Origin of the sequence: Pseudomonas sp. GM55 (assembly GCF_000282395.1) — a bacterium.
GTDB classification, from domain to species: domain Bacteria; phylum Pseudomonadota; class Gammaproteobacteria; order Pseudomonadales; family Pseudomonadaceae; genus Aquipseudomonas; species Aquipseudomonas fluorescens_CC.
In genome coordinates, this window is record NZ_AKJJ01000107.1 from 1 (window position 1) to 56,436 (window position 56,436).

A 56,436-nucleotide genomic window follows, 5' to 3' on the forward strand; every position below is an offset into this window, starting at 1 on the left:
GCCTAGGCGAGGCACCGAACGTTAGGGGCAAGAGCCCTTGGTTACTTGGGGCTCTTCCAAGTAACCCGCCGTAAGGGCGGAACCATAAGCCGCCGTTACCGCAGCAACGGATATGCAAACAAAACCCCAAAAAAAACCCCGCATAAAGCGGGGCCATAAAGGGTGCAGCAGTCATGCTTTCGGACGTTTATCCACCACGTGGCAAGCCTTGCCCTCGGATCGCTTGATCGAATGGAAAGGCTGCAAGACGATCCGCGAACTGATCCCGATGTACGTCTTGATGTGCTTGCTCAACTCGCCACAAACAGCCTTCTGCTGTTCGTCGCTCAGGTGCTGGTGTTCAGCCTTGAGTTCGACGTGCACGTCAACGCTGTCCAGGTTGCCGTTGCGATACAGATGGATCTCATAACACTCGGCAAGTTGTTTGACTTTCAAAACCTGCTCCTCGATCTGCGTCGGGAACACGTTGACCCCGCGGATGATCAGCATGTCATCGCTGCGTCCGGTGATCTTGTCGATGCGTCGCATGGGGCGCGCGGTGCCCGGCAGCAGGCGCGTCAGGTCGCGGGTGCGGTAGCGGATCATCGGCAGGGCTTCTTTGCTCAGGGAGGTGAACACCAGTTCGCCCATCTGCCCGTCCGGCAGCACTTCGCCGGTGACCGGGTCGATGATTTCCGGGTAGAAGTGGTCTTCCCAGATGGTCGGGCCGTCCTTGGTTTCGGCGCATTCCATGGCCACGCCCGGGCCCATGATTTCCGAGAGGCCGTAGATGTCCAGGGCGGTGATGCCCATGCGTGCCTCGATGGCGCTGCGCAGTTCGGCGGTCCACGGCTCGGCGCCGAAGATGCCCAGGCGCAGGGCCAGTTTGTGCGGGTCGATGCCCTGGCGCTCGATTTCGTCGGCGATGTTGAGCATGTAGGACGGCGTGACCATGATGATGTCCGGCTGGAAATCCTTGATCAGTTGCACTTGTTTTTCGGTCTGGCCGCCGGACATCGGGATCACCGTGCAGCCAAGGCGTTCGGCACCGTAATGCGCGCCGAGGCCGCCGGTGAACAGGCCGTAGCCATAGGAAATGTGCACTTTGTCGCCACGATGGCCGCCAGCGGCGCGGATCGAGCGAGCCACCACATTGGCCCAGGTGTCGATGTCGTTCTGGGTGTAGCCGACCACGGTCGGTTTGCCGGTGGTGCCGCTGGACGCATGCAGGCGCACTACGTCGCTCATCGGTACGGCAAACATGCCGTAGGGGTAGTTGTCCCGCAGGTCGGACTTGGTGGTGAAGGGGAATTTCGCCAGGTCCTCGAGGGACTTGATGTCATCGGGGTGCACGCCCAGCGCATCGAAGCGCTGACGGTACAGCGGCACGTTGTTGTAGGCGTGGCTCAGGCTCCAGCGCAGGCGCTCCAGCTGATGCTGGCGCAGCTCGTCGATGCTGGCGGTTTCCAGCGGGTCCAGCACAGGGTTCAGCACGGCTTGGGCAATTGGCATGTTCATGTGTTCACTCGAATTGTTTTTGTGTTCCAGCCCCTGCGTGCAGGGGCTTTGAGTGCATGCCCCAAGGATACCTCTCGGCTCCTTGGGAATCGCGATTCTTTAGTGGGATAGACGCTCGATGATCAGCGCGATCCCCTGGCCGACGCCGATGCACATGGTGCACAGGGCGTAGCGGCCATTGCGTTCCTCAAGCTCATGCAGGGCGGTGGTGACCAGTCGTGCGCCGCTCATCCCCAGCGGATGGCCAAGGGCGATGGCGCCGCCGTTGGGGTTGACCCGTGGATCGGTGTCGCTCAGGCCCAGTTCACGCAGCACCGCCAGTCCCTGTGCGGCGAAGGCTTCGTTGAGCTCGATCACGTCCATGTCCGCCAGGCTCAGGTTGGCCTGTTCCAGCACCTTGCGCGTCGCTGGCACCGGGCCGATGCCCATGATGCGTGGTTCGACGCCCGCAGTGGCCATGGCCACGACCCGGCCGCGGGCGGTCAGGCCGTGGCGTTTGGCCACTTCCGGGCTGGCCAGCAACAGGGCGCAGGCACCGTCGTTGACCCCGGAGGCGTTGCCGGCGGTAATGCTGCCGCCTTCGCGGAACGGTGTACCCAGTTTGGCCAGCTGCTCAAGGGTGGTGTCGCCGCGTGGGTGTTCGTCGTGCTCGACCACTTTGGCCGGGCCTTTGCGTTGAGGAATCTCCACTGCCACGATCTCTTTGGCCAAGCGTCCGTTGGCCTGGGCAGCGGCAGCGCGTTGCTGGCTGCGCAGGGCGAAGGCGTCCTGGTCGGCCCGGGAGATGTTGAACTGTTCGGCGACGTTCTCTGCCGTTTCCGGCATGGAGTCGATTCCGTAGGCCTTTTTCATCAACGGATTGACGAAGCGCCAGCCGATGGTGGTATCGAAGATCTCGGCCGCACGGGAAAACGCCTGTTCGGCCTTGCCCATCACCAGCGGTGCGCGGGACATGGATTCAACGCCACCGACCAGCATCAACCCGGTTTCGCCGCTGCGGATCGCCCGGGCGGCGGTGCCGATAGCGTCCAGCCCGGAGCCGCACAGGCGATTGAGGGTGGTGCCCGGCACGCTGACCGGCAACCCGGCCAGCAGCGCGGACATGCGCGCGACGTTACGGTTGTCTTCGCCGGCCTGGTTGGCGCAGCCGTAGATCACGTCGTCGACCGTGTTCCAGTCGACTTGCGGGTGGCGGCGCAGCAGTTCGCGCAGCGGCACCGCGCCGAGGTCGTCGGCGCGCACGCTGCTCAGGACGCCAGCGTAACGGCCGATGGGGGTGCGTACCGCGTCGATGATCAGGGCGTCATTCATTCGGGGTCTCCTGCGTCAGCACCGGGCCGCGCACTTTGTAGGATTTGCCATGGAACAGGGCGATCAACTGGCCCTGCTGGTTTTCGATGCGTACGTCGTAGTTGCCGGTGCGACCGGAGCGGCTCTGCTCGATGCAGTCAGCGTTAAGCGTGTCGCCCAGGCGCGCCGGGGCGATGTAGTCGATGCTGCAACCGATGGCCACCGTGGCTTCGTTGTAGCTGTTGCAGGCAAAGGCGAACGCCGAATCGGCGAGGGCGAACAGGTAGCCGCCGTGGCACGTGCCGTGGCCCTGGACCATGTCGGCGCGCACGGTCATGCCGACACGGGCGCAGCCGGGGCCGGCGGAAAGCAGGCGCATGCCCATGGCCTGGCTGGCGGCGTCGCGCTGGAACAGCGATTGCGCGCATTCACTGGCCAGGTTCATCGCTTCGCGGTTAGTCATGGAAGTTTCTCCCTTCGGCAACCCGGCGGCGCAACAACAGCGATGGCCGGTAGCGTTCCTCGCCGTAAGTGGCTTGCAGGTTGTCCAGCACGGTCAGGATGTGGGGAAGGCCGATGGTGTCGGCCCAGGCCAGCGGCCCTTGTGGATAATTGACCCCGGCGCGCATGGCCAGATCGATGTCGGCGGCTGAGGCCACGCCTTGCAGCAGGGCGTCGGCGGCTTCGTTGGCGAGCATCGCCACGGTGCGCAGGACGGCGAGGGCCGGGCTGTCGCTGAGCAGGCTGATCTTGAGCCCGGCCCGTTGCAGCAGGGCAACGCCCTGTTCGAGGGCTAGCGGATCAATGCCGTTCGCGTAGCTGATGGCGATGCGCTGGGCCTTGGCGTAGTCGTGCGCCAGATCCAGCAGGATCAGGTTGCGCAGCCCGTCTTCCCGGGCGCGCTGGCAGGCCATGCGGCCGTCGCTCAAGGCCAGCACGGCGTCACCCACGCGCAACAGGCCTCGACCGTCGCGCCGGATGACTTCGACGCCTTGCTCACTCAAGCGCGCCAACAAACCCTGGGCGATGCCGAGATCACCTTCGGCGATGCAAGTCTTGACGCTCGCGCTGCAGGTGATTTCAGCGGCTTGCGGGCGTTCGGCGCCTTGGGCGTAGCTGTAGAAACCCTGACCGCTTTTGCGCCCCAGTCGTCCGCCGTCCACCAGTTCCTTCTGGATCAGCGACGGCAGAAAGCGGGTGTCCTGGTAATAGGCGTCGAACACCGAGCAGGTCACGGCGTAGTTGACGTCGTGGCCGATCAGGTCGGTCAGTTCGAACGCACCCATGGCAAACCCGCCGGCTTCGCGCATCAGCGCATCCAGCGTCGGGCAATCGGCAGCGCCTTCCTGAAGCATTCGCAGGCTCTCGGCGTAGAACGGCCGGGCCACGCGGTTGACGATGAAACCCGGTGTGGAGCGGGTGTGCACCGGTTTCTTGCCCCAGGCTTTGGCGGTGTCGTACAGGCATTCGGCGAGTGCCGGATCGCTGGCCAGGCCGGAGACGATTTCCACCAGTGCCATGACTGGCGCGGGGTTGAAGAAGTGCAGGCCGAGCAGGCGTTCTGAACGATCAAGCTGTGCGGCGATGCTGGTGATCGACAGCGACGAGGTGTTGCTGGCCAGGATGCAGTGCTCGCCGCAGATACTTTCGAGCTGGCGAAACAGTGCGCGTTTGACCTCAAGGTTCTCGACGATGGCTTCGATGATCAGGTCGCAGTCGGCCAGGGCTTCGATGACTTCCACTGCTTGCAGGTTGGCGATGATGGCGCTGCGCGCTGCGACGGACAGCTTGCCGTTTTCGACCCGTTTGCCCAGTTGCCGATCAATGCTTTCGATGGCCTGCGCCGCCGCGCCGGGGCGGTTGTCCAGCAGCAACACCGGATGGCCGGCTTGTGCCGCAACCTGGGCGATACCGGCGCCCATGGCCCCGGCGCCGATCACCGCAACGCGTGCAGTCGTATTCAGTGCGGTCATGTCTCAGCGTCCCTTGAAGCTTGGGGTGCGTTTTTCCATGAAGGCGCCGACGCCTTCGCGGTAATCCTCGCTACGCCCGGCCAGGCGTTGCAGGTCGCGTTCCAGGTCCAGCTGTTCGTCAAAACTGTTGCTCATGCTGGCGTTCAGGCTGCGTTTGATCAGCGCCAGACCGTAGGTCGGTTGTGTGGCGAGGTGGCGGGCCAGTTTCAAGGCTTCATCGCGCAGTTCGGCATCTTCCACACATTGGTAGATCAGGCCCCACTGTTCGGCCTGCTCTGCGGTCAGGCGATTGCCGAGCAGGGCCAGGGCCTTGGCGCGGGCCATGCCGACCAGGCGCGGCAAGGTCCAGGTGCCGCCGGAGTCAGGGATCAGGCCGATCTTGCAGAACGCCTGGATGAAGCTGGCCGAACGCGCTGCCAATACCAGGTCGCAGGCCAGTGGAATGTTGGCGCCGGCACCGGCCGCCACGCCGTTGACCGCGCAGATCACCGGCAGCGGCAGGTCGCGCAACTGGCGGATCAGCGGGTTGTAGAACTTCTCGATGGACTCGCCCAGATCCGGCACCGCACTGCCCGGTGCGACATTGCGGTCGCTCAGGTCCTGGCCGGCGCAGAAGCCTCGGCCTTCACCGGTCAGCAGCAGTACGCGCACGTCCGGGTTCTGCCGCACTTGTTTCAACGCTTCCTTCACTTCGCCATGCATCTGGGTGTTGAAGCTGTTGAGCTGGTCCGGCCGGTTGAGGCTGAGCAGGGCGACGCCGGCCTCGATGGAAAACAGTATGTGTTCGAAGTTCATGGTCTTGGCGCTCTCTAAGAGGTCGTTCGAATTCGGTAGGCCGATGACTACTGGCCGGTAAAGGTCGGTTTGCGCTTTTCCTGAAAGGCCTGGATGCCTTCGTCGCGGTCGCGGGTGCCGGCCAGTACGGTGAAGGCGTGGCGTTCGAAGCGCAGGCCGCTGGCCAGGTCGGTGTCCATGGCCTTGAGCAGCGCTTCCTTGGCCAGGCGCACGGCCAGTGGCGCCTTGGCCGCAATGCTGCGGGCGATGTGCAGGGCGCGCTCGACGGTAAATTCCGGTTGGGTCACTTCGCTGACCAGACCGGCGCGCTGGGCCTGGCGAGCGTCGATCGGCTCGCCGGTCAGCACCATCTGCATGGCCATGGATTTGCCGACGGCGCGCAGCAGGCGTTGGGTGCCACCGGCGCCGGGCATGATCCCGAGGTTGATTTCCGGTTGGCCGAAGCGGGCGTCTTCGCCGGCAATGATGATGTCGGCATGCATGGCCAGCTCGCAGCCACCGCCGAGGGCAAAGCCGTTGACCGCGGCGATCAGTGGTTTGCTGAAGCGGGTGATGGTTTGCCACGACGCCTGGCGCGGGTCATCGAGGATGCCGACCAGGTTGCGCTCGGCCATTTCCTTGATGTCGGCGCCGGCGGCGAAGGCCTTGCGGCTGCCGGTGAGGACCACGGCGCGGGTGTCGGGGTCGGCTTGCGCGGCATTCAGTTCATCGGCCAGTTCGCCCAGCAACTCGGTGGTCAAGGCGTTCAGGGCTTGCGGGCGCTGCAGGGTAATCAGGCGCACGCCGGGCTCGATCAGTTCGACGGCAAGGGTTAGAGGCATGGCGGATGCCCTCACGGTGCACGCTCGGCGGGGTGCCGGCTCGTTATTGGATCGGCCGCAGGGGCCGGTTTTGCCCAAGTATAGCTATAACGTGATACGCAAATGCAATACTAAAATACATTTAATGTGTCTTATTGGTGATGGTTTCGATTGCTTTGCTTTCTGCGTCAAGGACGCTGATGACGGGTTTAGTCCTGAATTTATTGGGTTTAAGCTTGATTCAAACGGCCCGTTGGCGTTCGTCGGAAAGCGACATTTCAAGTGATACGCTTTTTAGTCTTTGTGCTTGTAAAAATTATGTGATACAAAATAAGTCATTATTTGCATCGCTTTGGGAAGGACGCTTTCATGACCTGCTACAGCCTTGATGGCCTGACCCCGGTGGTTGACCCGAGTGCTTATGTGCACCCGTCCGCCGTATTGATCGGTGACGTGATCATCGGCCCGCATTGTTATGTCGGTCCGCTGGCCAGCCTGCGCGGGGATTTCGGGCGGATCGTGCTGGAGGAGGGCGCCAACCTGCAGGACACCTGCGTGATGCACGGTTTCCCCGACAGCGACACTGTGGTCGAGCGCAACGGCCACATTGGCCACGGCGCGGTGCTGCACGGTTGCCGGATCGGCGCTGACGCCTTGGTGGGCATGAATGCGGTGGTGATGGACAACGCCCGGATCGGCCCGCGTTCATTCGTTTCGGCGGCGGCCTTCGTCAAGGCCGGCTTCGAATGCCCGGAGCAGTCGCTGGTCATGGGCGCACCGGCCAGCATCAAGCGCACCCTCAGCGATCAGGAAGTGGCGTGGAAACAGGCGGGCACACGTGAGTACCAGGAATTGGCCAAGCGGTGCCTCACGCAGATGCAGGTTTGCGAACCGCTGAGCGAGCCGGAAGCCGATCGCCCGCGCATCAGCGACAGAGGGTTGCGGCCCAAGGGTGACACTTTGTGAACACAGACCCCCTGTAGGAGCCAGCTTGCTGGCGAAGGTGTGTCAGCTACCTTGGTGTCGACTGACACACCATCGCCAGCAAGCTGGCTCCTACAAGGGATTGGGATTAACCCCTGAGCTTTCGGTATATTCCTTTTCTTTTTTTCCACGGAACGCCCATGTCGTCCCTGACCCCCTTGAACCATCTGATTACACGCTTCCAGGAACAGACGCCAATCCGCGCCAGTTCCTTGATCATCACGTTGTACGGGGATGCCATCGAACCCCATGGCGGTACCGTGTGGCTGGGCAGCCTGATTCAATTGCTCGAACCCATCGGCATCAACGAACGGCTGATCCGTACTTCGATTTTTCGCTTGACCAAGGAAGGCTGGCTGACCGCCGAGAAAGTCGGTCGTCGTAGCTATTACAGCCTGACCGGCACCGGTCGCCGGCGTTTCGACAAGGCCTTCAAGCGCGTCTACAGCACCACGATGCCGGCCTGGGATGGCTCCTGGTGCCTGGTGATGCTCTCGCAACTGACCCAGGACAAACGCAAACAGGTGCGCGAGGAGCTGGAGTGGCAAGGCTTCGGTGCGATTTCGCCGGTGGTGCTGGCCTGTCCGCGCAGTGACCGTTCCGACGTCAACGCGACCTTGCTCGACCTCGGCGCACAGGAAGACACCATTGTTTTCGAAACCACCGCCCAGGATGTACTGGCCTCCAAGGCGCTGCGCCTGCAAGTGCGTGAGAGCTGGAACATCGAGGAACTGGCCGCGCACTACAGCGAGTTCATCCAGTTGTTCCGGCCGCTGTGGCAAGCGCTGCGCGAGCAGGAAAACCTGCAACCGGCCGACTGCTTCCTGGCGCGGGTGCTGTTGATCCACGAGTACCGCAAGCTGCTGCTGCGCGACCCGCAGCTGCCGGACGAGTTGTTGCCCGGCGATTGGGAAGGCCGCGCTGCCCGCCAGTTGTGCCGCAACATTTACCGTTTGATCTACGCCAAGGCCGAAGAATGGCTGAACGCTGCACTGGAAACGGCCGACGGCCCGTTGCCGGATGTGGGTGAAAGCTTCTATCGGCGTTTTGGCGGACTGAAATAGCACGTCATTGTTCAGGGAATGGTGCGGTTCAGGAGACTCGAAGCAGCCGATGTCGTGTGGATTGACGTAGACAATAAAAATAAGCCTGCGTGAGGCCTGACATGATTTCTACAACAGCACAGCGCCATGATGGGTTCGACCAGTGGATCCACCAGATCAACCAGATCTGTGGCGCTTTCAACGCACAACCCCTGGGCAGCGAATTTGCCGGGCGTATCCGCGAGTACACGAGCGATGCGCTCAAACTCAGTTTCGTCGATGCGTGCCAAGCGCGTTTGTACCGTACGCCCCAGGAAGTCGCGGCGGGCGAGGGCGGCAAGTATTTTGCGGTGTTCCAGCTCGATGGCACGGCGGGCATGGCCCAGGGCGACGACAAGGTCCTGTTGTCCCCCGGTGACATCACGCTGATCGATGCCTCGCGGCCCAGCGACTTCACCTACAGCGAAAACTCCCGGCAGTTGTCGTTGATCCTGCCGTATCAACTGGTCGAGCAAACCCTGCGCTTCAATCAGGTCAGGTGCGGCCACCGGATTGCCGCCACCTCGCCCATCGCGATGCTCTCACACCGGTTGATCCTCGATGCCACCCGCCAGCAGCACCTGACCCGGCAGGAAAGCGAAGCAACCCTGGAGGCGATTGTCAGCCTGCTGCGCCCGGCGATCAGCCAGGCCGACGACTGCAGCGATGCCCATGAGCGGATCTTCCGAAAGACGCTCACCTGCATTGACGAAAACATTCGCTCCGAAGACCTGTGCCCGGAATGGCTGGCGCGGGAAGTCGGCATGTCCACCCGTGGCCTGTACCGGATGTTTGCCAAGAAAGGCCTGGTGGTGGCGCGCTACATCAAGAACCGTCGCCTGGACCTGTGCGCCGAATCCCTGCGCCAATCGGGCAAGGAGCAGAAGTTGTCGGTGCTGGGGTATTCGTGGGGTTTTTCCGATTCGAGCTACTTCTCCACCGCGTTCAAGTCGCGCTTCGGCATTGCGCCGGGGGAGTATCGCAAGCGGCATGCTTGAGATTTTGCCTGTACCTGTAGGAGCGAGCTTGCTCGCGAAAAAAACAATGGTACCGCTGGGTATCTGGTTTTACGCGTTATCGTTCACGACCATCGCGAGCAGGCTCGCTCCTACAGGGGGTAGGTGTCTAATTCAGACACCGTTTTCGAGCAACTGGCCCAGCGCCTCCAGCTCACTTTTCTCAAGGTCCGACACCAGCACGAACCGCATATGGTTCTCTTGCCAGGACACCACGTTGAAGCCGCGAATCGTTTCGCTCCGGCGCGGTTTGTCCGCCTCCGGCGTGGGCAGGATGAACACATTGATAATGTGTTTGTTGCGCCCATAACTCAGGGCCGCGGTGGTCTGGTGTTGCAGATAATCCAGGCGCCCGCCCAACAGTGGAAAACCCTGCGCCGAGTAATCGAATACCGGTGGCGAGAAGTCGAGTTTGCCGGTGAACCAGGGTTTCACGGTATGGCGGTCGGATGACACCACATCGTTCAAATGCTCGCCCATCAATGAGCGAACGTGGCTGGAGACGGCCTCGTCCATCAGCGGTGCCTGGACGCCCGGTGTTGCCACAAAAAGCACCATGGCCAAGGCCAGCGCCGCCGCTGAAAACGCTGGCGCGAACCAGGTTCGCCAACGCTCGATGAAACGGGGTTTTGGCGGATCAACGGGGAACACACTGGCGGCCAGCGCTGCCGGGGCCCTGTAATACACCGCGCTCTGCTTCACACCAGCCACCAGCAACCGAGCCTGATCATGCAATCGCGCACATTCGGCGCAAGCGGCCAGATGCCCGGCCACATTCGCCGTGGTCAGCGGATCGAGTTCCTTGTCCAGGTAGCCATGCATCAGCGTCTGGCAAACCGTGCAATCGAGTTCATTCATGATCGTACAACTTCAGTAGTTCGAGCTTGAGCATGGCGCGAGCCCTGGCCAACCTCGACATGACGGTTCCGAGGGGAATGTCGACCACCAGGGCGATGTCCTTGTAGGGCATGTCTTCGAGCTCCTTGAGAACAATCACCTCACGGAACGCCGGAGGGAGGGCGCACAGGGCTTGCTGGACCAGCGCGGCATTTTCCGTGTGAATGGCCAGCAACTCCGGGGTCTGGTCGTGGCTTGATGCTCCCGGGTCCTGGGCAACGTCGTCGCCGAAAGCGACCCAGTGACGCCCGGCCGTGGCCTTGAGCCAGGTGTAGCTTTCATTGCGCACGATGGTCAGGAACCAGGCCTTGGCGTTGCCATCGACGAAACGCTGTGAGAACCGGAAGGCGCGCAGGGCGCTTTCCTGCACTACATCGTGCGCGGCGCTGTCGTTGCCGGTGAGCCAGCGTGCGAGGTTGTAGGCGGCGTCCAGGTGGGGCGCAAACAATTCCTCAAATCGCGTCATGGTGGTTCCCGCACTGTCCCTCTTCTATAACCGTGGTCCGTGCCATTTTATTCCCCGGAAAAAGAATATTTTTCGACCGGGAATAAAGACCCGTCCCACAAGGTTTTACCTCGTGTCAGCTGCATCACTGTAGTTCGCCTGCGAGGGAAAACCGATGAACATTCATTCAAAACACCAACGACGCGTCGACGACCTGCTCAATCCTGACCGCCGCACGCTGCTCAAATGTTCGGCGTGGGCCGGGGCCGGTGTGGTCTGGGCCCTGTGCGGCGGCATTCCCCGGGCGTTCGCCCTGGATGACGCGGGAAATGTCGCGGACCCCAAGGCACTCGCCAGCACCTTCCACTTTGTGCAGGTCAGCGACTCGCACATCGGTTTCAACAAGGAAGCCAACCCGGACCCGGTGAAGACCTTGCAGGTGGCCATCGACAAGGTCATCGCGCTGCCAAAACGGCCCTCGCTGATCCTGCATACCGGGGATATCACCCACCTGTCCAAGGCCGAAGAGTTCGACACCGCCGCCCAGTTGCTCAAAGGCCTGCCGTCCACCGTGCACTACGTGCCGGGCGAGCACGACACCCTCGACGAGGGCGGCGGCAAGCGCTATCTGGAACGCTACGGCAAAGGCACCAAAGGCAATGGCTGGTACAGCTTCGATGACCACGGCGTGCATTTCATCGCGCTGGTGAATGTCTTCAACTTCCAGGCGGGCCATGAGGCGACCCTTGGCGCCGATCAATTGGCGTGGCTGGCCGACGACCTGCGCGCTGTAACGAGCAGCACGCCCATCGTGGTGTTTACCCATATTCCGCTGTGGACGATCTATCAGCCATGGGGCTGGGGCACCGAGGATGGCGACCAGGCGATTGCCATGCTGCGCCCGTACGGTTCGGTGACGGTATTGAACGGGCATATCCATCAGGTCATCCAGAAGGTCGAAGGCAATATCACCTTTCATACCGCCCGTGGCACCGCGTATCCGCAACCCGCGCCGGGCACGGCGCCGACGCCTGGACCGATGACGGTGGCCGCCGATCAACTTCGCAATTATCTGGGAGTCACCGACGTGCGGGCGACGCAGGGTGAGCATCCGCTGGCGCTGATCGATTCGACACTGGTCTAGGGGGGGGTAAGCGAATGAAAGCGCGATGGTTGGCGGTTGCCTGCCTGATGCTGGCGATGCCGGTATGGGCTCAGGAGGTGAAGGTCAATATCAAGGAGTTCATGTTCGGACCCAAGGATCTGGCGGTAGCCGTGGGCACCAAAGTGACGTGGGTGAATGATGACGAGATCCCGCACACGGTGGCAGAGACGCACAAGGTATTTCGCTCGGCGGCGCTGGACACCGGTGACAGTTACTCCTGGGTGTTCAACACGCCGGGGGAGTATGAGTATTTTTGTGCGCTGCATCCGCAGATGATCGGCAAGATTGTGGTTAGCCAATAATCTGCTGATCCCCTCATTTCCTGTAGGAGCGAGCTTGCTCGCGAAAAACGTCAGGACAACGCGGGTATTCAGACAGCCCGCGTCATCGTTGACGTCCATCGCGAGCAAGCTCGCTCCTACAGGGTTTTGTGTGTGCCTTACTTCGGTGCGTTGAGGTTCAAGGTTGGCGTTTCATCGAAAAAGTTCCACGGCTTCAACAGTACCTGCCGAATCCTGCCTCGCTGAAACCGCCCCTTCAGGTTTCACTCCCAACTCTATCCGTGCCAGCAGCTTCGAATGTCGGCGTATTTGCGGGCTCGTAACCTCGTTGAGGTTTGGTCCTCGGACGGGTACTACACCATGTCAGGACTCGACCTACACCTTTTCAGGAATGCGCCGACTTGTGACCGTTGCCTGCGGTCATTAACGTTCGGCTCCCCGAACGGTTTTACCCGGCCTGGACCTCGAGCGACAGATTCGCTTCAGCACAATGGCTGCCCGGTTCGGGCTTGCGGGCGGCCAATACCCTACAGAACTCCCTCAAAACGGAGGATTGAAGATGGCCACACCCACGATCATCGTCCCGATTGCCACCAGCAAAACTACCTCCTGCCAGCTCAACCTGCCGTGGTTCGTGCAGCGCACCGAATATGACCCAGTGCCTGCCACCTTTGAGCCGTTGGTGAACGGCGAGCGTGCATTCGGCGCGGTCTATGACGCCATCCTTGAAGCCAAAAGCAGTGTGGAAATCATCTGCTGGGGCTTTCAGCCATCGATGTACTTCAAGCGGGGGGATACCAGTTCGCTGTGCATCGGCCAACTGTTGGGCATCATGGCGGCTAAAGGCGTCAAGGTACGCATATTGTGCTGGTCCGATAGCCTGCACCTGACGGCGGCATTCGCTGAAAACATGACGCCGGGCCGCAACCTGGCCTCGTTCATGTCAGGTGGTCGCAACGATGCCCAGCGCGAGTTCGACTGGGAATGGTATCGCCGGGCGACGAAGACCGACGTCAAGCGACGCTCCTGGTTCGAAAGCCATACGCCACTGGGTTCCCTCTCCCGCGCGAGGGGCGATTGGCTGGCCAAGGCCTTCAGCTTTGGCAAGGAAGCGTTCGAGAACATCGAGTTCGTCGCACGGGACCTGAACCTGACGGATCGCGTGGAAATTGCCTGGCAGGTTGCATTGAACAGCGCAGACGGCCAGCGTTCGATGTTCAACAAGGCGGCCACTGCCGGCGCGATGTCCATGATCCCGACCCACCATCAGAAGATGGTGCTCGTCGACTACGAAACACCCGCCACCGCCGTCGGGTTTGTCATGGGGCATAACATGCTGGACGCCTATTGGGACAAGGACGATCACGGCGCCGCGAAGATGCACGCGCAATTCGGCCGCAATGGCGAAACCCCGCGCCAGGACATTTCCAGTCGTGTGACCGGACCGGTCCTTGAGCACCTTAACCACAATTTCGCCCAGGCCTGGCTACATGAAACCGGTATCGATCTGCTGACCCCGAGAAAGGCCATTGCCAACTCGCTCAGACCACGGGCTGGGTTCGGCCCGCCAATGATGGCGCAGGTCTTGCGAACGCAGTTTCAGGAAGGCCGGCAAGACATCAAGGCGAACTACCTGCAAGCGGCCAGGAATGTGACGCAGTTCTTGTATCTGGAGAACCAGTACTTTCGCTGGCCACCCTTGGCCGAGGAGATAAAAAAAGCCGCTGCGGTCCAGGTGGCCTGGGGTCGAAACACGGCCGTGCACGGCCCGATCTACCTGTTTGTCGTGACCAACTCCTCCAATGAGGGCATGGGCGATGGCACGGTCAACACCTACCGGATGCTCAGGCAACTGGGGCGTCCAGATGTCATTCCCGAGGTCTCCCGGCTTGAGCGCCGCGATGAACTTCAGGAACAAGTCGCTCAAGCCAGGCAGAAGGTCCTCGACGCCCAGCGCGAATCCACCCTGTTCAACCGCGGTTATGGCCACATTCATGGCGAATGGGTCAGTCGAGCCTACGAGCCCATCGAGGCTCGACTGAAAGCGGCGCAGAAACAGTACGAGGAGTTAGTGGCCAAGCTTCCTCAGGAAGATGCCAAGCCCGTGCTGCCCGAAGAAATTCCTGGCCTGAAGGTCGTGGTGTGCACCCTGGTCGCTCCGGACTCACCACCCGGCAACTGGCTGGATGTGTATATCCACAGCAAGTTGATGATCGTCAATGACGTGTTCACAACTTTGGGGTCGGCCAACATTAATACGCGGAGCATGGAAGTCGATAGTGAGTTGAATATCTGTGTTGAAGATCCGGCGGTTGCCAAGCCGTTGAGGAAGCAGTTGTGGGGGATACATACGGATGGAAAGGAGGCGGGAGATGATATTGGAGAAGAATTTGATAAATGGACCAGTATTGCTGTTTTCAACGCTGCGAATCGTAGAAATAGCGAAAATGTAGAGTCGCCGATGGGTTCTCTGACTGAGTTTAGAAGGGAAAGCCCTAGTCGTACTTACAAGGATTGATAATGCTTATCAGGGCTGTGTTTTTGTCTTTTCTATTGGCGGGTCCTGGAGCGTGTAAAAAGGAGGAGAATTTGGATATTACAGATGATCATATGGCCTATGCCCTAGGTAATTTGCAGTTTGTATGCGTTAAAGAATCAGAGCATTTACCGCCTGTTAGTGAAAGTGCTCAGAATCTATATGACTATGCACTTTTCCTCCATTCCGGATTTGGTAAAAAGGACTATGAGCTGATAGCCAGATTCTACCGGTTGGCCTACGCTGCAGGCAGCTACAAGGCTGGTACCAATCTGCATACATTGATATCGCAAGGCCTGATAAAAAGCGATCACCCTGGCAGGGAAGTCATCGATATCGTCGAGGAGCTCATCGCGGCTGGTGTTCCTGGTGGCTACTACGATATGGGGCATTATCTGGAGCTTGGTTTTGGGGTCAAACAGGATACCAGTAGAGCACATGCATATTTTCGAAGAGCAGCGGACTTGGGCAACCCCGATGCGCAGTTTTACGTGTCGAAGTTGCTTGAGGGAATTCGGTCTGCGAAACAAGTCGTTTTGGATATGCGTCGTTGCGCGATGAATCAGGGACATGCACAGAGCGCTTTCAATTATGGGATTTTTTTGAAAGTGCGACACTCCTATCCCGAGGCTATTGAGGGTTTTCAGGCCGGTGCCCGTAATGGCCACGGTATTAGTGCCGGGTTTTTGAGCGGCGGTTTTGCAACACCAGATCCAAAAGACCGACTGTATTATTTTGCGCTGACTGAGGACCCAGAGCGCTCCCGTCGCTACAAAAAAATCAATGAGTTTTTAAGGCGCTATGAAGACTTTGGTGCCAGGGTCCCCGACATCGACAACATCGTCCCGCTCCCCCCCGCTAAACTCCCGGACTGGGACGGCACCTTCGAATGGCTGAAAAAAAGAGACTCCACACCACCTCCGGAGAGACCTTCGGAGGAAATGATCCGCGAACTCAGTCAGGAAAAAGGCCTCGATCCGGAAACCGGCCTGCCACTGTCAAAACATCAATGACGATCACTGGAACGCTGAATACAGCTGGAAGTCTGTAGGAGCGAGCTTGCTCGCGATGGTTGTCAACGATAACGCGCGAATTCAATAGAATCGCGGTGTCTTTGAGTTCTTCGCGAGCAAGCTTGCTCCTACAGGGTTTTGTGTGTGGCCTGTTTACTTCGGTACGTTGAGGTTCAGCGTCGGCGTTTCATCGAAGAAGTTCCACGGTTTCAGCAGCACATGCACCCATTCGGTCGGCATGATCGGCCACTCTTCGGCACGGGCGATGTGGGTGGTGCCGGTGGTCAGCCAGACCACATCGTCGGTGTTCTCGATGGAGTGGTTGTCCTGGGTGAATTGCCCCAGGCCGGAATCCTTGTCCGAGCGGTTCGGGTATTTGCCTTCCGGGTACTTTTCCTCGGGGTTGTATTGCGTCACCCACAGTTGCTTGTCCATGAAGCTCAGGCGGTGGAAAAGCCATTCGTCCTTGCCGAAGTTGGCGCCCTTGGCCACCGGGTGCGTGCCGCCGGCGTACGGAATCAACTGATAGGAAACCGGGTTGCCGACTTTGTTTTCCTTGCTGAAGTTGGTCAGCAGGCGCACGGTCGACGGGTCGAATTTCTGCGCCGCCTGTTGCTCGTTGCCGACGACTTTGGTTTCGGTCTGCATCGTGCTGGTGCGCGGGCCGCCACGGTCGTTCGGCAGCACGACCGGGTTCACTTCCACCAGTGAGTTCTGCTCGCCGTCCACGTCCATATCGAGGCGGAAGTTGTAGAGGTGCTGGTGCGTGGTGCCGACGATGTTGTGGTCCAGCAGAGTGCCGTAGCGCGTGTCTTCCCTGGCGGTGTCTTCGTGCATGGTTTTGGACTTCACGCCCTTGACCGCTTCGATACCGGTGGCGCCGGCATCGATGCCGAGGGTGCCGTTCTGCTGGAAGACCCAGTCGAAGATGTAGTCGTAGTTGCCCACGGTGCTGATCCAGCGCACCACCAGTTCACGACGCTCGGTGCTGAGGTTGGGCTGGCCCATTTCCTGGTGTTTGTATTCCGGGCCGGCGTAGCGCTCGAACACCGCCATGGCACGCGGGATCGCAGTCGGTGCGCCAGTGTAGTCGGCGATGGTGGCGTCCAGCAGCACTGCGTTTTCCGGGGCGTCTTTGCCGCGGGCAATCGGTGAAGTCAGGGTGCCCATGCCGTAGTCGCCAGAGTCGAGGTAGGCCTTGAAGTACCAGCCGATATCCGGGTCGCCGTAAGGCACGATCATGCCGCCCAGCGAGCCTTCGTACATGATTTTGCGTTTCTTGCCCTTGTCGTCGTAGGTGACGGTGGACAGGATCGGGCCGACCCGTGAATCGAGGCGAACGTGGAAGTCCCAGTTCTGCCAGTGAATGCTGTTGCCGCTGATGGTGTAGTTCTTGCCCTCGGGCTCGGTGATTTCCAGCGGTTTGACCTCGACGCCTTTGCGTCCGCGCCCGTCATACGGTGTTGGCTTCATCGGCACCGGAATCAGCGCTTCGTCTTCGATCTTGATCAGCTTCTTCTGTTCCAGGTCGACAATCGCCACCAGCCCTTCAATCGGGTGCGCCCAGTAGTTGCCGTCATCGGTGTTGAGGTAGCTGACGATTTTCAGCAGGCGCTTGTCCTGCGCCAGGCCGTCCTTGCCATCGAAGTAACCGACGGTCAGCGGTGTGGCCACGACCTTTTTCACATCGTTGATGCCGCGCTTGGCCAGGGCCTGGGCGTATTCGGGGCTGGTCTCGACGGCCGATTGCACCGTTGCGAAATCGTCCAGCAGCACCATGCCGTGGGCGCCTTCGATCGGCTTCCAGGACGTGAGTTGTTTGCTGTCGAGATCGACCAGCGCCTCGATCACGTGCTTGCCGTCGAGCACCACGATTGAGGCCTGGCGCGGCTGGGCGACGTTCTGCCCGGTCAGGGCGAAGTTCCACACCTGATCCTTGGGCGGCTCCTTGACCGAGACTTCGGTAAAGCGGAGTCCGGGTTTGTAGTTTTCCGATTTCTTGACGATGTCCACGGCCGTGGTGATTTCGGCGGCGCTCAGGGGATTGAGCGGGTTGGGGCGGGTCTCGACGACGAAGGTCTTGTCCAGCCCGGACTGGAACACCTGGTTGATGAAGTCGGTGGACATGAACGCCGTATGGTCCTTGAACACCACCGGCACTGTCAGCTCGATACGCTTGCCGTTGAGCATCGCCACTTTGCTGTCGGGCTTGACCTTGAGATAGACCCCGTCCTTGGCAATGGTGAACAGGTTGGCGTAATCGTCCCATTTCACCGTGGCACCAAAGGCCTCCAGACCCGCTTGCAGCGGCACCATGTCGGCGTGACCGCCGTGGGCCTGGGCAGTGTTCGCCCAGAAAGGCAGGCCGAGGGTGCTCAGGGTGATGGCCAGGGCCAGGCGGGCAAGCGGTGTTCTTTTAGGCAATGCTTTGGGGCTGAACATGTGTGAATTCCTGGGGAAAAGCCGGGTACGGGCATTTCTGCACTGTGTTACAACCCGTCAATGGTTGCATTTGAATGCCTGCCAGATTTCTTTGGTTCCGTGCCGCCATTCAGCTTTGCTGACGAAATGCACCCTGGCAAGCGGACAAAGTGCCCGGTATGGGGGCCGCAAAGCATTGCTTCAAGTTAATAGGAAGCATTACTATTCACGCCCCGTCTTCACAGCACACCGCAATGACCCTCAAGCTGCCCCGCAGACACGGCTTTTTCGAGCATTACGAAGAGTTGGTTGGCACCTGGACCCGTCGCCTGAGAAACCGTCAGCAGGCCGAGGACCTGGCCCACGATACCTTCGTGCGGGTGCTTGAGTCCGATTCGGCGCGGGTGGAGCAGCCCCGGGCGTATTTGCACCAGACCGCGCGCAACATCGCCGTGGATGGTTATCGGCGTGAGGACCGGCGGGGCGCCATGGAGTCAGAGGCGATTGATCTCAGTGAGTCGCCGACCGGCGACCCGGAGCATTTCATGCACGCGATCCAGTTGGCGGATTCCATCGAACGGGCGCTCACCGAGCTGCCGGTCAACTGCCGCAAGGTGTTTGTCTGGCAGAAAATCGAGGGTCTGACCCAGGCCGAAATCGCCGAACGCCTGGGGCTGTCCAAGAACATGGTGGAAAAGTATATGATCCGCACGCTTCGGCACCTGCGCGATCGCCTGGACGGGTTGCAGTCATGACCGGCCGCGCCTTTTCCTCCCCCGGCCAAACAGGAACTTCCATGATGGATACTCGTGATTGTGCGTGCGGGCAAACAACGGTTCGCGATGACGCGGCGCAGTGGTTTGTGCGATTGCAGGAGCCTGTGGTCGATGTTGAAGTGCGCCGCCGGTTTCAGGCCTGGCTGGACGAACACGCCCAACACCGAAACGAATTCGAAGTGCTCCAGGGTTTGTGGAGCGCCGCCGAGCTGGTGCCGGCGGCGCGTTTGCGTGCCTTGTGTGAACCCCCGCCAACCCTGAAAAAACGGCGTCCCGTGCTGCGTTATGCGGTGGCCGCCAGCGTGCTGGCGGTAGCGCTCGGCCTGGGCCTGTTCAACGGCCTGAATCATCCAGCGCCGTACACCGCCGAGTTTTCCACGGCCCTGAATGAGCGACGCCATGTGGCGCTGCCGGATGGCTCGGTGGTCGATCTGGACAGCCGCAGCCGGATTCAAGTGCGCTTTGAAAAGGGTCAACGCAACGTCGAGCTGTCCGAAGGCGAAGCGATGTTCAGCGTCGAGCATGACACCCGCCGGCCTTTCGTGGTCGCGGCGGGCAGCGGCAAGGTCACGGTCACCGGCACCCGTTTCGATGTGCGTCGCGGCGCCAGCGAAACCCGGGTGGTGGTGGAGCAGGGCACCGTCAAGGTTCAAGGGCGCGACGCCGCCGACGGCGATTTCATCAATCTGACAGCAGGCCTTGGCACCCACGTCGATGCCCGGGGCAATGTTGCCACCGCCTATGCCGTCACCCCGGCGGAAATGACTGCCTGGCGCAGCGGCAAACTGGTGTTCAACAACGCCAGCCTGGCTGACGTCGCCGAGCAGGTCTCGCGTTATCGGGAGAAACCGCTGAAGGTCGGCAACGCGGCGGTGGGCAATCTGCGCCTGACCAGCGTGTTCAAATCCGACAACACCGACGCGCTGCTCAAGGCCTTGCCGAGCATCCTGCCGGTGGCCGTGCGCACCCTTGGCGACGGCAGCCAGGAAATAATTTCCAAATAAAATTCAGGTTTTTTTCGAGTTCATCGTCTTCCTGTTCAACTGCAACTGGTTTGCATTAACAAGCGCACACTCTTGCGATCCACAGGATTACGTTCGACGTGAAAATCTCCATCGCTAAAAACAACAAACTCCCTTGGTTGCCGCTGGCCCTTGCGCTGGCGGTCAACGTAGCGCTGCCCCAGGCCTTTGCAGCCGACGGCATCCACATCCCGGCGCAACCCTTGGGACAAGCCCTGAGCCAGTTGGGCCAGCAGACCTCGCTTCAGGTGTTCTTCAGCCCTGAACTGGTCGCCGGCAAACAGGCTCCGGCGGTGGATGGCAACCTTTCCCCGGAAGACGCGCTGCGCCAGTTGCTGCAAGGCAGCGGCCTGCAATACCAGATCGATGAAGGTTCGGTGACGCTGATGCCGGCACCAGCCTCGGCGGCCAGCGGTCCACTGGAACTGGGCGTGACTGACATCAAGGTCGTCGGTGACTGGCTCGGCGATGCCGATGCCGCCGTGGTGCAGAACCATCCCGGGGCACGAACCGTGATCCGCCGCGAAGCCATGGTCGAGCAGGGCGCGATGAACGTCGGCGACGTGTTGAAGCGCGTTCCTGGTGTGCAAGTGCAGGACGCCAACGGCACCGGTGGCAGCGATATTTCCCTTAACGTCGGCGTGCGCGGCCTGACTTCGCGCCTGTCGCCTCGCTCCACCGTGCTGATCGACGGCATCCCGGCGGCGTTCGCTCCTTACGGCCAGCCGCAACTGTCCATGGCGCCGATTTCCTCCGGCAACCTCGACAGCATCGACGTGGTACGCGGTGCCGGTTCCGTGCGCTACGGACCACAAAACGTGGGCGGTGTGATCAACTTCGTGACCCGCGCGATCCCGGAACAGGCCTCCGCGGAAATCGGCACGACCCTGGAAACTTCGCAGCATGGTGGCTGGAAGCACATCGACACGGCATTCATGGGCGGCACCGCCGACAACGGCATGGGCGTGGCGCTGTTGTACTCCGGGGTGAACGGCAACGGTTACCGTGAAAGCAACAACGGCAACGACATCGACGACGTGATCCTCAAGACCCATTGGGCGCCGACTGATGTCGACGATTTCAGCCTCAACTTTCACTACTACGATGCCAAGGCCGACATGCCCGGCGGCCTGACCCAGGCGCAGTACGACGCCGACCCGTTCCAGTCCGTGCGCGACCACGATAACTTCAGCGGCCGCCGCAAGGATGTGTCGTTCAAGTGGGTGCGGCAGATCGACGATCGTACCCAGGCTGAAGTGCTGACCTACTACACCGACAGTTTTCGTGGCAGCACCATCGCCTCCCGTGACCTGAGCACACTCAACTCCTATCCGCGCAGCTACTACACCTTCGGCATCGAGCCACGGGTGTCCCACGTCTTCGATGTCGGCCCGACCACCCAGGAAGTCAGCGTCGGTTATCGCTACCTCAAGGAAGCCATGCACGAAGAGGCCAGCCGTGTGGCGCTGGTCAACAACGAGCCGGTCGTGCGTCCGGGGGCGGACGGCCATGTCTATCAGGACCGCACCGGTGGAACCGAGGCCAATTCGGTCTACGTCGACAACAAGATCGACGACGGCAACTGGACCGTCACGCCGGGTATTCGCTTCGAGCACATCAGCACCGACTGGCACGACCGCCCGGTGCTCGATAACGCCGGCAAACGGGTGCCGGAGAAAAACCGCAGCATCGAAAGCAACGAGCCGCTGCCGGCCCTGAGCGTGATGTATCACGTGTCCGATGCCTGGAAGCTGTTTGCCAACTACGAAACCTCGTTCGGCGCGCTGCAGTACTTCCAGCTGGGTCAGGGCGGTATCGGCGACAACACCGCCAACGGCCTGCAACCGGAAAAGGCCAAGACCTACGAGATCGGTACGCGCTACAACGATGACGTGTGGGGTGGTGAGGTGACGCTGTTCTACATCGACTTCGACGACGAACTGCAATACATCAGCAATGATGTGGGCTGGACCAACCTCGGCGCGACCAAGCACCAGGGCATCGAGACGTCGGTGCACTACGATCTGGCCGCGCTGGACCCACGCCTGGACGGCCTGACCGCCAACGCCGGATTCACCTACACCCGCGCCACCAACGAAGGCGACATCCCGGGCTTCAAGGGCCGTGACCTGCCGTTCTACTCCCGTCAGGTGGCCACTGCCGGCCTGCGTTACGACATCAACCGCTGGACCTGGAACCTCGATGCGTTCGCCCAATCCAAACAGCGCTCGCCGGGCACCGGCGTGAACGCCGACGGCAGCTTCAACGGCAACTACATCACCGAAGGCACCGCCGACGGCCAGTTCGGTGACATTCCGGGCTATGTGACCTGGAACGCGCGTGGCGGCTATGACTTCGGCCCGCAGGTGTCGAACCTGAAACTGGGTGCGGGGGTGAAAAACATCTTCGACAAGCAGTACTTCACCCGCTCCAGCGACAACAACTCGGGCATGTACGTCGGCGCGCCGCGCACGTTCTTTGTGCAGGCCAGTGTCGGGTTCTGATAGACCGGGGCGAATTCATCGCTGGCAAGCCAGCTCCTACAGGTATAGGTGAACCTGTGGGAGCTGGCTTGCCAGCGAAGCTTTTCAGACCTTCAACACCTTCCCGCCAATCGCCACCGCCACCAGCAACACCGCCATCAAGGCAAAGGCAAAACTCAGGCTGCTGCCATGGGCGATGAAGCCGATCACGGCCGGCCCCGCCAGGATGCCCGCATAACCCAGGGTGGTAATGGCCGGCACGGCGATGCTCTCGGGCATGACTGTCTGCTTGCCCACGGCGGTGTACAACACCGGCACGATGTTCGAGCAACCGGCGCCCAGCAGTGCGTAACCCACTAGCGCCGCCTCCCAACTCGATGCGAACGTTGCCAGAAACAAGCCTGCGGCGGCTGTCAGCCCGCCGAACACAATCACCCGGGTCGCGCCCAACCGCCGTACGATTTTGTCACCGGTCAGGCGTCCCACGGTCATGGTCAAGGCAAACGCCGCATAGCCGAGCCCTGCATAGGCGGTGTCGATACCGCGCTCCTGCGCCAGGAACACCGCGCTCCAGTCCAGCGCCGCGCCTTCGGCGAGGAACACGATGAAGCACATGCCGCCGATGAACAGGACGATGCCATGGGGAACGGCAAACGCCGGGCCCGAACTCTCGCTGCCATAGGGCAACAGGTGTGGCACAGCCTTCGCCAGCGCAATCAGCAGCAACACGATCACCACCAGCGTGGCCCCCAGGGGCGAAATCCCAAGGCCAAGCAACCCGCTGACGCCTGCCGCGCCAACAATCCCGCCCAGGCTGAACAGGCCATGGAAACCCGACATCATGTGCTTGCCGCTGGCGCGCTCGACGATCACCGCTTGCAGGTTGACCGTCGAATCCACCGTGCCGAGGCCGGCACCGAAAATGAACAACGCCGCGATCAATGCCGGAGTCGACGTCACCGTCGCCAGCAGGGGCAGGGCCAGGCAGATTAGTAAGGTGCCGCCGGTCGCCACCTTGCGACAGCCAAAACGCGAGGCGAGCATCCCGGCCAGAGGCATTGCCAGAATCGAACCCACGCCCAGGCTCAGCAGCAACAGGCCCAAGGTGCCTTCATCCAGTCCGGCCCGGGCCTTGGCATAGGGCACCAGTGGCGCCCACGCGGCGATGCCGAACCCGGCGATGAAAAAGGCGATGCGCGTGGACATCTGTTCCAGGCGACCGGGAACGAAGGTGGTTTGGTTGTTGAGGCTGGTCATATCAATCCCTGGCAAAAAACGTCACGTCCTCAACGGACAGTGATCGGCCGGCGAGGGTTCGATCAATGCCCGGAAAGTTTGCGGTCAAACAGGGCGACATCGTTGCACAGCGCCGGTGTGTTTCGCGATATGTTGGGGCATTCCAATGACACACGGAGGGCGCCATGGCGCAGAGGTACGATGCACGGGGCAATATTTACATCGTGGTAGCGCCCGAAGAACTGCGCCGCCAGGGTATCGACTTGCCCTTTCAGGCCGGCCAAGCCGCACAAACCCGTCAGGCATGGGCCGTGGCGGCGATCGAGGCTTGCTGTAGCTGGGCACCCGGCACGCAACCGGCCGGCAGCAAGGATCATCGCAGCGACGGATTGCTGGTCGGACCGTTTCAGGCGTCGTCTCCCTTCGATCTGCTGATCGTCAACACCGATGGCACGCTGGCCGAGCGCAGCGGCAACGGGCTGACGATCTTTTCTCAGGCGCTGAGCGACCAGGGGCTTTTTGCCCAGGGCGAAACCTGTGAGCTCTGGGTGCATCACGATAAAACCGACACGCCTTCACCGGGGCAGACTTCGGTGCAAACCGCTCAAGTCGAGGGCGTGAAGGGGTTCTGGCTGGACCTTGGCCAGCCTGGTTTCGGACCGTCGGCGGTCAGTGCCGTGGGCGTTGAGACGGCGCTGTTGAATGGCCACGAACTCAGCCACGTCAAACAGCTGTCAGCACTCAATGGCGCATGGTCGCGCAGCCAGTTCGCGCGGGTCGGCAATCCGCATTGCGTGACGTTGGTCGACAGTGCCGATGCCTTGCCGAGCAACGAGCAGATGCGCGAACCAGTGTTGGGCGAAGGTCTGACGCGAATCGCCTACGCGATGCCGGCCGGGGCAGGACAACCCTGCGCGGCGGGGATCAATCTGCAATGGGCGATGCGCTTGTCCGAAGGGCACATCGCTGCACGGGTGTTCGAGCGGGGCGAGGGGCCGACGGCATCGTCGGGGACCAGCGCCAGTGCAGTGGCCTGTGCGGCGTGGCGGGTGGGTTGGGTCAGCGCCGGGGAGGTGAAGGTGACAATGCCGGGGGGCACGGCGCCGATCTTGCTGGAAGAAGAGCAGGGGGAGTTGGGTCGGGTCAGCCTGTTTGGTACGGCTCGAATGATCGATTGAATACGAAACTGATTTCTTGATCTTTGCTCTGAGCTGAGTCTTTTAAAGACTTCTACCACAATTGGGAACTGCGTTGAGGGATGGTCAGATTTTTGTGGCGCGTCCTACAGAACTAAACCGGCGCATAGGTAGGAAAGATCTGAATTCACCGTTTCGCGGTCTGCATCAGCCAATACTTGGTCACAAAGCCGTACATTCGCCCATGGATGATTTTATAAAACTCCCCAAAGCCAAGGAGCGGTTGTATGGCACTCGATGCATTTATCAAAATCAATGGTATCCCTGGTGAAGCTCTTGATGAGCAACACAGGGACTGGATCGAAATTACGGGCTACCGCTTCGGCACTCACCAGGGAACCTCAGCTACTGCCAGTTCAGCCGGGGGAGCTTCTTCTGGGCGAACGACCGTTACCGACTTTACGTTTACCAAAAACCTGGATAAGTCCAGCTGCAAGCTCATGGAGGCAAGCTGCGCAGGTGAGCATCTGAAAGAAGTTGTTTTGAGTTTGCACCGCGCGGGCGGCGACAAGCTCAAATATTTCGAAATCAGGCTGGAAGAGGTCATTATTTCCAGCTATTCACAAACAGCAAGTGATGGTGTTCCTTCTGAAAGTATCAGTCTTGACTACGGTCGCATAAAAACGGTTTACACCCTGCAGAAGCGCGTGGATGGCGCTGGCGGCGGCAACGTAGCTGGCGGTTGGGATCGAATCAGTAACAGCAAATGCTCCTGAGGCTCCCTCCATGTCAAAGGCATATGTTTTTATAAATTCCCATGTGCAGCCATATTCATATTTGAAGTCGAACTTGAACCTAGGAAAAAAATCCAGTGTGAAGTTTGATGTACTGAATGTACATGTTGTCAATGCCGTGGTATTGCCGGGCGAGATAATAATTGTAGGCGATGAGTCAGTGTCGTCCTGTACTTCCGAAGAAGCGTTTTATATGCAGAAGGCTTCGCAAGTCCATTTGGCCATAATGGCGAATGGGATGCAGAGCGACGGGTTTTTAGTAGAAAATCATGAATTTCTGACTAAAGTTCTTGGGTATTCATCTCTAGGGATCGGCACCATGGGCGGCGCCTGGAGCAAACACCTTGATGGTATCAAGAAAACCCTGGAAGACATTGAAGCCGCTCATGGTGATCTCCTCAGAAATGGCGGTACTCGGAATCGAGACGCTTTTTATTCAAAGCGAAAGGTTCTATTTGAGAAGCTTGATGGCCAGCTAAAGAATTTTGGCCGATTTGGATCCGGCTTGCGCAACCAAGGCTCCATCAAGGAAATGCTGGGCATATCCACCAAAAGTTACTTGCATACAGGGACCATAACCGGCTATGCCGAAACTATTAATGGAGTGGCAAAAGCGTCGAGTCTTCTTAAAAAGGGTACGTACTTGGGTGTCGGTTTGAATGCAGCTGCGGCAGGTATCTCTATCCATACCGCATGCTCAACTGGGCGTGAAGAACAATGTAGAAAAGCTAAATATGTTGAAGGTGGTAAATTATCCGGGAGCCTGATTGGGGGATCTTTTGGAGGTTCAATCGGAAGTGGTGTGGCAGCAATAGGATGTGCAGTGGCCTTTGGCGTGATTACCGGAGGTCCTGGCTCACTGGCTTGCGCTGTGATTGGAGGCGGGGTAGGTGGTTTGGTTGGCGGTGAGGTTGGTGGGGACGTGGGAGAGAGGAGTGGCGAAATCGTTTATGAGTTCATGTCAAAATGAGTGATATTGCGTTTGCGATCATTTCGATATTTATAATGGTCTCCATGTTTCTAGTGATGTGCTGGATATTTGTGTCGTGTTATCGGTTTACGGAATTAATAGAAGGTTATCTAAATAAAAGTAAGTTTGTGGCGAATAATCGAGCCGTATTTTTAAGTTCGGGTTTTATTGGAAAGGTTGTCAGAAACTGTTCCATGGCACTAATGTTCTTGATTCCTCGGCTCTGCGAGAGGCGTGGTCTTATAGAAAAAAACGAGTTGTCGAATTTGCCACCACACCTTAAGCGAAAGCTGTTAGCACCTTGGATCACCGGCGGGGTGCTGTTTTTTGCGATGTTCATTCTTTGGCTTTTTTTGTTTGATTTTTTTTCACTGTAAGCCTTCTGAGTCGTTACTGATGATGCTGGTGCGCTGGCAGTGGTTGGGAGTGGAGTCGGCGGTTGGGCAGGAGGAGAAGTCGGTGGAGGTATGGGAGAGATGGGCGGTGAAGTAGTTTATGAGTACCTGCAAAGGTGGGGGACGTGTTGGGTTTTTTTGCGATATTCATATTGTTCCTCATGTGTCTGACACTGTTCTGGATACTTCTATCCTCTAGTCGATATACGGAGTTAATAGAGAGTTACTTAAGCAGAAGTAGATTTGTAGCGAATAATCGTGAGGCTTTTTCGGGGTTGGGGCTGATTGGTAAAGCTCTCAAGAATGGATCGATTGCATTAATGTTCTTGATTCCTCGGCTAAGCGAAAGACGTGGCCTTATAGAAAAAGATGAATTGTTAAATTTGCCGCCACACCTGAAGCGAAAGCTGATAGCACCCTGGATCACGGGAGGAGTGTTGTTTTTTGTGATGTTCGTTTTTTGGCTTTTTTTTGTTTGATTTTTTGTGTTGTGGTCTTCGGATTTGTTACGGGAGGGCCCGGCGCGCTGGCCTGTAGGGTTATTGGGGTGGGGCGGTGGTTGGGTTGGAGGCGAGTCTGGTGGATATGTTGGTGTGTTGGGTGGGCAAATTTTTTACGAGTACTTACTGCAATGAGTAATATGGTGCTTCTGGTTATCATATTATTTACATTTTTTCTCGCGTTTGTGGCGATATGCGGGATGTTGGTATTCTCTTGCAGGTACACGGAGTTAATAGAAGGATACTTGAGTAAAAGTAGATTTGTAGCGAATAATCGTGAGGCGTTTTCTGGTTTTGGGCTAATTGGCAAGGTTTTCAGGAGTGGATCGATTGCATCGATGTTTTTGATTCCTCGGCTTTGCGAAAGGCGAGGTCTTATAGAAAAGGATGAATTGTTGAATTTACCACTACACCTTAAACGAAAGCTGATAGCGCCCTGGATCATGGGTGGGGTATCGTTTTTTGCTGTGCTCGTTCTTTGGCTTTTTTATGTTTGATTTTTACTTTCGGTTATCGCTGGATGTTATCCCGGGTGTCATTAAACACGACCCGGGAGTCAGCTTACCCCACTGAACTCCACCACCGGCATCGTCCGCTTCATCAGCACCTTGCCATCGCGCACCGAGTACAGCGGCAACCCCTGGCTGCGGATCACCTCGTAGTCACTCTCCGCCGACAGGATCAGCAGGTTCGCCGGTCGCCCGCGCTCCAGGCCATAGCGATCGCCGAGGTTCAGGGCTCTGGCGCTATTGTCCGTCACCAGGTCCAGCGCACTTTGCAGGTTGCGATAGCCGAGCATGTGGCAGATGTGCAGACCGGCTTCGAGCACCCGCAAAATGTTGCCATTGCCCAGCGGATACCACGGATCGACGATGGAGTCCTGGCCGAAGCACACGTTCATCCCCGCTTCGAGCAACTCGTTGACCCGGGTCACGCCCCGGCGTTTCGGGAAGTTATCGAAGCGCCCTTGCAGGTGGATGCTTTCAGTGGGGCAGGAGACAAAGCTGATGCCCGAATGCCCGAGCAAGCGAAACAGCTTGGCGCAGTAGGCGTTGTCGTAGGAGCCCATGGCCGTGGTGTGGCTGGCCGTGACCCGCGATCCCATGTCGCGGCTGCGGGCCTCTTCGGCGAGCACTTCGAGAAAGCGTGAATGCGGGTCGTCGGTTTCGTCGCAATGCACGTCCACCAGGCAACCCGTGCGCTCGGCCAGGTCCATGAGGAACTTCACCGAGCTGACGCCCTGGTCGCGGGTGTACTCGAAATGCGGAATGCCACCCACCACATCCGCGCCCATGCGGATGGCTTCTTCCATCAGCTCGCGGCCATTGCGGTAGGACTCGATGCCTTCCTGAGGGAATGCGACGATTTGCAGGTCGACCAGGTGCCGGCTTTCCTCGCGCACTTCGAGCATCGCCTTGAGCGCGGTCAGTTGCGGGTCGGTGACGTCGACGTGGGTGCGCACATGCTGGATGCCGTGCGCGGCGAGGGCCTGGATGGTTTTCCGGGCACGGGTCCTGGTGTCTTCCAGGGTGATGGTCGCCTTGCGCTCGCCCCAGCACTCGATGCCTTCGAACAGCGTGCCGCTCATGTTCCAGCGCGGCTCGCCGGCGGTCAGGGTCGCGTCGAGGTGGATGTGCGGCTCGACAAAGGGCGGCACCACCAGATTGCCGCCGGCATCCAGATCGTCAGGGCCCAGGGTCGGGGCTTCGGTCTGGCGGGAGATGCTGCTGATCCGGCCATTTTCCAGGTACAACTCATGCAGGCCTTCCTGGTTGCGCAGACGGGCATTGATGATGTGCATCGGGCGGATCCTTTTGGCGAATCGTATAGGCAATACATCTACGTTAGCTCGCTGGTGGCAACTCCTGCCAGTGACATTGGCCAACACCCTCCAAATAGATGTGGGAGCGGGTTTGCTCAGGAAGATGTTTGCAGGGGCAAAAACCGCATCAACGCAGCAATGACCGCTTCAGGTGCATCTTCCTGAACCAGGTGCCCGGCGTTGGCGACGGGATAAAACTGCGATCCTGGAATCATCCGGTGCAGCTCGCGCCCGCGTTCGACGGGAATCCACTGATCGTCCTCACCCCAGAGAATCTGCACCGGGCAGCGAATCGTCGGGTACAACCCCTGGGCCTCGAGGGTGTAACGCTCGTCCATCTGCGCGATCTGCCGATAAAACGCCGCTTGCCCCGGCTCTCCCAGCCATGGCTGTACGTACGGGGCGAGTTCGGCGTCGGGAATGTCGCGCTGGATGGCCCCGCGAATATAGGCCGGCACGATGGCGCGCTGGATGTAATCGGGCAGTCCGCTGAACGCCGCTTCATGCTGACGCACATGCTGCACGAACGGCGAACCCCAGGGCATCAGCGCCACCGGATCGATCAGCGTCAGGCTGCGGTAGTCCTTGCCATTGAGCAGGTGCGTGCGCAGGGCGGTGGCGCCGCCGAAGTCGTGGGCCACCACGTCGGGGCGATCCAGGCCCCAATGCTCCAGCAGTTGCGCCAACAGCTGGTTTTGCACGCCGAGCGAGACATCGGCTTCGGGTTGCGCGGACTGGCCGTACCCCAACAGATCGAAGTAATGCACCCGGTGCGTGGTAATGAAATACGGTGCAATCCGGTGCCAGACATAAGAAGAGAAAGGAGTGCCATGCACGAATACCAGCGGCGGGCCGTCGCCGTGTATGGCGTAGCGCACCTGGTGTCCTTTGAAGTCAAAGACCTGATCCAGCGGCCAGTCAGTCATGGGCTTGTCTTCTTTGCAGGGGGCGAGGCAAAAAGCATAGGCATAAAAAAACAGCCGGTGAAGGCTGTTCTTTATTTCGCGACTAACTGTAGGAGCGAGCTTGCTCGCGAAAAACGTCAACGATATCGCGAGGTATCTGGCAGCCCGCGGTGCTCTGGCGTCCATCGCGAGCAAGCTCGCTCCTACAGAGGGCTGTGCTTTTACTCGCCGCGATAGATGCAACCGCTGGTGCAGGTTTCGTGGATGCGGATCGCACTGAGTTCCGGCAGCAGCGGCTTCAATTCCTGCCAGATAAACTTGGCCAGCACTTCGCTGGTCGGGTTTTCCAGGCCAGGAATATCGTTCAGGTAGTTGTGGTCCAGACGCTCGTACAGCGGCTTGAAGATCTCCTTGATTTCCGAGAAATCGCGGATCCAGCCAGTGTGCGGGTCGAGGTCGCCGCTCAGGTGGATTGCCACTTTGAACGAGTGACCGTGCAGGCGGCCGCACTTGTGGCCGTCCGGTACGTGGGGCAGGCGGTGGGCGGATTCGAAGGTAAACTCTTTGAAAATTTCCACAGTGTTTTCAGCTCTGTTCAGGTGGCGTTCGCCGCAGCGATTCGGGCAGGCGGCGAGTTTACCAGTTTGTCCTGACTAAAGGGTCAGCAAGCGCTCGCCCAGGCGACCGTTGGCGGCCAGTTCGAGGAATTCGTCGCCCATGCGGCGGCTTTCATCCATGGTCGTGCGCCAGTATTTCTGCCGGCTCGGGGCGTCGCCCATGAAGCGCTTGAAGTCGTTACGGTCTGGCAGCTTGCCGTAGGGCAGGCGTGCCAGATAGTCCTTCGACGGCGCCAGCAGCAACACGTTCTGCAAGCGAGCCGGGCAGGCGCGGCGCCACGGCAGGGTCTTGTCGAACCAGCCGGGAATCACCCGGTCGGTGAAATGCGGGTAAAGCACGATGTCGTTGCCGCTGTAAGGCAGGTCCAGGTGGTAGTCCAGCAAGCCGCCGTCGCGGAAGGTGCCGGCGCCAGCGCCCGGCAGGTCGCGCACACCTTCCATCACCATTGGGATCGAGCCCGAAGCCAGCAGGGCCTGGCGCAAATTGCCGGCGTTGAGGGCGATGAAGCGCGACGGGAAGTCGTTCAAGGCGTCGACCGGCGGCGCCAGGCGCGGGTCGTGGATGATCAGGCGTTCGAAGTGCCGGGCCAGCCGCGCCCGGCCGCGCAGGTTGTCGGCGATGACCGAGGACAGGCCCAGCCCCAGGCGACCGCGATGATCGTCGGCGAGCAGGCCGTGGCTTTTGACCACCATGATGTTCAGGCGGTAATCGCTGTTGTTGAGGATCGAGGCATCGCGACCGTCGAGCAGGTCATTGAGCATGCGCCGGGAGCTCTGGCTGATCTGTGCCATGGTTACGCCCTTGGCGAAATTCTGCTCGGTGTACAGCTGCCCGAGACGCCGGATGCCTTCGGCGGCGTCCGGCAGACAGGCGCTGGCGAAGCGCCAGGAACCTACCGATGCGCCAATCAGCGAGCGCTCCCGCGGTGCCGCCGGCAGCCACTGGCCGAACAGCGCCAGGTCCAGCCCCTGAATCCCCAGCGCCTTTGGGCCGCCGGCCGCGCCGGGCAAGGTACCGACCTCGGCCGCATTCAGGCCGTTGGCGCGGATGTGCGCCAAGGCGCGCGGACCGGCCTTGAGGGTCAGGGAAGGGAACTTGATGTGGATGGCGGTCATTAGGGTCTCGATGTGTGGCAAGCAGAAATTATAAACACGAACACCTGTAGGAGCTGGCTTGCCAGCGAAGGCGGTGAGTCAGGTGACATGGATGTTGAATGTGCCGGCCTCTTCGCTGGCAAGCCAGCTCCTACAGGTGTTTGTGTTGGTACAACCAATGATGGCCATTCAGCTTCAATTAAGTTCATCCAGCTAAGGTGTCGCCCACGCCCGGGAACCTGGCCCGGATCAAGCGCTGAGATAGCTCGACGCTGGTACCATTGTGGCCTTCGAGAAGCTCACATCACTCGCGCCGGCCAGGTATCCCGGTGATCGGCAGCCGGGTATCGACCGGGATCTGGAATTAGACGCTGTCAGCGGGCAGGTTCTCAAGGATCATCAGGATTGGTAATGAAGGTGTTTTTTTTCAATCGATGCACCGGCGGCCGGATGGCGCTGCTGCTTCTGGCATTTTGCTCGGCGGTGATGGCCCGCGACCTGGACCAGGATGAAGCCCTGCGCCTGCGTCAACAGGGGGTGATCCTGCCGCTGGAGCAACTGCTGCAGCAGGCAATGGATCGCTATCCCGGCTCGAAGCTGCTGGAAGCCGAGCTCGAAGAAAAACACGACGTCTACATTTATGAAGTCGAGTTGCTGACCCCTGAAGGCGTAGTCCGCGAACTGGGCATCGATGCCACCAACGGCCGCTTATTGAAAGACAAGGAAGACTGATCCATGCGTTTGCTTCTGGTGGAAGACCATGTGCCCCTGGCCGACGAACTGCTGGCCGGTCTCAACCGCCAGGGGTATGCGGTGGACTGGCTGGCCGACGGTCGCGACGCGGTGCATCAGGGCAGTACCGAACCTTACGACCTGATCATCCTCGACCTCGGTTTGCCGGGCGTGCCGGGGCTTGAGGTGCTGGCGCAATGGCGCACGACGGGGCTGACCACGCCGGTGCTGATCCTGACGGCCCGTGATTCCTGGGCCGAGCGCATCGAAGGCCTCAAGGCTGGCGCCGACGATTACCTGACCAAACCCTTTCATCCCGAAGAGCTGTTCTTGCGCATCCAGGCGCTATTGCGCCGCTCCCATGGCCAGGTCAACCAGCCGACGCTCAAGGCCGCCGGGCTGCATCTGGACGAAAGTCGCCAGTGCGTTGTCCGCGACGGTGCGGACATTCAACTGACGGCCGCGGAGTTTCGCCTGTTGCGCTATTTCATGCTGCACCCCGAGCAGATCCTCTCCAAAAGCCACCTCGCCGAACACCTCTACGACGGTGAAACCGAGCGCGACTCCAATGTGCTGGAGGTCCACGTCAACCATTTGCGCCGCAAGCTCGGCAAAAGCGTGATTGAAACCCGTCGCGGCCAGGGGTATCTGCTCGGCGGGCAAGCCCGGTGAGATCGATCCAGCGCCGCTTGAGCCTGGGCCTGATCAGCGTGATGGTGGTCGTTGGCCTGGTGCTGGCACAAACCAGCCTGTGGCTGTTCGAAATGGGTTTGCAGCGCTATCTCGAAGCCGGGTTGCGCAATGACAGCGAGAACCTGTTGGCGGCACTTGTGCGCGGGCCGCAAGGCTTGCAGCTGGATGAACGACGTCTGTCACCGGCCTATCAGCGGCCTTTTTCCGGGCATTATTTCCGCATCGATTTTGCCGACGGCCATTGGCGCTCCCGTTCCTTATGGGATCAGGAACTGCCGGCACTCGATCAACCCGGCCTGCACGACAACCTGCAACTGGGGCCGGAAGGGCAGCAGTTGTTGGTATTGCGTACGGACTATCGACGTTCAGGGGTGCCGATCTCCATCAGCGTCGCCGAGGATTACACGCCAATACGCGAAAGCTTCCGGCGGGTGCAACAGCTCGGGTTGGGCCTCGGTTTGACAGGGCTGCTGCTGATTCTGCTGCTGCAACGGATTACCGTGCGCCGCGCCTTGCGCCCGCTGGAGCAGGCGCGCGAGCAGATTGCGCAGTTGCAGCAGGGCCAGCGCTCGCAACTCGATGATCAGGTGCCGGTGGAGCTGGAGCCGCTGGTGGCGCAGATCAACCACTTACTGGCCCACACCGAGGACAGCCTCAAGCGCTCACGCAATGCCCTGGGCAACCTCGGCCACGCGTTGAAAACGCCGCTGGCGGTGCTGTTGAGCCTGGCCTCAAGCGAACAGCTCGAGGCGCACCCGCAACTGCGCAAGTCCCTCAGGGAACAACTGCAGCAGGTCGAACAGCGGCTCAATCGGGAACTCAATCGTGCGAGGTTGTCCGGCGATGCGTTGCCGGGCGCACTGTTTGATTGCGATGCCGAGCTCCCCGGATTACTGGCAACCCTGAACATGATCCACGGCGAACACCTGGCGCTGAGCTACCGTTCACCGACCGGCCTGCAATTGCCATGGGATCGTGAAGACCTGCTGGAACTGTTGGGCAACCTGCTGGATAACGCCTGTAAATGGGCGGATGCCGAGGTGCGCGTGAGTGTGGCCGAAACGGTGGACGGGTTTGAACTGAGTGTCGAAGATGACGGCCCGGGCATCCCCGAAGAGCGTCGCGATCAGGTGTTCAGCCGAGGTACGCGGCTGGATGAACAAACCCATGGACATGGCCTGGGGCTGGGCATCGTGCGCGACATCGTCGATAGCTGGGGCGGGAAACTGTCGTTACTGCAAAGCGAATGGGGCGGGTTGAAGGTCGTCATCGAGTTGCCCAGACACACCTGAAATCTACTGGTCAGGACTCCGAACCTGTGGGAGCGGGCTTGCCCGCGATGAGGCCATCACATTCAAAATCATCATTGACTGTGCCACCGCAATCGCGGGCAAGCCCGCTCCCACAGGATTGCGTTACTCCTGAGGAGGTGCTTGCCAAATTTATGTGTGACGAATCTCCCGATCCTTGGTTTCCGGCATGAAGAAAATGCCCAGCACAGCCGTCATCACCGCGATGACGATCGGATACCACAGCCCGTAGTAGATATCCCCGGTGGCCGCCACCATGGCGAACGCCACCGTCGGCAGGAAGCCACCGAACCAGCCATTGCCGATGTGATAGGGCAGCGACATCGAGGTGTAGCGGATGCGCGCCGGGAACAGTTCCACCAGCCAGGCGGCAATCGGCCCGTAGACCATGGTCACGTAGATCACCAGGATCGTCAGGAGCAACAGCACCATCGGGTAATTGGTCTTGGTCGGGTCGGCTTTCTCGGGGTAACCGGCGTCCTTGAGGGCGGTGGCGAGGGTGGCGGTAAAGGTGTCGCTCTTGGCCTTGAAGTCGGCGCCCGGCATGCCGGTGCCCTCGAAGCTCTCGATCACTTTCTCGCCAATGCGCACCTGTGCAACGGCGCCCGGTTCGGCCTTCACGTTCTCATAGGGGATGGCCCGTTTTGCCAGTACGGTCTTGGCCAGGTCGCAGGAACTGGTGAATTTGGCCTTGCCCACCGGGTCGAACTGGAACGAGCACTGGTCGGGATTGGCGATGACCCTGACCGGATTCTTTTCCTGGGCGATGAACACGTCGGGGTTACCGTATTGGGTCAACGCATGGAAGATCGGGAAGTAAGTCAGTGCCGCAATAATGCAGCCGGCCATGATGATGCCCTTGCGGCCGATGCGGTCTGACAGGCTGCCGAATATGACGAAGAACGGTGTGCCAATCAGCAGCGAGCCGGCAATCAGCAAGTTGGCGGTCTGCGGTTCGATCTTCAGCGTCTGCAACAGGAAAAACAGCGCATAGAACTGCCCGGTGTACCAGACCACGGCCTGGCCGGCGGTGCCGCCGAGCAGGGCCATGATCACGATCTTGAGGTTGTCCCAACGGGCGAAGGACTCGGTCAATGGTGCCTTGGAGGACTTGCCTTCGGCCTTCATTTTCTGGAACACCGGCGACTCGCTGAGTTGCAGGCGGATGTACACCGAGATAATCAACAGCAGGATCGACAGCAGGAACGGAATCCGCCAGCCCCAGGCTTCGAAGGCTTCGGTGCCCAGTGAGGTGCGGCAGGCGAGGATCACCAGCAGTGAAAGAAACAGGCCGAGGGTGGCTGTCGTCTGAATCCACGAGGTGAAGTAGCCGCGTTTGCCCTTGGGTGCATGTTCGGCCACGTAGGTGGCTGCGCCACCGTATTCACCGCCCAGTGCCAGGCCTTGCAGCAGGCGCAGGCTGATCAGAATGATCGGCGCGGCTACGCCGATGGTTGCGTAGCCAGGCAGCATGCCTACCACGGCGGTGGAGACGCCCATGATCACGATGGTGATGAGAAAGGTGTGTTTACGTCCGATCATGTCACCCAGCCGGCCGAACACGATGGCGCCGAAGGGCCGAACGGCGAAGCCGGCGGCGAAGGCGAGCAGGGCGAAGATGAAGGAAGTCGTTTCGTTGACACCGGCGAAGAAGTGCTTGGCGATGATCGCCGCGAGGGAACCGTACAGGTAGAAGTCATACCATTCGAACACGGTGCCCAGGGATGAGGCGAAGATGACCTTGCGCTCCTCCCGGGTGATTCCACCACGGTTGGGCGTGCTGCCCGTGGTTGCATTGTCGATTGCTGCCATGAGTATTCTCCGTCTTGCTCTTGTTGTAGGCCGGAGTTCCCACTAACACTTACCCTACCCAGGCCCTGGGACTGATGTCATCGGATTGCGGGTTTTGCATACAGGTTGACGCCTTGAAACGCTGCAAGGTTCCTAGAAGCATAATCACCTTGCGGCAGATATCCACTCGCCATCACCGCTGAGGTCGGAAAGAGGGGTATGACTGGTACAAAACCTGTAGGAGCGAGCCGGTCGACGCTCGACTGCTCGCGATGGTGTGTCAGCTACCTTGGTGTCGGCTGACACACCATCGCGAGCAAGCTCGCTCCTACAAGGGACCCGCAAGGTTTAAACGCGGAACTGATCCATCAGGCTCTGCTGCTGGTTCGCCAGGCTGTTGAGCGACTGGCTGACTCGTGCCGATTCATTGGCCTGGCCCGACAGCGATTCGGTTACGTCGCGAATGGTCGCCACGTTGTTGTTGATCTCCTCGGCCACCGCGCTTTGCTCTTCGGCGGCGCTGGCGATCTGCATGTTCATGTCGTTGATCACGGTCACCGCATCGCCGATCTGGCGCAGCGCCGTCACGGCCTGACCAACCTGCTCGACACTGCCCTGGGCCTGACGATGGCTGTTGTTCATCGAACCCACTACATCCTGGGTACCGCTTTGCAGTTGTTCGATCACCAGGCGGGTTTCTTCCACTGACTCCTGGGTACGCCGCGCCAGGTTGCGCACCTCATCGGCGACCACGGCAAAACCGCGTCCGGCCTCACCGGCCCGGGCCGCTTCGATCGCGGCGTTGAGGGCCAGCAGGTTGGTCTGCTCGGCGATCGCCCGGATCACTTCCAGTACCGTGCCGATCTTCTCGCTGTTGGCTGCCAGGCCTTCGACCTGAACCATGGCCGCACTCATGTCGGCGGCGAGGTTGTCAATGCTGGCGGTGGTGCGGTCGATCACGGTCAAGCCCTGACGAGTCGCCTGATCGGCATCGCGGGCGGCGTGTGCCGCTTGCGCGGCGCTGCGGGCGACATCCTGGGCGGTGGCGCTCATTTCATGGGACGCCGTCGCCACCTGATCCACCTGACGGTACTGCTGTTCCATGCCGGCACTGGTCTGGGTGGCGATGGCGGACGACTGGTCTGCGGTGCTGCGGGCGTCCTGCACCGAGCGTTTCACTTCGGCGATGATCGGTTGCAGCTTGTCGAGGAAGCGGTTGAACCAGCCGGCCAGTTGGCCCAGCTCATCCTTCTTGTCGTAGGCCAGTCGACGGGTCAGGTCACCTTCGCCGCTGGCAATGTCTTCGAGCATGTGCGCCACGCCGAGGATCGGTTTGGTGACGCTACGGGCCATCAGCCACACCAGCACGAGGCCCAGCAGGGCGGCGAGTCCCCCCAGGCCGAGCTCGACCAGCGTACCGGCGGTGTTGCTGTCGTCCAGTTGCTTTTTCAGAATTTCGGCGGGGCCGACCAGGACTTTTTCCGGCACGTCGAGCAGCACGCCCCAGGATTTTCCGCCGGGAATCGGCTGGAACGGTGCCAGCACTTTCAGTTGCTGATTGCTGTGCAGTCTGCCGGTTTTGCTGCTGGCGGCAAGCATGCGCAGCAGTTCGGCACCACTGGCCTTGTCCACGGCATCCAGGCGCTGGCTGAGTTTGCTTGCGTCCGGGCTGTAGCCGGCAAGCAGGCCAGCCGGGCTGATGATGCTGACACTGGTCTGGCCGTCGTAGAGTTTCTTGCTTGCGCCCAGGCTGACCGCTTGCAGGCTGTTGAGGTTGATGTCCACCGACAGCGAGGCGATGACCTTGCCGTTGACCATCAGCGGGAAAACGATGCTGGTCATCAGCACGTTCTGGCCGTCGATCTCATAGAAGTAGGGTTCGATCACGCACGGCTTGAGCGTGGTGCGCGGGCAAGTGAACCAGGCGTTGGCCGCTTCGCCGCTGGGGCCGGTGCTGGTGTCGGCCATGTCCTTTTCCGGCAACGCCATGGACGTCACTTTGCCCGGCGTCGGCTGCGACCAGTAGAGGGCGAAACGGCCCTTGTCGTTGCTGCCCAGTTCGGCCTGGCCGGCGAACAGCTCATCCTTGCCGTCCAGCCCGTTGGGTTCGAACACCAGGGACAGGCCGAGCAGGTCCGGGTTGGCCTGCAGGGCCGACTTGACCTGGCGGGTCAGGTCTTCGCGCAGGTCGAAGGCATCGAGAAAGCGCTTCTCGGCCTGCTCACGCAGGAACAGCACCTGCCGGGAGAAACCGTGGCCGTACTGATAGGCGTCCATGAACTGCTGGCGAATCCCCAGTGCCTGGTTTTCGCCCTGAGACTCGATCCGGGCCTGGGCCGCTTCGGTCAGCATCTCCATGCTCGAGGCTTTCACCATCTCGGAGCTGTGCTCCATGCGGTACAGGGAAAGACCCACCAGCAGGGTCACGATGCCCGCCAGGCACAGCCCGGCCAGCAGGGTGATTTTCCATTGAATGGAAAGTTGTCTGAGCGACATGGAGACGTCCTTATTCGATAAATATCTGAGACTTTGCACTGTAGCGGCCGCAATCCGGCTTTCTTTATGCCGCCCCTTGAATATCGAGTCTCCTGTAGGAGCTGGCTTGCCAGCGAAGACGCCTGAAAGATCGATGCAAGGTTCACGGCCGCCTTCGCTGGCAAGCCAGCTCCTACAAGGGGTGCGTTGGCTTTGACACCGCACCCGCTCTGCGGCAAAGTGCGCGCCCTCTAATAAAACCCATTCCTTAATCCGCTGGTGGCTCTTCGCAGACTGCCCGACGGAGTCTTTTCGTTTGTCTCGAGGTAAAGAAATGAATGCAGTCATTGCCGCGGTCGGCATCATGCTGGTACTCAGCCTGTCCCGCGTGCATGTGGTGATCGCCCTGATCGTCGGTGCGCTGGTCGGTGGTCTGACCGGTGGCCTGGGTATCGAAGCGACGCTCAAGGCTTTCAACAGTGGCCTCGGTGGCGGGGCGACGGTGGCGTTGTCCTACGCCTTGCTGGGCGCTTTCGCCGTGGCCATTGCCAAGTCCGGCATGGCCCATGCGCTGGCGGACAAGGCGTTGGCAATGGTCGATCGCCAGCATGCCAGCGGCGGAGGTCAGGTCAAATGGCTGCTGATAGGCCTGCTCTGGGTAGTGGCCATTGCCTCGCAGAACATCCTGCCGATCCATATCGCGTTCATTCCGTTGCTGGTGCCGCCGCTTCTGTATGTGCTGACCAGGCTGCAACTGGACCGTCGACTGATCGCCTGTGTCATGACCTTCGGTTTGATCACCCCCTACATGTTCCTGCCGGTGGGCTTCGGCAACATCTTCCTCAATGAGATCCTGCTGGCCAACGTCGCCCGCAGCGGTGTGGACATCAGCGGTATCAATGTGACCCACGCCATGGGCATTCCAGCCCTGGGCATGGTGGCGGGCCTGCTCATCGCGTTTGTCAGCTACCGCAAGAAGCGTGTCTACGACCTTGAGAAGATCGAACAAGTCGAGCAAGTGGCGGTGCAATACAACCCGCTGAGCCTGATGGTGGCCGGCGTGGCCGTCGCGGCGGCGTTCATCGTTCAGCTGTTACTGGATTCGATGATTATCGGTGCACTGGTCGGCTTCCTGATTTTCTCGGTGTCGGGCATCGTCAAATGGCGCGACACCGATGACCTGTTCACCGAAGGCATGAAAATGATGGCGATGATCGGTTTCATCATGATCGCCGCCTCGGGGTTTGCCGAAGTGATGAAGGCCACCGGTGAGGTGCAAACGCTGGTCGAGTCGTCGGCGACGTACATCGATCACAGCAAAGGCATCGGCGCCTTGCTGATGCTGCTGGTGGGGCTGCTGGTGACCATGGGCATCGGCTCGTCGTTCTCCACCGTGCCGATTCTGGCGGCGATTTTCGTGCCGCTGTGCGTGCAACTGGGCTTCAGCCCGTTGGCGATCGTGTGCATCGTAGGCACCGCCGGCGCCTTGGGCGACGCCGGTTCGCCGGCTTCGGACTCGACCCTCGGCCCGACCTCCGGCCTGAACATCGACGGCCAGCACCATCACATCTGGGACACTGTGGTCCCGACCTTCCTGCACTACAACCTGCCGCTGCTGGCGTTCGGCTGGGTGGCTGCGATGGTTCTTTGATTTCACTTGTAGGAGCCGGCTTGCCGGCGATGGCGATTCCAAGGGCGCCATCGCCGGCAAGCCGGCTCCTACAGTTTTGGTTTTTGGTGCCGTTAAAGCTTTTAACCACGCCAACAAAATCAAAAGAGTGAACGTCATGCGCATGAGCCTCAAGGCCAAAGTCCTGTCCCTTGCCGTCCTCCCGGTGTTGCTGTTTGCGCTGGTCATCAGCCTGACCACGCTGTTCATTCTTCAGGATCAGGCGCGCAAGGAAGTCGAGCAGACCCGCGAACGCCTGCTCAGCGATGCCAAGGCGACCTTGCAAAGCTACGTGGCCGTGGCCATGACCACGATCAAACCGCTTTACGACGCGGCCGCCCCTGGCGATCAGGCGGCGCGGGCCCAGGTGATCAAGCTGCTGTCGAGCATCACCTACGGCAAGGACGGCTACTTCTTCGGTTACGACTCCAACACCGTGCGCCTGTTCAAGGCCGGCAGCCCCGAAGGCGTGGGCCAGAGCTTCAAGGACAACCGCGATCCGAACGGTGTCTACGTCAACCGCGATCTGGTGAAAGTCGCCAGGGACGGTACTCACTACCTGCAATACAGCTCGCCATTACCCGGCAACACCCAGGTGCTGGTGCCCAAGCTCGGTTACACCGAATACCTGCCGAAGTGGGACATGGCGGTCGGTACCTCGGTCAACCTCGACGGCATTGAAGCGCAAGTGGCGGTGGTCGAAGCCAAGGTTCAGGAGCGCATGCAAGGCATGGTGCTGAGCATCGTTGGCGTGGCGGTCGTGGTGCTGCTGGTGATTGCCGCTGCCGGGATGTTGCTGGCCAACACCATTCTGCGTCCGCTGCATCTGATGAAAGCCAACCTCGACGACATTGCGGCAGGTGAGGGCGATCTGACCCGTCGCCTGACGCTCACCAGCCAGGATGAGCTCGGCGAGCTGGCCGGCTCGTTCAACCGCTTCGTCGACAAGATTCATGGGCTGGTGCGCCAGATCACCGAAATGACCTCGCAACTGACCGGGCTGGTGGGTCAGGTGTCCGACCAGGCTCATCGCTCGGACCAGGCCATGGAGCGCCAGCGCCATGAGACCGATCAGGTGGCCACCGCGATCAATGAAATGTCGGCGGCGGCCCAGGAAGTGGCCAAGAGCGCGCAGAACGCTGCGGTGGCAGCCCAGCAGACTGACGAAGAAGGGCAGGCGGCCAAGCGTGTGGTGGCCGGCAGCATCGAGAAGATCCATGCACTGGTGGACGACATCCGCAGCAGTGGTGTGTCCCTCGACAGCCTGCAAAAGGACGTGTCGTCGATTGTCAGCGTGCTCGGGGTGATCCGCTCGATTGCCGAGCAGACTAACCTGCTGGCGCTCAACGCGGCCATTGAAGCCGCCCGTGCGGGCGAGGCCGGGCGCGGTTTTGCGGTGGTGGCCGATGAAGTGCGGGCGCTGGCCAGTCGCACGCAAATCAGTACCCAGGAAATCCAGGGCATGATCGACCGCCTGCAGGCCGGCACCCGGTCGGCGGTGGAGGCCATGCGTCGCTCCAGCGAGGCTGGCGACGGCACCTCGGCCCAGGCCAACGAGGCGGGGGCTTCGCTGGACACCATGGCCCAGTTGATCGCGACCATCAATTCGATGAACGCGCAGATCGCCAGCGCCGCCGAAGAACAGACCGCCGTGGCCGAAGAGATCAATCGCAGCGTGCATCAGATTGCCGTGGCGGTGGATAACGTCGCCGACGAAACCCAACTCGGCGCGCAAACGTCCCGTAGCCTGGCCGACCTGGGGCAGCGCCTGGGCAGTCTGGTCGGGCAGTTCCGTATCTGATTGAAGCTTTTGTGGCGAGCGAGCTTGCTCGCCACAAAAGATCGCAGCCTGCGGCAGCTCCTACACTTACGGTGTGCATCTGAGCACTGGCGACCACACAAGAGGAGTCAGACCCATGATTGACCGTGAAAGTATCTGCGATTGTCCGAAATGTACCTGCAAACTCGGTGAACATCCGATTGCCCGTCACGGCAAGCATTACTGCTGTGAAGCCTGCGCCAAACACCATGAGCACGGCGAGGAGTGCGCTTCCCAAGGCTGCAAGTGCGCCCACTGAAAACCACGGTACAAGCAAAAGTGGAGCCTAATCCGGCTCCACTTCCAGCCTGAGGCTGTCATCCTCCAGGCGCTCGCTGTGGCGGACAGTGCCCTGCAAGCGCCGCCCTTCGACACGCAGCTCCAGGGTCCTGGCTTGCTCCAGATCTTCCGGCAGTGGCGCCGGGACGCGTATGGCGAAGCAAAAGGCGTCATTTTCGACCTGTTCCAGTCCAATCCGGCACTCGACGCTTTTGGTGATGCGGCCGAACGACGTATCCAGACCGTAGTCCAGCTGTGCAGGGCTGTAGATGGGTGTTGCGCTCATGTCCCTTCCCCCGAACCTGATGGTTGCCGGAGATCAGTTCGCCGGCCGCCACTTGACGTTTTCCACGCCGAATTTTTCAGCCATCGGCTTGCTGGTCTTTTGCACCTTCTCGCGTCCAAACCGGGGGATTCGCCCCACTCCCGCGTCACAGCTCGCCCAATGCCAGGCTTCTGCGTTATCCATTTTGTCCAGTCGGATGATGAATGATTTGGGAGCGCCATGGAGGGTGTACTCGATGACGAATAGTTTTGCACTGTTCATATAGCCCCGGTTCCTCCCTGTTGTACATAAAGGGATTGCGCGCCGTCAGGAAAATTCATTCGGATTGTCGGACGCCGGTGGTTGCTGGCGACACGTCCGACGCCTCGATACCATGGAGCTTTCCCGTACTCTGATGAACATAGACCATGGCCCTCGCCGCACCGCCTGACCTGAGTGACACCGATGTGCCCGTGCAACCGCTGGCTCGTACCTACCCGCGCGGGTTGTACATCGAGCCCCATGAGCACGTCTGGGGCCAGTTGCTGTATGCGATGAGCGGGGTGATGTGGGTCGAGACGCCGCACGAGGCGCTGGTAGTGCCGCCGCAGCGGGCGGTGTGGTTGCCGCCCGGCGTGCCCCACGGGATTCGCGTGGTGTCCGACCTGCAAATGCGCAATATCTACTTGCGCCCGTCCCTGGCGGCGACCCTGGATGACAGCGTGCAAGTCATCGAGGTTGGCGGCTTGCTGCGCGAGCTGATCGTCGGCCTGGTGGAGCAGGGCAACGACGGTCCGCCCGAGTATTACGACGCGCTGGTGGGCCTGGCGCTGCTGGAGCTCAAGCGCGCCAGGCGTTCGCTGCTGAAAATCCCGCTGCCGGACGATTCCGACCGCCGGCTGATGAACCTGTGTCAGGCGGTCATGTCGGCGCCTTCGCTGGCTATTCCGTTCGAACAGCACGCAGAAACCGCCGGTGCCAGCGTGCGGACCCTGGCGCGGCTGTTCAAGGACGGTTTGGGCATGGGCTTCGCCGAGTGGCGGCGTCAGGTGCAACTGGCGACGGCAGTGGCCGAATTGATCCAGGGCGTACCGGTCAGCGCGATTGCCCGGGAGCTGGGCTATTCGCCGAGCAGCTTCAGTGACATGTTCCGGCGTGAACTGGGTGTTGCCCCTTCACAGTTTCCGGTGGCGCAACGCCAGGACTGAATTCGCCGGGCCATGTTTTGGCCGAAATTCAGAAGCACTTGGCCGATGCTTGCCGGCGTGGCCCTCTAGACTCAGCGCATACCTCAATTGCCCCGGAGTCTGCCGTGAACTACCTCATGTCACTGGCCATCGGTCTGGGCGTCGGCCTGCTTTACGGCGCCCTGGATTTTCGTTCCCCCGCACCCCCGGCCATCGCGCTGGTTGGCCTGCTCGGCATGCTTGCCGGCGAAAAGCTCTGGCCCATGGGGCGCGAGCTGGTGGCTGGCTGGATCTCCTGAACCCTCTTTGACTCGATGGATACGCCCATGAAAGCTCTGCAATTCGATAAAACCGGTGATCTCTCGGCCCTGCGCTACGTCGAGGTGCCCACCCCCGTTCCCGGCGCCGATGAAGTACTGGTCGAGATCAAGGCCGCGGGTCTGAACCCCAGCGATGTGAAGAACGTGCTGGGACGTTTTCCCTACACCACCTTGCCGCGGATTCCCGGTCGTGATTTTGCCGGTGTGGTCGTGGCCGGCCCACAGGCGCTGATCGGTCAGGAAGTCTGGGGCACGGGCCGGGAACTGGGTTTTTTCGCCGACGGTTCCCACGCGCAGTTCGTCAAGCTGCCGGCCAATGGCGTGGCGCTCAAACCCACGCACCTGAGCTTCGCCCAGGCCGCCAGCCTCGGTGTGCCGTACACCACCGCTTGGGATGCGCTGGAACGCAGCCTGGTGACCGCCGAAACCCGATTGCTGGTCATCGGTGGCGGGGCGGTCGGCAGTGCCGCGCTGGCCTTGGCCAAGGTGCGCGGTGCCCGGGTGCTGGCGGCCGCGCGGCGTCCCGAGCAGGTCAAGGACTTGCAGGACCAGGGCTACCAGACCCTGCAACTGGATAAACCCGAAGACCTCGGGGCCCAGGTCAGCGCGGTCTATGCCGGCGGCGCCGACGTGATTTTCGACACCACCGGGTTCTGGCTGCCGGCCTCGGTGCCGGCCTTGGCCGCGTTCGGCCGCATCGCGATCATCGCGGCACCTGTGGACGGTCACGTACAGTTGCCGGCCCTGGCGTTGTATCGCAAGGGCGGCTCAGTGGTGGGGATCAACTCGTTGCTGTATGGAGTACAGGCGTGTGCGGCGATGCTCGAGCAGTTTGGCCGTTTCTTCGATCAGGACCTGTTGCCATTGCCGCAGGGCTTGTTCGAGTCGCCATTGGCCGAGGGCCTGGAGCGTTATGCCGAAGTGAATCAGGGCAGCGGTGAAAAGGTGATTCTGTTGCCATGACCCGCCCTCTGTAGGAGCGGGCTTGCCCGCGAAAGCGGTCTGTCAGTTACGTTGATGTTGGATGTACCGCCGTCTTCGCGGGCAAGCCCGCTCCTACTAGGTCCGTGCCTGCCCCGCTCTGCTAGAATCGGCCTCATTGACCCAATGAGGTACCCCCATGAGCGAGCCGATTCGCCTGACCCAATACAGCCACGGCGCTGGATGCGGTTGCAAGATTTCCCCCCAAGTGCTGGAAGTGATCCTGGCCGGCAGCGGGGCGCAGAACCTCGACCCGAAACTCTGGGTCGGTAACGCCTCACGCGACGACGCGGCGGTGTATGCCATCGACGAAGAGCGCGGAGTGGTCTCGACCACGGACTTTTTCATGCCGATCGTCGACGATCCCTTCGATTTCGGTCGAATTGCCGCCACCAATGCCATCAGTGACATCTATGCGATGGGCGGCGATCCGTTGATGGCGATTGCGATTCTGGGCTGGCCGGTGAACGTGCTGGCCCCGGAAATTGCCCGGGAAGTGATACGCGGCGGCCGTTCGGTGTGCGATGAGGCGGGCATCCCGCTGGCAGGTGGGCACTCCATCGACGCACCAGAACCGATCTTTGGCCTGGCCGTCACCGGTCTGGTGGAAAAGCGCCACATGAAGCGCAACGACACTGCCACGGCCGGTTGCCTGCTCTATCTCACCAAGCCCTTGGGCATCGGCATCCTTACGACGGCGGAGAAAAAGGGCAAGTTGCGCCATGCCGACATCGGCCTGGCCCGGGACTGGATGTGCACCCTGAACAAACCCGGCAGCCGTTTCGGCAAGCTCGACGGCGTAACCGCGATGACCGATGTCACCGGTTTCGGCCTGCTCGGGCACCTGGTGGAAATGGCCGATGGCAGCCAGCTCACGGCGCGTATCGAATATGACCGCGTACCGCGCTTGCCGGGTGTCGAGTATTACCTCGAACAGGGCTGCGTACCGGGCGGTACGCTGCGCAATTTCGACAGCTACGCCAGCAAGCTCGGGCGGCTTCAGGAACTGCACAAACGCGTGCTTTGCGATCCGCAGACCAGCGGCGGCCTGCTGATTGCCGTAACGCCGCAAGGCAACGAGCAGTTTCTCTCGGTGGCCGCCGAACTGGGCCTGAGCCTGGAACCGATCGGTGAACTGGTCGAGCGACAGAGCAACGCGGTCGAGGTGATTTGATGTCTGTGGACTGCACCGATTACCGCGACATTTTCCTCAACGACCGGCCCATGATGGACACCCGCGCGCCTGTCGAATTCAACAAGGGCGCGTTTCCCGGTGTGGTCAACCTGCCGTTGATGAATGACCTTGAACGCCAACGGGTCGGCACGTGCTACAAGCAGCATGGCCAGCAGGCGGCCATCGTTCTGGGGCATCAACTGGTGTCGGGCGTGGTCAAGGCCGAACGCATCCAGGCCTGGGCCGATTTTGCCCGGGCGCATCCGCATGGCCTGCTGTATTGCTTTCGCGGCGGCCTGCGCTCGCAGATAGTCCAGCAATGGCTCAAGGACGAGGCGGGCATCGATTACCCACGGGTGGGCGGCGGCTACAAGGCCATGCGTACCTTTTTGCTGGACACCCTCGATCAAGCCTTGACCCAGTGCGATTTCGTCCTGTTGGGCGGCATGACCGGCACTGGCAAGACCGAAGTGCTCAAGCAATTGGGCAACAGCGTGGACCTTGAAGGTCATGCCAACCATCGCGGCTCCAGTTTCGGCAAGCGAGCCACGGGCCAGCCATCGAATATCGACTTCGAAAACCGTTTAGCCGTGGATGTGCTGAAAAAACGCGCCAGGGGCATCGAGCAGTTCGTATTGGAAGACGAAAGCCGCGCGGTGGGCAGTTGTGCGTTGCCATTGCCGCTGTACCAGGGCATGCAGCAGTTTCCGATGGTGTGGCTGGAAGACAGCCTGGAAGGTCGGGTCGAGCGGATCCTGCGCGATTACGTGGTGGATTTATGCGCAGAATTCATCGACGTGCATGGCGAGGAGGGCTTTGCGCTGTTTTCCGAACGGTTGCTGGCGAGCCTGAACAATGTGCAGAAACGCCTGGGTGGCGAACGTCATCGGCGCATGCTGGTTTTGATGGAAGAGGCGTTGGCGGAGCAGGCCCGCAGTGGCGCGGTGGATCTGCACCGCGGCTGGATCGAAGGGTTGCTGCGCGAGTATTACGATCCGATGTACGCGTTTCAGCGGGAGAAGAAAGACGCACGGATCGAGTTTGCCGGGGAGCGGGGGGCGGTTCTCGAGTATCTGCGCGAGCGGGGCAGCCAGAAAGGTTGAGGGTGTTTTTACTGGCCCTTTCGCGAGCAGGCTCGCTCCCACACTGGATCTGCGCCGCACACAAAACCTGTGCTCACCGAAGATTTACTGTGGGAGCGAGCCTGCTCGCGAAGGGGGCTGATCAAGCAATGCGCAACCTCAGGTCGGGCAAGTCTGCGAGCCATTGTTCAGGCCTTGCTTGTAGACATTACTCTGCAAACTGGCCTTGCCGTTGTGCCAGGTCAGGGTGAGCACATACAGCGAGTCATAATCGCTGGATTCCCAGTCTTGCATGAGGGTCATTTTCTTGCCGGTGGCCTCGCCGGCCACCGTGTTGATCAGCTCCGGCAGGTAGCCGTGTGACCAGGCGGTGTAGATGACCGAGTTGTGATACTTGTCGTGAAGCAGTTCTTCGGCCAGGTCACTGGTGTCATTGGCGGAAAAATTGATGTTCACCGGCAGGCCCAGCTTGATGGCGCTGGGGCTGATGGTCATCAGGGGACGGATGTAACTGTAGGAGTTGTCGAACTCGCCTTCCTCGACGTTACGGGTCGGGTTCGCCGCAAACACATAGTTGGCCTTGCCAAACTTTTCCGGCAGCAGTGTCGCCAGGTCGATGGCGCGGTTGAGTCCCTGGCAATTGAGCTGCCCCAGGCCGCCGGCGGGTTTTTCCCCGTGGCGCAGGAAGACCAGCGTCTGGGTGCCATCCATCGGTTGGGCGCGGCTCAGGCCGGGCTCCAGCGACAGAAACACCGCGCCGACCGCCAACAAAATGGGCAGCAGCAGGTAGGCGCGATGTTTGAAGCGTCTGGCAAATTTGAACAGGTTCATGAATAAAGGGATCTTCAGCGTAGTTCGGTTAAGGCTGACAAACCTTTACACCACGATTGTCCTGTGTCGAGTGTTTTCCATGTCATTGAAGGCGGTCCGTTTTCAAAGGGGTGGTGCTCAGAGTCCCCTGAACCCGTTTGGTTCGATTCCGGCCGAGAGCGCAGCAATGTACCGGTAACCTTTAACGGTTTGCAGTGAAGGTTATCGACAGGATGTTGCAGAGTTATGGATACGCTACACCTGATGGCGTTGAAACAGTCGTGATCTCTTTTGATCTCTTCTATCAGCGAGATTAATGGCTGCAAGGGGTCGTTGAGCCGCTATCTCCATTATGATCGTCACTCTCAATGTCTTCGTGGATCCAGCCCATGACCGATTTGTCCGCATTCCCCATCACCCGCAAATGGCCTGCCCAATACCCGGAGTGGATTCAGCTGTACTCCTTGCCGACCCCCAACGGCGTCAAGGTCTCGATCATGCTCGAAGAGATCGGCCTGCCGTATGAACCTCACCGGGTAGGCTTCGACACCAACGACCAGATGTCCCCGGAATTTCTTTCCCTCAATCCCAACAACAAGATCCCGGCGATCCTCGACCCTCACGGTCCGGACGACCGGCCTCTGGCGCTGTTCGAGTCGGGCGCGATCCTGATCTACCTGGCCGACAAGAGCGGACAACTGCTGGCCCAGGAATCGGCGGCGCGCTACGAGACGATTCAGTGGCTGATGTTCCAGATGGGCGGCATTGGTCCGATGTTCGGCCAACTCGGGTTTTTCAACAAGTTCGCCGGCAAGGACTACGAAGACAAGCGTCCCCGTGACCGATACGTCGAGGAAAGCAAACGCCTGCTCAGTGTGCTCAATGGTCGCCTTGAAGGGCGTGACTGGATCATGGGCGAGCGCTACACCATTGCCGACATCGCCACCTTCCCGTGGGTGCGCAATCTGATCGGCTTCTATGAAGCCGGCGATCTGGTGGGCATTCAGAACTTCCCTAACGTCACGCGGGTGCTGGAACGCTTCCTGGCGCGGCCGGCGGTAGTCCGCGGGTTGCAGATTCCAAACCCGGTCGCCGGTTGAAACCATCCCTGTAGGAGCTGGCTTGCCAGCGAAAGCGGTGGGTCAGCCATATAGATCTGCCTGACACGACGCCTTCGCTGGCAAGCCAGCTCCTACATCTCGTCCTCTGAAATTCAGGAATACCCATGTCCAGTCAGTTCCCCGAAGCACGCCCACGCCGTCTGCGCCGCAATGCGAGCCTGCGCAGCCTGTTCCAGGAGACCGAGTTCAGCCTGAACGATCTGGTGCTGCCGATTTTCGTCGAGGAAGAAATCGACGACTTCGTGCCGATCAAGAGCATGCCCGGCGTGATGCGTATTCCCGAGTCGAAGCTGGCCGGCGAGATCGAGCGCTACGCCCGTGCCGGAATCAAGTCGGTGATGACCTTCGGTGTGTCCCATCACCTGGACAGCAGCGGCAGCGACACCTGGCGCGATGACGGCCTGGTCTCGCGCATGTCGCGCATTGCCAAGGACGCTGTACCGGAAATGATCGTGATGTCCGACACTTGCTTTTGCGAGTACACCGACCACGGCCATTGTGGCGTGTTGCACAACCATGAAGTCGACAACGACCAGACCCTGATCAACCTCGGCAGGCAAGCGGTGGCGGCGGCCCGTGCCGGTGCCGATGTGATCGCCCCCTCGGCGGCGATGGACGGGCAGGTCCAGGCGATTCGCCGGGCCCTCGATGATGCCGGTTTTACCCAGACAGCGATCATGGCCTATTCGACCAAATTCGCCTCGGCTCTCTATGGTCCGTTCCGCGAGGCGGGCGGCAGTGCGCTCAAGGGCGACCGCAAAAGCTACCAGATGAACCCGATGAACCGCCGCGAAGCGGTGCGCGAATCGTTGCTCGACGAACAGGAAGGCGCCGATGCATTGATGGTCAAGCCGGCCGGTGCGTACCTGGACATCATCCGCGACATTCGCGAAGCCTCGCGCCTGCCGCTGTCGGCGTATCAGGTGAGCGGTGAGTACGCGATGATCAAGTTTGCCGCCCAGGCCGGGGCCATCGATGAAGACCGCGTGGTCCGCGAGAGCCTGGGGGCGATCAAGCGTGCCGGGGCAGACCTGATCTTTACTTACTTTGCGATGGATCTGGCGCTGGCGGGGATCTAAGGAACACCACATTCCCCTGTAGGAGCCGGCTTGCCGGCGAAGGCGTCTGCATGGGTTATGGCATGCCTCATGACCGCCTTCGCTGGCAAGCCAGCTCCTACAGGGGGCTTGTGTTGAATCAGGGCGCTCCGAAAAACGGCCGGATGCCGTGATCATGCAAGTACCGTTCGATCACTTTCGGGTCCGAGCAGGTCTCGGCAATCGCCACATAGGTATCGGGCCGTAACAGGTAAAACCCGTTGCGCCCCAGTCCAGCCGCTTCGAACGCCGGTCGCCAGTCGAACACATGCAGCGGCAGATGGTGCTCGTGACACCAGGCAATCATCTCGTCGCTGGTGTCGCCATAGACATGCACTTGCCAGGTCAGGTACTTGAGCGACTCGAAATTATCCCCTTCACCGTCATGGGCCCAGGGCAGGCGATCACCGCCATGCACCTGCCCGGCAATGCCTGCACTCAATGGCATGCCCCGATAATTCAGGGTGATCTGTGACACCGTGCGAAACAGGAACTCGCGGGAGGTTTCGAACGAGGCTATTTTCGGTATCAAGAGCGGTGCCAGGCGTGTCCGCAGCAAATCGGCCATCCGCCCCTCGGCGGTGATGAAGTTGAATACCCGGTCAGTGGTGGCCACCAGTCTGCGGGCGAAGGCGATGCGTTCGATTTCATAGGTGTCGAGCAATCTGGCCTCGGCAGCACCGCTCAACACGGCCGCCAGTTTCCAGGCCAGGTTGATGGCATCGCCAATCCCGGTGTTCATGCCCTGACCGCCTGCCGGACTGTGCACATGGGCGGCATCACCCAGCAAAAACGCCCGGTCTTTGCGGAAGTGATCCGCCACCCGATGATGCACGCGATAGGTCGAAAACCAGTTCAGTTGCTCGATCTTCACCTTCATGTGCTCGATGGCCCGGCTGCTGACGTCCTCGAAGCACAGGGTCTCGGCGTGTTCGGCGCGCTCGTCGCGCACCGTGCCGATCAGACGGGCACGACCACTGTCTCCCAGTGGGAACACGGCGAGGAAGTCCGCCTCGTCGAGGTCCACATGCAGTTCGCCGTTGAATGTCGGGCCGCTGGCCTGCACGTCGGCGACGTAGAAAATCTGCTGGTAGGTGCCACCGGGAAATCCGGTATCCAGGGTCTTGCGCACAATCGACCGCGCACCGTCGCACCCGGCCAGGTAACAGGCCTGGCAGATTTCCTGTTGACCATCGGGCAGGTGCAGCGTGGCCGTGATGCCGTCTGCGGTTTGCTCGAAGCCTGCCAGTTCAGTGTTGCGTTCCACCGTAATGCCGAAGGCTTCCAGGCGCTCGATCAGCAGCCGTTCGTGTTCGTCCTGCGGGAAAATCTCGAGAAACGAATAGGGGGTCAGGCCCTCACCGATCTGAGACAGGGGCAGGCGCGCCACGGGCTCACCCTTGACCCAGAAGTTGCCGGCCACCACCCGATGGCCGTTTTGCACCACGGCATCGTCCAGTCCGAGCTGGCGATACAACTCCAGCGTCCGTGCCTGGACGGCCAGCGCCCGGGACGTGGTGCCGGGGGCGGAGGTTTTGTCGACAATCCGCACGCGCACGCCCAGTTTGCTCAGCCACAACGCCAGGACCAGTCCGGTCGGGCCGGCGCCGATGATCAACACGTCGCTGCGGTGCATGAGCCTGTCCTCCTCGCTACGTGGATAAAGTATGGTCCAGTCGGGGAGGGCAGCCACCATCGGACTACCGCGGCCGTAGCCGCTGGCATGCCATTGGTCGTATGGTTGGCCCCGACCAACGGATCAGATGGAACGACATGCAAGCCAATCGATTGATTTCAAGCATCGCCGCCTTGCTGGTACTGGCCGGTTGCGGTAGCCAGCGAACCCAGGAGCCGGCGGCGCGCAGTCCGGCCGAAGTGAAGGCCGAGATTGTGCGTTTGCTGCCGGCTAAAGCGGCCGATCCTCAGGGTTGGGCCACGGATATCCAGGTGGCGTTTACCGCGCAAGACATCTCGCCGACCACGCAAAACCTGTGCTCGGTGCTGGCCGTGACTGAGCAGGAGTCGACTTTTCAGGTCGATCCGAGCGTACCGGGGCTGGGCAAGATCGCCCGCGACGAGATCGACCGTCGCGCGGCCAAGGCGCACATTCCAGGCCTGCTGGTGAGCGGAGCGTTAAAGCTCGATTCGCCCAATGGCAAAAGCTACAGCGAGCGCCTGAATGCCGCGCGTAGCGAAAAGGAGCTGAGCGCTATTTTCGACGATTTCATCGGCATGGTACCGATGGGCAAAAAACTGTTCGGTGGCTTCAACCCGGTGCATACCGGCGGGCCGATGCAGGTCGCGATTGATTTTGCCGAGCAGCAGGCCAAGGGCTATCCATACCCGGTGAAGGGCTCGATTCGCCATGAAGTGTTTACTCGGCGCGGCGGCATGTATTTCGGCATCGCGCATCTGCTTGGCTATCCGGCGAGCTATCCACAGCCGCTGTACCGCTTTGCGGACTTCAACGCGGGTTGGTACGCCAGCCGCAATGCCGCGTTTCAGAATGCGGTCAGCCGAGCATCCGGTATCCCGTTGGCGCTGGATGGCGATCTGGTGAACTACGGTTCGATCATGCCCGGCACCACGGAGCTGGCCGTGCGTACCCTTGGCAAGCAACTGGACATGCGCAATCCGACGATCCGGGAGCAACTGGAGGAGGGGAAAACCCTGGCGTTCGAAGACAGCAAACTCTATCGGCGGGTCTTCGAGTTGGCCGAACGGGCCGAGGGTCGGCCGTTACCCCGTGAAGTATTGCCGGGGATCGTGCTGCAAAGCCCGAAAATCACCCGCAAACTCACCACCGCGTGGTTCGCCAAGCGGGTCGATGAGCGTTACCAGCGCTGCATGACGCGGGCGGGGAAGTAATCGTGGCGTGAAAAAGCGTAAAAAACCCGGCGGGTGAGGCCGGGTTTTCGTTGAGTCCTGCGGTAAAGCACTGCATTCAGACAGCGCGGCTTTCGATCAGGCGATCCGAGCCGCCTTCGGCGACGCGGTTCTGCAGCAGCTTGTCCGAACCGCCTTCAGCAACACGGTTCTGCAGGAGCTTGTCCGAACCGCCTTCAGCAACACGGTTCTGCAGGAGCTTGTCGGAACCACCTTCAGCAACACGGTTCTGCAGCAGCTTATCGGAGCCACCTTCGGCCACGCGGTTTTGCAGCAGTTTGTCGGAGCCGCCCTCGGCAACGCGGTTTTGCAGCAGTTTGTCGGAGCCACCTTCGGCCACACGTTTTTCCAGCAGGCGATCCGAACCACCTTCGGCCACACGATTCTCGATCAGGCGATCGGAACCACCCTCGGCCACACGGCTTTCAATCAGACGATCCGAGCCGCCTTCAGCGACCACAGGTTGCGCGGAAGTAGCGGCGAAAGCGTTAACTGCGAAAACCGAGAAAGCAATGCTGAGGAGGGTCTGGCGTTTCATGATGGTGTGCTCCGGGGTGCTGATGGGTGGGTATGGAGCAGATGTTACGCCGTGGATTTTTTAAGAGAACTTCATTGAGGTGATGGTGAACATCGACGGCAATGATAGGTGCGACGCCATACCTGTTGTGAGCGTGATGGTGCGATCGTCGGACGGTCGCTGTGTGGCGGGTGGCGGCTTCTACACTGGATAGCTGGCGTGTTCGTCTGCCGGGACGGTTGATGAGGCGCCGCAGAGATCGCGGTGTACAAGGAGACGTTCATGTACCAGCTCTACGGTTATCGGAACTCCGGGGCGGCGGCCATCGAGGCTGCCCTTGAACTCTGTGATATTGCTTATCGCTTCATCGATGTCGAGACGTCTGCAGAGGCGGCCCAGGCGCTGGAGAAACTCAATCCGCTCAAACAGATTCCGACCTTGCAGCTACCCGATGGCGGCGTGCTGACCGAGAGTGCGGCGATCCTGATCCACCTCGGGCTGTCCTTCCCCGCATCGGGATTGTTGCCGCAAGATCCGGCCGAGCGGGACCAGGCCATTCGTGGCCTGGCCTACATCGTCAGCAATTGCTATGCGGCCATCGGCATCATTGACTACCCCGAACGCTGGCTGGCCGAGGCGGATGAGTCGTCCAGGCAGAACCTCATGACGGGAGCCCGCCGGCGACTGCACTGGAGTTGGGAGGTGTTTGCCGATCAGTTCTCGGGCGAGCTGTATCTGGGCAACGAGAAGCCAGGGGCCCTGGATGTGCTGGCGGCGGTGATCTCGCGATGGGCGGGCAGTCGGGAGCATTTGCGCAATGCCCGGCCGGGTTTTTTCGCCTGGCTGGATCGCATCGACCGCCACCCGGCACTGGCACCGGTGTTCGCCCGGCATTGGCCGGCCTGAACACAGGTGGAATGCAAAGTGTCCGGACTTATTCCCCGCGAATATACTGTTCCAGCTGGCGAATCAGTTCAGCCTGTTCGGCGATGGCTTCCTTGACCAGGTCGCCGATCGACAGCAGGCCGATCAATTTGCCATTTTCCACCACCGGCAAGTGACGAAGGCGCTTATCGGACATGATGCCCAGGCAGGTATCCACGGTTTGATGGGTGTCGACGGTAATCACCGGCGACACCATGATGTCGCGCACCGGCGTGCCCACCGAAGAGCGGCCGTGCAGCACCAGTTTGCGCGCATAGTCCCGTTCGCTGATGATGCCCAGCACTTCATCATTGTCCACCACCAGCAAGGCGCCGACGTTTTTCTCGGCCATCTTCATCAGCGCCTCAAGCACCATGTGATCGGGTTTGATCTGATGCACTTCCTGATTCTTCTGATCTTTGAGCTTGAGCAGTTGGGCGACGGTTTTCATGGTGGTTACTCGGGTGTTGTCGTTGTCCTTGAAGAATCGTAGACACAAGCGTTCAGGGCAAGGGCGAAAGCGGCAGATAACACGCAAAAAACGTCATTTGGCGGTTTTTCTTCGGCAAACACTCATTTCAGGCCAATAGATTACCTGTGGGAGCGGGTTTGTCCCGGGCGGCGTTCCGACGATGGCGGCCAGATATTCAACATGGATGTCGGCAGTAATGGCCTCTTCGCGGGCAAGCCCGCTCCCACAGGATTGATGTTGACCGCTGATACCGGCGGTAAACGCGCTATCCCGACGGATGACGGGTAGAATCCCCCTCTGAATCAACGTTGAGGTTGCAGTGGTGGATCTACAGCAGGGCTTCGTCCTGACCCGGCATTGGCGCGATACCCCGGCCGGTACGGAAGTCGAGTTCTGGCTGGCGACCGACAGCGGTCCCCGGCGCATCCGCCTGCCGCATCAACCGTCAGTGGCGTTCATCCCTGCCGAGCAGCGTCAGCCGGCCGAAAGCCTTTTGCATGACGAGAAGAACGTCGAGCTCAGGCCCCTGGCCCTGCAGGATTTCGAACATCGCCCGGTCCTCGGACTTTACTGCCAGCAACATGGCCAGTTGATCCGCCTGGAAACCGCGCTGCGCCGGGCCGGTGTCGAGGTGTTCGAAGCCGACGTGCGGCCGCCGGAACGCTACATGATGGAACGCTTCATCACTGCGCCGGTGCGCTTCAGTGGCACACCGAATGCCGAGGGGTTGCTGCTCGACGCACAGATGAAACCTGATCCCGGCTACCGGCCGAGCCTCAAACTGGTGTCACTGGACATCGAGACCACGGCCCAGGGCGAGTTGTATTCCATCGCCCTGGAAGGCTGCGGCGAACGTCAGGTGTACATGCTCGGTCCGCCCAATGGC

51 protein-coding genes and 3 pseudogenes (1 of these 54 only partly in view) are annotated in these 56,436 nt (G+C 60.4%); 31 read left to right on the plus strand and 23 right to left on the minus strand.

From position 1 onward, the window contains the following. Positions 1 to 171: 171 nt before the first annotated feature. From paaK to paaF, 6 genes are all read right to left on the minus strand, one after another. Positions 172 to 1,497, minus strand: coding sequence for a phenylacetate--CoA ligase PaaK (gene paaK / locus PMI31_RS24050; protein WP_008021622.1), 1,326 nt, complete (start codon positions 1,495 to 1,497; stop codon positions 172 to 174). A gap of 99 nt (positions 1,498 to 1,596) precedes the next feature. Continuing rightward, positions 1,597 to 2,808, minus strand: coding sequence for a 3-oxoadipyl-CoA thiolase (gene pcaF / locus PMI31_RS24055; RefSeq protein WP_008021623.1), 1,212 nt, complete (start codon positions 2,806 to 2,808; stop codon positions 1,597 to 1,599). Then, a complete protein-coding gene (gene paaI / locus PMI31_RS24060) occupies positions 2,801 to 3,250 on the minus strand; it encodes a hydroxyphenylacetyl-CoA thioesterase PaaI (protein WP_008021625.1) in 450 nt (149 codons plus the stop codon). The genes pcaF and paaI overlap by 8 nt, the downstream gene beginning before the upstream one ends. After that, complete coding sequence (paaH, locus tag PMI31_RS24065; protein WP_008021628.1) at positions 3,243 to 4,760, minus strand: 3-hydroxyacyl-CoA dehydrogenase PaaH; 1,518 nt, start codon at positions 4,758 to 4,760, stop codon at positions 3,243 to 3,245. Before paaH ends, paaI begins: the two co-directional genes overlap by 8 nt. Before the next feature lie 3 nt (positions 4,761 to 4,763). Continuing rightward, the gene (gene paaG / locus PMI31_RS24070; RefSeq protein ID WP_008021631.1) at positions 4,764 to 5,555 is read right to left on the minus strand and encodes a 2-(1,2-epoxy-1,2-dihydrophenyl)acetyl-CoA isomerase PaaG; all 792 of its coding nucleotides are present in this window, start codon (positions 5,553 to 5,555) and stop codon (positions 4,764 to 4,766) included. Between the two features lie 47 nt (positions 5,556 to 5,602). Beyond that, positions 5,603 to 6,376, minus strand: a complete 774-nt coding sequence (paaF, locus tag PMI31_RS24075; RefSeq protein ID WP_008021633.1) for a 2,3-dehydroadipyl-CoA hydratase PaaF — start codon at positions 6,374 to 6,376, stop codon at positions 5,603 to 5,605. 348 nt (positions 6,377 to 6,724) lie between these two features. Between paaF and paaY the strand changes: the two genes are divergently transcribed. The 3 genes from paaY to feaR all read left to right on the plus strand — a co-directional run bounded on the left by paaY (position 6,725) and on the right by feaR (position 9,419). Then, a complete protein-coding gene (gene paaY / locus PMI31_RS24085; RefSeq protein ID WP_008021635.1) occupies positions 6,725 to 7,321 on the plus strand; it encodes a phenylacetic acid degradation protein PaaY in 597 nt (198 codons plus the stop codon). A gap of 158 nt (positions 7,322 to 7,479) precedes the next feature. Then, complete coding sequence (paaX, locus tag PMI31_RS24090; RefSeq protein WP_007972019.1) at positions 7,480 to 8,403, plus strand: phenylacetic acid degradation operon negative regulatory protein PaaX; 924 nt, start codon at positions 7,480 to 7,482, stop codon at positions 8,401 to 8,403. Between the two features lie 101 nt (positions 8,404 to 8,504). Next, a complete protein-coding gene (gene feaR / locus PMI31_RS24095; RefSeq protein WP_008021637.1) occupies positions 8,505 to 9,419 on the plus strand; it encodes a transcriptional regulator FeaR in 915 nt (304 codons plus the stop codon). Between the two features lie 132 nt (positions 9,420 to 9,551). On the opposite strand, the gene PMI31_RS24100 is transcribed toward feaR, so the two are convergent. Together PMI31_RS24100 and PMI31_RS24105 are read right to left on the minus strand one after the other, a co-directional pair. Continuing rightward, positions 9,552 to 10,295: an anti-sigma factor family protein gene (locus PMI31_RS24100; RefSeq protein WP_008021639.1), complete on the minus strand. Its 744-nt coding sequence runs from the start codon at positions 10,293 to 10,295 to the stop codon at positions 9,552 to 9,554. After that, a complete protein-coding gene (locus tag PMI31_RS24105; RefSeq protein WP_008021640.1) occupies positions 10,288 to 10,800 on the minus strand; it encodes a sigma-70 family RNA polymerase sigma factor in 513 nt (170 codons plus the stop codon). Before PMI31_RS24105 ends, PMI31_RS24100 begins: the two co-directional genes overlap by 8 nt. 154 nt (positions 10,801 to 10,954) lie before the next feature. On the opposite strand from PMI31_RS24105, the gene PMI31_RS24110 reads away from it, so the two are divergent. The 4 genes from PMI31_RS24110 to PMI31_RS24125 all read left to right on the plus strand — a co-directional run bounded on the left by PMI31_RS24110 (position 10,955) and on the right by PMI31_RS24125 (position 15,774). Next, entirely contained in the window at positions 10,955 to 11,923 is a 969-nt protein-coding gene (locus tag PMI31_RS24110) for a metallophosphoesterase family protein (protein ID WP_008021641.1), read from the plus strand. 14 nt (positions 11,924 to 11,937) lie between these two features. After that, positions 11,938 to 12,246 (plus strand): cupredoxin domain-containing protein, encoded by a 309-nt coding sequence (locus PMI31_RS24115; protein WP_008021643.1) that lies wholly within the window; start codon positions 11,938 to 11,940, stop codon positions 12,244 to 12,246. A gap of 538 nt (positions 12,247 to 12,784) precedes the next feature. Beyond that, positions 12,785 to 14,743, plus strand: coding sequence for a phospholipase D-like domain-containing protein (locus PMI31_RS24120; RefSeq protein WP_008021645.1), 1,959 nt, complete (start codon positions 12,785 to 12,787; stop codon positions 14,741 to 14,743). A 2-nt stretch (positions 14,744 to 14,745) separates the two neighbouring features. Then, on the plus strand, positions 14,746 to 15,774 hold the full coding sequence (locus tag PMI31_RS24125; protein WP_008021647.1) for an SEL1-like repeat protein: 1,029 nt from the start codon (positions 14,746 to 14,748) through the stop codon (positions 15,772 to 15,774). Between the two features lie 153 nt (positions 15,775 to 15,927). Here the strand turns inward: PMI31_RS24125 and tynA are convergent, their stop codons facing one another. Then, on the minus strand, positions 15,928 to 18,216 hold the full coding sequence (gene tynA / locus PMI31_RS24130; protein WP_008021650.1) for a primary-amine oxidase: 2,289 nt from the start codon (positions 18,214 to 18,216) through the stop codon (positions 15,928 to 15,930). Between the two features lie 233 nt (positions 18,217 to 18,449). Between tynA and PMI31_RS24135 the strand changes: the two genes are divergently transcribed. The 3 genes from PMI31_RS24135 to PMI31_RS24145 all read left to right on the plus strand — a co-directional run bounded on the left by PMI31_RS24135 (position 18,450) and on the right by PMI31_RS24145 (position 22,497). After that, positions 18,450 to 18,950, plus strand: a complete 501-nt coding sequence (locus PMI31_RS24135) for a sigma-70 family RNA polymerase sigma factor (protein WP_008021652.1) — start codon at positions 18,450 to 18,452, stop codon at positions 18,948 to 18,950. 41 nt (positions 18,951 to 18,991) lie between these two features. After that, positions 18,992 to 19,975, plus strand: a complete 984-nt coding sequence (locus PMI31_RS24140) for a FecR family protein (RefSeq protein ID WP_008021653.1) — start codon at positions 18,992 to 18,994, stop codon at positions 19,973 to 19,975. A gap of 98 nt (positions 19,976 to 20,073) precedes the next feature. Beyond that, complete coding sequence (locus tag PMI31_RS24145) at positions 20,074 to 22,497, plus strand: TonB-dependent siderophore receptor (protein WP_008021655.1); 2,424 nt, start codon at positions 20,074 to 20,076, stop codon at positions 22,495 to 22,497. Positions 22,498 to 22,581: 84 nt separating this feature from the next. Here the strand turns inward: PMI31_RS24145 and PMI31_RS24150 are convergent, their stop codons facing one another. Next, positions 22,582 to 23,733: an MFS transporter gene (locus PMI31_RS24150; RefSeq protein WP_008021657.1), complete on the minus strand. Its 1,152-nt coding sequence runs from the start codon at positions 23,731 to 23,733 to the stop codon at positions 22,582 to 22,584. 164 nt (positions 23,734 to 23,897) lie between these two features. Between PMI31_RS24150 and PMI31_RS24155 the strand changes: the two genes are divergently transcribed. From PMI31_RS24155 to PMI31_RS24165, 3 genes are all read left to right on the plus strand, one after another. Next, positions 23,898 to 24,890: a diaminopimelate epimerase gene (locus PMI31_RS24155; RefSeq protein WP_008021658.1), complete on the plus strand. Its 993-nt coding sequence runs from the start codon at positions 23,898 to 23,900 to the stop codon at positions 24,888 to 24,890. Positions 24,891 to 25,135: 245 nt separating this feature from the next. Next, on the plus strand, positions 25,136 to 25,624 hold the full coding sequence (locus PMI31_RS24160) for an Hcp family type VI secretion system effector (RefSeq protein WP_008021660.1): 489 nt from the start codon (positions 25,136 to 25,138) through the stop codon (positions 25,622 to 25,624). 10 nt (positions 25,625 to 25,634) lie between these two features. Next, positions 25,635 to 26,612 (plus strand): hypothetical protein, encoded by a 978-nt coding sequence (locus tag PMI31_RS24165; protein ID WP_008021661.1) that lies wholly within the window; start codon positions 25,635 to 25,637, stop codon positions 26,610 to 26,612. 1,451 nt (positions 26,613 to 28,063) lie between these two features. Here PMI31_RS24165 and codA read toward each other — a convergent pair. The 4 genes from codA to PMI31_RS24200 form a co-directional block, all read right to left on the minus strand. Beyond that, positions 28,064 to 29,308: a cytosine deaminase gene (codA, locus tag PMI31_RS24185; RefSeq protein ID WP_008021667.1), complete on the minus strand. Its 1,245-nt coding sequence runs from the start codon at positions 29,306 to 29,308 to the stop codon at positions 28,064 to 28,066. 116 nt (positions 29,309 to 29,424) lie between these two features. Continuing rightward, complete coding sequence (locus tag PMI31_RS24190; protein ID WP_043302617.1) at positions 29,425 to 30,255, minus strand: alpha/beta fold hydrolase; 831 nt, start codon at positions 30,253 to 30,255, stop codon at positions 29,425 to 29,427. A 200-nt stretch (positions 30,256 to 30,455) separates the two neighbouring features. Then, positions 30,456 to 30,812, minus strand: coding sequence for a 6-carboxytetrahydropterin synthase QueD (gene queD, locus PMI31_RS24195; RefSeq protein ID WP_008021670.1), 357 nt, complete (start codon positions 30,810 to 30,812; stop codon positions 30,456 to 30,458). Between the two features lie 75 nt (positions 30,813 to 30,887). Then, positions 30,888 to 31,967, minus strand: a complete 1,080-nt coding sequence (locus PMI31_RS24200; RefSeq protein WP_008021671.1) for a hypothetical protein — start codon at positions 31,965 to 31,967, stop codon at positions 30,888 to 30,890. Positions 31,968 to 32,166: 199 nt separating this feature from the next. On the opposite strand from PMI31_RS24200, the pseudogene PMI31_RS30345 reads away from it, so the two are divergent. From PMI31_RS30345 to PMI31_RS24215, 4 genes and pseudogenes are all read left to right on the plus strand, one after another. Then, a pseudogene (locus tag PMI31_RS30345) lies at positions 32,167 to 32,358 on the plus strand (PepSY domain-containing protein); the annotation flags it as partial. Next, positions 32,358 to 32,678 (plus strand): PepSY domain-containing protein, encoded by a 321-nt coding sequence (locus tag PMI31_RS24205; RefSeq protein ID WP_008021673.1) that lies wholly within the window; start codon positions 32,358 to 32,360, stop codon positions 32,676 to 32,678. The pseudogene PMI31_RS30345 and the gene PMI31_RS24205, both read left to right, overlap by 1 nt. A gap of 3 nt (positions 32,679 to 32,681) precedes the next feature. After that, positions 32,682 to 33,350 carry a response regulator transcription factor gene (locus PMI31_RS24210; protein ID WP_008021675.1) on the plus strand — a complete coding sequence of 223 codons (669 nt, stop codon included), beginning with the start codon at positions 32,682 to 32,684 and terminating at the stop codon, positions 33,348 to 33,350. After that, on the plus strand, positions 33,347 to 34,663 hold the full coding sequence (locus tag PMI31_RS24215) for a sensor histidine kinase (protein ID WP_008021677.1): 1,317 nt from the start codon (positions 33,347 to 33,349) through the stop codon (positions 34,661 to 34,663). Before PMI31_RS24210 ends, PMI31_RS24215 begins: the two co-directional genes overlap by 4 nt. Before the next feature lie 150 nt (positions 34,664 to 34,813). On the opposite strand, the gene PMI31_RS24220 is transcribed toward PMI31_RS24215, so the two are convergent. The 3 genes and pseudogenes from PMI31_RS24220 to PMI31_RS31960 all read right to left on the minus strand — a co-directional run. Further along, complete coding sequence (locus PMI31_RS24220; RefSeq protein WP_008021679.1) at positions 34,814 to 36,493, minus strand: MFS transporter; 1,680 nt, start codon at positions 36,491 to 36,493, stop codon at positions 34,814 to 34,816. A gap of 327 nt (positions 36,494 to 36,820) precedes the next feature. Then, positions 36,821 to 37,576: a methyl-accepting chemotaxis protein gene (locus PMI31_RS31955; protein WP_413423127.1), complete on the minus strand. Its 756-nt coding sequence runs from the start codon at positions 37,574 to 37,576 to the stop codon at positions 36,821 to 36,823. 102 nt (positions 37,577 to 37,678) lie between these two features. Next, positions 37,679 to 39,313, minus strand: a pseudogene (locus tag PMI31_RS31960) (HAMP domain-containing protein); the annotation flags it as partial. Here PMI31_RS31960 and PMI31_RS24230 point away from each other — a divergent pair. The 4 genes and pseudogenes from PMI31_RS24230 (at position 39,282) to PMI31_RS24240 (ending at position 42,694) form a co-directional block, all read left to right on the plus strand. Beyond that, the gene (locus PMI31_RS24230) at positions 39,282 to 40,598 is read left to right on the plus strand and encodes a Na+/H+ antiporter family protein (protein ID WP_008021683.1); all 1,317 of its coding nucleotides are present in this window, start codon (positions 39,282 to 39,284) and stop codon (positions 40,596 to 40,598) included. The pseudogene PMI31_RS31960 and the gene PMI31_RS24230 sit on opposite strands and share 32 nt — an antisense overlap. Positions 40,599 to 40,740: 142 nt before the next feature. Continuing rightward, positions 40,741 to 41,559, plus strand: a pseudogene (locus tag PMI31_RS31965) (cache domain-containing protein); the annotation flags it as partial. 102 nt (positions 41,560 to 41,661) lie between these two features. Continuing rightward, positions 41,662 to 42,417, plus strand: coding sequence for a methyl-accepting chemotaxis protein (locus tag PMI31_RS31970; RefSeq protein ID WP_413423129.1), 756 nt, complete (start codon positions 41,662 to 41,664; stop codon positions 42,415 to 42,417). Positions 42,418 to 42,532: 115 nt separating this feature from the next. Continuing rightward, positions 42,533 to 42,694 (plus strand): metallothionein, encoded by a 162-nt coding sequence (locus PMI31_RS24240; RefSeq protein WP_008021686.1) that lies wholly within the window; start codon positions 42,533 to 42,535, stop codon positions 42,692 to 42,694. Between the two features lie 27 nt (positions 42,695 to 42,721). Here the strand turns inward: PMI31_RS24240 and PMI31_RS24245 are convergent, their stop codons facing one another. After that, complete coding sequence (locus tag PMI31_RS24245; protein WP_008021687.1) at positions 42,722 to 43,000, minus strand: hypothetical protein; 279 nt, start codon at positions 42,998 to 43,000, stop codon at positions 42,722 to 42,724. A gap of 33 nt (positions 43,001 to 43,033) precedes the next feature. Further along, the gene (locus tag PMI31_RS24250; protein ID WP_007982405.1) at positions 43,034 to 43,261 is read right to left on the minus strand and encodes a DUF6555 family protein; all 228 of its coding nucleotides are present in this window, start codon (positions 43,259 to 43,261) and stop codon (positions 43,034 to 43,036) included. A 146-nt stretch (positions 43,262 to 43,407) separates the two neighbouring features. Between PMI31_RS24250 and PMI31_RS24255 the strand changes: the two genes are divergently transcribed. The 5 genes from PMI31_RS24255 (at position 43,408) to mnmH (ending at position 47,744) form a co-directional block, all read left to right on the plus strand. Then, a complete protein-coding gene (locus PMI31_RS24255; RefSeq protein ID WP_008021689.1) occupies positions 43,408 to 44,187 on the plus strand; it encodes an AraC family transcriptional regulator in 780 nt (259 codons plus the stop codon). Positions 44,188 to 44,291: 104 nt separating this feature from the next. Beyond that, positions 44,292 to 44,465, plus strand: coding sequence for a DUF1427 family protein (locus tag PMI31_RS30350; RefSeq protein ID WP_007982408.1), 174 nt, complete (start codon positions 44,292 to 44,294; stop codon positions 44,463 to 44,465). 27 nt (positions 44,466 to 44,492) lie between these two features. Continuing rightward, complete coding sequence (locus tag PMI31_RS24260) at positions 44,493 to 45,449, plus strand: quinone oxidoreductase family protein (RefSeq protein WP_008021691.1); 957 nt, start codon at positions 44,493 to 44,495, stop codon at positions 45,447 to 45,449. Positions 45,450 to 45,606: 157 nt separating this feature from the next. Further along, complete coding sequence (selD, locus tag PMI31_RS24265) at positions 45,607 to 46,641, plus strand: selenide, water dikinase SelD (RefSeq protein ID WP_008021692.1); 1,035 nt, start codon at positions 45,607 to 45,609, stop codon at positions 46,639 to 46,641. Then, a complete protein-coding gene (gene mnmH, locus PMI31_RS24270) occupies positions 46,641 to 47,744 on the plus strand; it encodes a tRNA 2-selenouridine(34) synthase MnmH (RefSeq protein WP_008021694.1) in 1,104 nt (367 codons plus the stop codon). The genes selD and mnmH overlap by 1 nt, the downstream gene beginning before the upstream one ends. Before the next feature lie 138 nt (positions 47,745 to 47,882). On the opposite strand, the gene PMI31_RS24275 is transcribed toward mnmH, so the two are convergent. Further along, on the minus strand, positions 47,883 to 48,554 hold the full coding sequence (locus PMI31_RS24275; protein ID WP_008021696.1) for a hypothetical protein: 672 nt from the start codon (positions 48,552 to 48,554) through the stop codon (positions 47,883 to 47,885). 368 nt (positions 48,555 to 48,922) lie between these two features. Between PMI31_RS24275 and PMI31_RS24280 the strand changes: the two genes are divergently transcribed. Both PMI31_RS24280 and hemB read left to right on the plus strand, forming a co-directional pair. Then, positions 48,923 to 49,633 (plus strand): glutathione S-transferase family protein, encoded by a 711-nt coding sequence (locus PMI31_RS24280; protein ID WP_008021698.1) that lies wholly within the window; start codon positions 48,923 to 48,925, stop codon positions 49,631 to 49,633. A 125-nt stretch (positions 49,634 to 49,758) separates the two neighbouring features. Beyond that, positions 49,759 to 50,733 carry a porphobilinogen synthase gene (hemB, locus tag PMI31_RS24285; RefSeq protein WP_008021700.1) on the plus strand — a complete coding sequence of 325 codons (975 nt, stop codon included), beginning with the start codon at positions 49,759 to 49,761 and terminating at the stop codon, positions 50,731 to 50,733. A 118-nt stretch (positions 50,734 to 50,851) separates the two neighbouring features. On the opposite strand, the gene PMI31_RS24290 is transcribed toward hemB, so the two are convergent. Further along, positions 50,852 to 52,387, minus strand: coding sequence for an FAD-dependent oxidoreductase (locus PMI31_RS24290; protein WP_008021702.1), 1,536 nt, complete (start codon positions 52,385 to 52,387; stop codon positions 50,852 to 50,854). 137 nt (positions 52,388 to 52,524) lie between these two features. Between PMI31_RS24290 and PMI31_RS24295 the strand changes: the two genes are divergently transcribed. After that, positions 52,525 to 53,619 (plus strand): DUF1615 domain-containing protein, encoded by a 1,095-nt coding sequence (locus tag PMI31_RS24295; RefSeq protein ID WP_008021704.1) that lies wholly within the window; start codon positions 52,525 to 52,527, stop codon positions 53,617 to 53,619. A 76-nt stretch (positions 53,620 to 53,695) separates the two neighbouring features. On the opposite strand, the gene PMI31_RS24300 is transcribed toward PMI31_RS24295, so the two are convergent. Continuing rightward, entirely contained in the window at positions 53,696 to 54,175 is a 480-nt protein-coding gene (locus PMI31_RS24300) for a hypothetical protein (protein WP_008021706.1), read from the minus strand. Between the two features lie 261 nt (positions 54,176 to 54,436). Here PMI31_RS24300 and PMI31_RS24305 point away from each other — a divergent pair, with 261 nt between their 5' ends. After that, on the plus strand, positions 54,437 to 55,060 hold the full coding sequence (locus PMI31_RS24305; protein ID WP_008021708.1) for a glutathione S-transferase: 624 nt from the start codon (positions 54,437 to 54,439) through the stop codon (positions 55,058 to 55,060). A gap of 28 nt (positions 55,061 to 55,088) precedes the next feature. On the opposite strand, the gene PMI31_RS24310 is transcribed toward PMI31_RS24305, so the two are convergent. Further along, entirely contained in the window at positions 55,089 to 55,529 is a 441-nt protein-coding gene (locus PMI31_RS24310) for a CBS domain-containing protein (protein WP_008021710.1), read from the minus strand. Between the two features lie 343 nt (positions 55,530 to 55,872). Here PMI31_RS24310 and PMI31_RS24315 point away from each other — a divergent pair, with 343 nt between their 5' ends. After that, positions 55,873 to 56,436: the start of a DNA polymerase II gene (locus tag PMI31_RS24315; protein ID WP_162130445.1), read on the plus strand. Its footprint extends 1,797 nt past the window's final position; the window shows 564 of its 2,361 coding nt (coding positions 1–564); the start codon lies at positions 55,873 to 55,875; the stop codon falls past the right edge of the window.

Excerpts from the sequence above, each read along its gene's own strand:
- PMI31_RS24200 (WP_008021671.1), bottom strand. The coding sequence starts at position 31,967 with ATGACCGCCATCCACATCAAGTTCCCTTCCCTGACCCTCAAGGCCGGT.
- PMI31_RS24205 (WP_008021673.1), top strand. The coding sequence starts at position 32,358 with ATGAAGGTGTTTTTTTTCAATCGATGCACCGGCGGCCGGATGGCGCTG.
- paaI (WP_008021625.1), bottom strand. The coding sequence starts at position 3,250 with ATGACTAACCGCGAAGCGATGAACCTGGCCAGTGAATGCGCGCAATCG.
- PMI31_RS24295 (WP_008021704.1), top strand. The coding sequence starts at position 52,525 with ATGCAAGCCAATCGATTGATTTCAAGCATCGCCGCCTTGCTGGTACTG.
- PMI31_RS24250 (WP_007982405.1), bottom strand. The coding sequence starts at position 43,261 with ATGAACAGTGCAAAACTATTCGTCATCGAGTACACCCTCCATGGCGCT.
- PMI31_RS24310 (WP_008021710.1), bottom strand. The coding sequence starts at position 55,529 with ATGAAAACCGTCGCCCAACTGCTCAAGCTCAAAGATCAGAAGAATCAG.
- paaK (WP_008021622.1), bottom strand. The coding sequence starts at position 1,497 with ATGAACATGCCAATTGCCCAAGCCGTGCTGAACCCTGTGCTGGACCCG.
- PMI31_RS24135 (WP_008021652.1), top strand. The coding sequence starts at position 18,450 with ATGACCCTCAAGCTGCCCCGCAGACACGGCTTTTTCGAGCATTACGAA.
- paaH (WP_008021628.1), bottom strand. The coding sequence starts at position 4,760 with ATGACCGCACTGAATACGACTGCACGCGTTGCGGTGATCGGCGCCGGG.
- PMI31_RS24125 (WP_008021647.1), top strand. The coding sequence starts at position 14,746 with ATGCTTATCAGGGCTGTGTTTTTGTCTTTTCTATTGGCGGGTCCTGGA.
- PMI31_RS24160 (WP_008021660.1), top strand. The coding sequence starts at position 25,136 with ATGGCACTCGATGCATTTATCAAAATCAATGGTATCCCTGGTGAAGCT.
- PMI31_RS24255 (WP_008021689.1), top strand. The coding sequence starts at position 43,408 with ATGGCCCTCGCCGCACCGCCTGACCTGAGTGACACCGATGTGCCCGTG.
- PMI31_RS24305 (WP_008021708.1), top strand. The coding sequence starts at position 54,437 with ATGTACCAGCTCTACGGTTATCGGAACTCCGGGGCGGCGGCCATCGAG.
- PMI31_RS31970 (WP_413423129.1), top strand. The coding sequence starts at position 41,662 with ATGGAGCGCCAGCGCCATGAGACCGATCAGGTGGCCACCGCGATCAAT.
- feaR (WP_008021637.1), top strand. The coding sequence starts at position 8,505 with ATGATTTCTACAACAGCACAGCGCCATGATGGGTTCGACCAGTGGATC.
- codA (WP_008021667.1), bottom strand. The coding sequence starts at position 29,308 with ATGCACATCATCAATGCCCGTCTGCGCAACCAGGAAGGCCTGCATGAG.
- PMI31_RS24260 (WP_008021691.1), top strand. The coding sequence starts at position 44,493 with ATGAAAGCTCTGCAATTCGATAAAACCGGTGATCTCTCGGCCCTGCGC.
- PMI31_RS24300 (WP_008021706.1), bottom strand. The coding sequence starts at position 54,175 with ATGAAACGCCAGACCCTCCTCAGCATTGCTTTCTCGGTTTTCGCAGTT.
- PMI31_RS24150 (WP_008021657.1), bottom strand. The coding sequence starts at position 23,733 with ATGACCAGCCTCAACAACCAAACCACCTTCGTTCCCGGTCGCCTGGAA.
- PMI31_RS31955 (WP_413423127.1), bottom strand. The coding sequence starts at position 37,576 with ATGGAACAGCAGTACCGTCAGGTGGATCAGGTGGCGACGGCGTCCCAT.
- paaY (WP_008021635.1), top strand. The coding sequence starts at position 6,725 with ATGACCTGCTACAGCCTTGATGGCCTGACCCCGGTGGTTGACCCGAGT.
- PMI31_RS24165 (WP_008021661.1), top strand. The coding sequence starts at position 25,635 with ATGTCAAAGGCATATGTTTTTATAAATTCCCATGTGCAGCCATATTCA.
- PMI31_RS24280 (WP_008021698.1), top strand. The coding sequence starts at position 48,923 with ATGACCGATTTGTCCGCATTCCCCATCACCCGCAAATGGCCTGCCCAA.
- mnmH (WP_008021694.1), top strand. The coding sequence starts at position 46,641 with ATGTCTGTGGACTGCACCGATTACCGCGACATTTTCCTCAACGACCGG.
- tynA (WP_008021650.1), bottom strand. The coding sequence starts at position 18,216 with ATGTTCAGCCCCAAAGCATTGCCTAAAAGAACACCGCTTGCCCGCCTG.
- PMI31_RS24245 (WP_008021687.1), bottom strand. The coding sequence starts at position 43,000 with ATGAGCGCAACACCCATCTACAGCCCTGCACAGCTGGACTACGGTCTG.
- paaF (WP_008021633.1), bottom strand. The coding sequence starts at position 6,376 with ATGCCTCTAACCCTTGCCGTCGAACTGATCGAGCCCGGCGTGCGCCTG.
- PMI31_RS24120 (WP_008021645.1), top strand. The coding sequence starts at position 12,785 with ATGGCCACACCCACGATCATCGTCCCGATTGCCACCAGCAAAACTACC.
- PMI31_RS24110 (WP_008021641.1), top strand. The coding sequence starts at position 10,955 with ATGAACATTCATTCAAAACACCAACGACGCGTCGACGACCTGCTCAAT.
- PMI31_RS24105 (WP_008021640.1), bottom strand. The coding sequence starts at position 10,800 with ATGACGCGATTTGAGGAATTGTTTGCGCCCCACCTGGACGCCGCCTAC.
- paaX (WP_007972019.1), top strand. The coding sequence starts at position 7,480 with ATGTCGTCCCTGACCCCCTTGAACCATCTGATTACACGCTTCCAGGAA.
- PMI31_RS24190 (WP_043302617.1), bottom strand. The coding sequence starts at position 30,255 with ATGACTGACTGGCCGCTGGATCAGGTCTTTGACTTCAAAGGACACCAG.
- paaG (WP_008021631.1), bottom strand. The coding sequence starts at position 5,555 with ATGAACTTCGAACACATACTGTTTTCCATCGAGGCCGGCGTCGCCCTG.
- PMI31_RS24230 (WP_008021683.1), top strand. The coding sequence starts at position 39,282 with ATGAATGCAGTCATTGCCGCGGTCGGCATCATGCTGGTACTCAGCCTG.
- PMI31_RS24275 (WP_008021696.1), bottom strand. The coding sequence starts at position 48,554 with ATGAACCTGTTCAAATTTGCCAGACGCTTCAAACATCGCGCCTACCTG.
- PMI31_RS24155 (WP_008021658.1), top strand. The coding sequence starts at position 23,898 with ATGGCGCAGAGGTACGATGCACGGGGCAATATTTACATCGTGGTAGCG.
- PMI31_RS24210 (WP_008021675.1), top strand. The coding sequence starts at position 32,682 with ATGCGTTTGCTTCTGGTGGAAGACCATGTGCCCCTGGCCGACGAACTG.
- pcaF (WP_008021623.1), bottom strand. The coding sequence starts at position 2,808 with ATGAATGACGCCCTGATCATCGACGCGGTACGCACCCCCATCGGCCGT.
- PMI31_RS24240 (WP_008021686.1), top strand. The coding sequence starts at position 42,533 with ATGATTGACCGTGAAAGTATCTGCGATTGTCCGAAATGTACCTGCAAA.
- PMI31_RS24290 (WP_008021702.1), bottom strand. The coding sequence starts at position 52,387 with ATGCACCGCAGCGACGTGTTGATCATCGGCGCCGGCCCGACCGGACTG.
- PMI31_RS24100 (WP_008021639.1), bottom strand. The coding sequence starts at position 10,295 with ATGAATGAACTCGATTGCACGGTTTGCCAGACGCTGATGCATGGCTAC.
- PMI31_RS24115 (WP_008021643.1), top strand. The coding sequence starts at position 11,938 with ATGAAAGCGCGATGGTTGGCGGTTGCCTGCCTGATGCTGGCGATGCCG.
- selD (WP_008021692.1), top strand. The coding sequence starts at position 45,607 with ATGAGCGAGCCGATTCGCCTGACCCAATACAGCCACGGCGCTGGATGC.
- PMI31_RS24140 (WP_008021653.1), top strand. The coding sequence starts at position 18,992 with ATGATGGATACTCGTGATTGTGCGTGCGGGCAAACAACGGTTCGCGAT.
- PMI31_RS24220 (WP_008021679.1), bottom strand. The coding sequence starts at position 36,493 with ATGGCAGCAATCGACAATGCAACCACGGGCAGCACGCCCAACCGTGGT.
- hemB (WP_008021700.1), top strand. The coding sequence starts at position 49,759 with ATGTCCAGTCAGTTCCCCGAAGCACGCCCACGCCGTCTGCGCCGCAAT.